Annotated in this window: 52 protein-coding genes (1 of these 52 only partly in view); 24 read left to right on the top strand and 28 right to left on the bottom strand. The window is 59.6% G+C overall.

What is annotated here, in order from left to right:
• The 3 genes from AC1DCP_RS13310 to AC1DCP_RS13300 form a co-directional block, all read left to right on the top strand.
• On the top strand, window positions 1-646 hold the 3' portion of the coding sequence (locus tag AC1DCP_RS13310; RefSeq protein WP_060642662.1) for a creatininase family protein. 155 nt of this gene lie to the left of the window's left edge; 646 of the gene's 801 nt are visible here — the last part of the coding sequence; the start codon falls outside the window, past its left edge; it ends in the stop codon at window positions 644-646.
• Window positions 647-761: 115 nt separating this feature from the next.
• Window positions 762-1,886, top strand: coding sequence for a CobW family GTP-binding protein (locus AC1DCP_RS13305; protein WP_004430957.1), 1,125 nt, complete (start codon window positions 762-764; stop codon window positions 1,884-1,886).
• Window positions 1,887-2,130: 244 nt separating this feature from the next.
• On the top strand, window positions 2,131-3,123 hold the full coding sequence (locus AC1DCP_RS13300; protein ID WP_013762340.1) for a WD40 repeat domain-containing protein: 993 nt from the start codon (window positions 2,131-2,133) through the stop codon (window positions 3,121-3,123).
• Window positions 3,124-3,339: 216 nt separating this feature from the next.
• Here AC1DCP_RS13300 and AC1DCP_RS13295 read toward each other — a convergent pair whose 3' ends face one another.
• The 3 genes from AC1DCP_RS13295 to AC1DCP_RS13285 all read right to left on the bottom strand — a co-directional run bounded on the left by AC1DCP_RS13295 (window position 3,340) and on the right by AC1DCP_RS13285 (window position 6,131).
• Window positions 3,340-4,521 carry an MFS transporter gene (locus tag AC1DCP_RS13295; protein ID WP_013762339.1) on the bottom strand — a complete coding sequence of 394 codons (1,182 nt, stop codon included), beginning with the start codon at window positions 4,519-4,521 and terminating at the stop codon, window positions 3,340-3,342.
• Between the two features lie 190 nt (window positions 4,522-4,711).
• The gene (locus AC1DCP_RS13290) at window positions 4,712-5,359 is read right to left on the bottom strand and encodes an outer membrane protein (RefSeq protein WP_004430952.1); all 648 of its coding nucleotides are present in this window, start codon (window positions 5,357-5,359) and stop codon (window positions 4,712-4,714) included.
• A 484-nt stretch (window positions 5,360-5,843) separates the two neighbouring features.
• Entirely contained in the window at window positions 5,844-6,131 is a 288-nt protein-coding gene (locus AC1DCP_RS13285; protein WP_004430950.1) for a hypothetical protein, read from the bottom strand.
• Window positions 6,132-6,401: 270 nt separating this feature from the next.
• Here AC1DCP_RS13285 and AC1DCP_RS13280 point away from each other — a divergent pair, with 270 nt between their 5' ends.
• From AC1DCP_RS13280 to AC1DCP_RS13270, 3 genes are all read left to right on the top strand, one after another.
• A complete protein-coding gene (locus tag AC1DCP_RS13280; protein ID WP_065688489.1) occupies window positions 6,402-7,580 on the top strand; it encodes a hypothetical protein in 1,179 nt (392 codons plus the stop codon).
• 103 nt (window positions 7,581-7,683) lie between these two features.
• Complete coding sequence (locus tag AC1DCP_RS13275; RefSeq protein WP_004430943.1) at window positions 7,684-8,325, top strand: DUF1007 family protein; 642 nt, start codon at window positions 7,684-7,686, stop codon at window positions 8,323-8,325.
• Window positions 8,319-9,380 carry a nickel/cobalt transporter gene (locus AC1DCP_RS13270; RefSeq protein ID WP_476774313.1) on the top strand — a complete coding sequence of 354 codons (1,062 nt, stop codon included), beginning with the start codon at window positions 8,319-8,321 and terminating at the stop codon, window positions 9,378-9,380. The genes AC1DCP_RS13275 and AC1DCP_RS13270 overlap by 7 nt, the downstream gene beginning before the upstream one ends.
• On the opposite strand, the gene AC1DCP_RS13265 is transcribed toward AC1DCP_RS13270, so the two are convergent.
• The 4 genes from AC1DCP_RS13265 to AC1DCP_RS13250 all read right to left on the bottom strand — a co-directional run bounded on the left by AC1DCP_RS13265 (window position 9,371) and on the right by AC1DCP_RS13250 (window position 11,834).
• The gene (locus AC1DCP_RS13265) at window positions 9,371-9,610 is read right to left on the bottom strand and encodes a hypothetical protein (RefSeq protein WP_003516247.1); all 240 of its coding nucleotides are present in this window, start codon (window positions 9,608-9,610) and stop codon (window positions 9,371-9,373) included. The two genes, AC1DCP_RS13270 and AC1DCP_RS13265, sit on opposite strands and share 10 nt — an antisense overlap.
• Window positions 9,597-10,289: a GNAT family N-acetyltransferase gene (locus AC1DCP_RS13260; RefSeq protein ID WP_019566970.1), complete on the bottom strand. Its 693-nt coding sequence runs from the start codon at window positions 10,287-10,289 to the stop codon at window positions 9,597-9,599. Before AC1DCP_RS13260 ends, AC1DCP_RS13265 begins: the two co-directional genes overlap by 14 nt.
• A 100-nt stretch (window positions 10,290-10,389) precedes the next feature.
• On the bottom strand, window positions 10,390-11,085 hold the full coding sequence (locus AC1DCP_RS13255; RefSeq protein WP_003516244.1) for a tellurite resistance TerB family protein: 696 nt from the start codon (window positions 11,083-11,085) through the stop codon (window positions 10,390-10,392).
• Window positions 11,086-11,195: 110 nt separating this feature from the next.
• Window positions 11,196-11,834, bottom strand: coding sequence for a 2-dehydro-3-deoxy-phosphogluconate aldolase (locus AC1DCP_RS13250; RefSeq protein WP_003516242.1), 639 nt, complete (start codon window positions 11,832-11,834; stop codon window positions 11,196-11,198).
• 171 nt (window positions 11,835-12,005) lie between these two features.
• Between AC1DCP_RS13250 and AC1DCP_RS13245 the strand changes: the two genes are divergently transcribed.
• The 3 genes from AC1DCP_RS13245 (at window position 12,006) to trhO (ending at window position 14,444) form a co-directional block, all read left to right on the top strand.
• Window positions 12,006-12,494 carry a CYTH domain-containing protein gene (locus tag AC1DCP_RS13245; protein ID WP_025595043.1) on the top strand — a complete coding sequence of 163 codons (489 nt, stop codon included), beginning with the start codon at window positions 12,006-12,008 and terminating at the stop codon, window positions 12,492-12,494.
• Window positions 12,478-13,386: a CHAD domain-containing protein gene (locus AC1DCP_RS13240; protein ID WP_476774312.1), complete on the top strand. Its 909-nt coding sequence runs from the start codon at window positions 12,478-12,480 to the stop codon at window positions 13,384-13,386. The genes AC1DCP_RS13245 and AC1DCP_RS13240 overlap by 17 nt, the downstream gene beginning before the upstream one ends.
• Before the next feature lie 101 nt (window positions 13,387-13,487).
• The gene (gene trhO / locus AC1DCP_RS13235) at window positions 13,488-14,444 is read left to right on the top strand and encodes an oxygen-dependent tRNA uridine(34) hydroxylase TrhO (protein WP_149916179.1); all 957 of its coding nucleotides are present in this window, start codon (window positions 13,488-13,490) and stop codon (window positions 14,442-14,444) included.
• Between the two features lie 110 nt (window positions 14,445-14,554).
• On the opposite strand, the gene AC1DCP_RS13230 is transcribed toward trhO, so the two are convergent.
• The 11 genes from AC1DCP_RS13230 to AC1DCP_RS13180 form a co-directional block, all read right to left on the bottom strand.
• Window positions 14,555-16,804: a bifunctional diguanylate cyclase/phosphodiesterase gene (locus AC1DCP_RS13230; protein WP_003516234.1), complete on the bottom strand. Its 2,250-nt coding sequence runs from the start codon at window positions 16,802-16,804 to the stop codon at window positions 14,555-14,557.
• A 196-nt stretch (window positions 16,805-17,000) separates the two neighbouring features.
• Window positions 17,001-17,780, bottom strand: a complete 780-nt coding sequence (locus AC1DCP_RS13225; RefSeq protein WP_003516232.1) for a MetQ/NlpA family ABC transporter substrate-binding protein — start codon at window positions 17,778-17,780, stop codon at window positions 17,001-17,003.
• Window positions 17,781-17,818: 38 nt separating this feature from the next.
• Window positions 17,819-18,487: a methionine ABC transporter permease gene (locus AC1DCP_RS13220; protein WP_333704653.1), complete on the bottom strand. Its 669-nt coding sequence runs from the start codon at window positions 18,485-18,487 to the stop codon at window positions 17,819-17,821.
• A complete protein-coding gene (locus AC1DCP_RS13215) occupies window positions 18,477-19,577 on the bottom strand; it encodes a methionine ABC transporter ATP-binding protein (protein WP_013762329.1) in 1,101 nt (366 codons plus the stop codon). The genes AC1DCP_RS13220 and AC1DCP_RS13215 overlap by 11 nt, the downstream gene beginning before the upstream one ends.
• 292 nt (window positions 19,578-19,869) lie before the next feature.
• Entirely contained in the window at window positions 19,870-20,499 is a 630-nt protein-coding gene (locus tag AC1DCP_RS13210) for an NAD(P)H-dependent oxidoreductase (RefSeq protein ID WP_003516226.1), read from the bottom strand.
• Between the two features lie 372 nt (window positions 20,500-20,871).
• On the bottom strand, window positions 20,872-22,251 hold the full coding sequence (locus tag AC1DCP_RS13205; protein ID WP_025595048.1) for a GH1 family beta-glucosidase: 1,380 nt from the start codon (window positions 22,249-22,251) through the stop codon (window positions 20,872-20,874).
• A gap of 771 nt (window positions 22,252-23,022) precedes the next feature.
• Window positions 23,023-24,333, bottom strand: a complete 1,311-nt coding sequence (gene xylA, locus AC1DCP_RS13200) for a xylose isomerase (RefSeq protein ID WP_003516221.1) — start codon at window positions 24,331-24,333, stop codon at window positions 23,023-23,025.
• 241 nt (window positions 24,334-24,574) lie between these two features.
• Window positions 24,575-26,029 (bottom strand): xylulokinase, encoded by a 1,455-nt coding sequence (xylB, locus tag AC1DCP_RS13195; RefSeq protein WP_111842248.1) that lies wholly within the window; start codon window positions 26,027-26,029, stop codon window positions 24,575-24,577.
• Between the two features lie 103 nt (window positions 26,030-26,132).
• Window positions 26,133-27,155: a LacI family DNA-binding transcriptional regulator gene (locus tag AC1DCP_RS13190; protein WP_025595052.1), complete on the bottom strand. Its 1,023-nt coding sequence runs from the start codon at window positions 27,153-27,155 to the stop codon at window positions 26,133-26,135.
• A 368-nt stretch (window positions 27,156-27,523) separates the two neighbouring features.
• A complete protein-coding gene (locus AC1DCP_RS13185; RefSeq protein ID WP_333704650.1) occupies window positions 27,524-29,107 on the bottom strand; it encodes a DHA2 family efflux MFS transporter permease subunit in 1,584 nt (527 codons plus the stop codon).
• Between the two features lie 30 nt (window positions 29,108-29,137).
• Window positions 29,138-30,343 (bottom strand): HlyD family secretion protein, encoded by a 1,206-nt coding sequence (locus AC1DCP_RS13180; protein ID WP_019566960.1) that lies wholly within the window; start codon window positions 30,341-30,343, stop codon window positions 29,138-29,140.
• 160 nt (window positions 30,344-30,503) lie between these two features.
• Here AC1DCP_RS13180 and AC1DCP_RS13175 point away from each other — a divergent pair, with 160 nt between their 5' ends.
• The 6 genes from AC1DCP_RS13175 to AC1DCP_RS13150 all read left to right on the top strand — a co-directional run bounded on the left by AC1DCP_RS13175 (window position 30,504) and on the right by AC1DCP_RS13150 (window position 39,705).
• Window positions 30,504-31,190 (top strand): TetR/AcrR family transcriptional regulator, encoded by a 687-nt coding sequence (locus AC1DCP_RS13175; RefSeq protein ID WP_333704649.1) that lies wholly within the window; start codon window positions 30,504-30,506, stop codon window positions 31,188-31,190.
• A gap of 182 nt (window positions 31,191-31,372) precedes the next feature.
• The gene (locus tag AC1DCP_RS13170) at window positions 31,373-32,131 is read left to right on the top strand and encodes a TerC family protein (protein WP_003516210.1); all 759 of its coding nucleotides are present in this window, start codon (window positions 31,373-31,375) and stop codon (window positions 32,129-32,131) included.
• A 232-nt stretch (window positions 32,132-32,363) separates the two neighbouring features.
• Window positions 32,364-34,136 (top strand): SLC13 family permease, encoded by a 1,773-nt coding sequence (locus tag AC1DCP_RS13165; RefSeq protein ID WP_003516208.1) that lies wholly within the window; start codon window positions 32,364-32,366, stop codon window positions 34,134-34,136.
• 212 nt (window positions 34,137-34,348) lie between these two features.
• The gene (gene gltX, locus AC1DCP_RS13160) at window positions 34,349-35,806 is read left to right on the top strand and encodes a glutamate--tRNA ligase (RefSeq protein WP_035200649.1); all 1,458 of its coding nucleotides are present in this window, start codon (window positions 34,349-34,351) and stop codon (window positions 35,804-35,806) included.
• 203 nt (window positions 35,807-36,009) lie between these two features.
• Complete coding sequence (gene lysS / locus AC1DCP_RS13155) at window positions 36,010-37,509, top strand: lysine--tRNA ligase (RefSeq protein WP_013762320.1); 1,500 nt, start codon at window positions 36,010-36,012, stop codon at window positions 37,507-37,509.
• Between the two features lie 495 nt (window positions 37,510-38,004).
• Window positions 38,005-39,705 carry a patatin-like phospholipase family protein gene (locus AC1DCP_RS13150; RefSeq protein ID WP_414896265.1) on the top strand — a complete coding sequence of 567 codons (1,701 nt, stop codon included), beginning with the start codon at window positions 38,005-38,007 and terminating at the stop codon, window positions 39,703-39,705.
• Window positions 39,706-39,734: 29 nt separating this feature from the next.
• On the opposite strand, the gene AC1DCP_RS13145 is transcribed toward AC1DCP_RS13150, so the two are convergent.
• Window positions 39,735-40,613 (bottom strand): hypothetical protein, encoded by an 879-nt coding sequence (locus tag AC1DCP_RS13145; protein ID WP_174006355.1) that lies wholly within the window; start codon window positions 40,611-40,613, stop codon window positions 39,735-39,737.
• Window positions 40,614-40,927: 314 nt separating this feature from the next.
• Here AC1DCP_RS13145 and AC1DCP_RS13140 point away from each other — a divergent pair, with 314 nt between their 5' ends.
• The 5 genes from AC1DCP_RS13140 (at window position 40,928) to AC1DCP_RS13120 (ending at window position 44,698) form a co-directional block, all read left to right on the top strand.
• Complete coding sequence (locus tag AC1DCP_RS13140; RefSeq protein ID WP_013762318.1) at window positions 40,928-41,818, top strand: metal ABC transporter substrate-binding protein; 891 nt, start codon at window positions 40,928-40,930, stop codon at window positions 41,816-41,818.
• Window positions 41,815-42,723 (top strand): manganese/iron ABC transporter ATP-binding protein, encoded by a 909-nt coding sequence (locus AC1DCP_RS13135; protein WP_476774311.1) that lies wholly within the window; start codon window positions 41,815-41,817, stop codon window positions 42,721-42,723. Before AC1DCP_RS13140 ends, AC1DCP_RS13135 begins: the two co-directional genes overlap by 4 nt.
• Window positions 42,704-43,564, top strand: a complete 861-nt coding sequence (locus tag AC1DCP_RS13130) for a metal ABC transporter permease (protein WP_476774310.1) — start codon at window positions 42,704-42,706, stop codon at window positions 43,562-43,564. The genes AC1DCP_RS13135 and AC1DCP_RS13130 overlap by 20 nt, the downstream gene beginning before the upstream one ends.
• Window positions 43,561-44,415: a metal ABC transporter permease gene (locus AC1DCP_RS13125; protein WP_476774309.1), complete on the top strand. Its 855-nt coding sequence runs from the start codon at window positions 43,561-43,563 to the stop codon at window positions 44,413-44,415. Before AC1DCP_RS13130 ends, AC1DCP_RS13125 begins: the two co-directional genes overlap by 4 nt.
• Window positions 44,416-44,524: 109 nt before the next feature.
• Window positions 44,525-44,698 (top strand): DUF1328 domain-containing protein, encoded by a 174-nt coding sequence (locus AC1DCP_RS13120; RefSeq protein WP_003516193.1) that lies wholly within the window; start codon window positions 44,525-44,527, stop codon window positions 44,696-44,698.
• 58 nt (window positions 44,699-44,756) lie between these two features.
• Here the strand turns inward: AC1DCP_RS13120 and AC1DCP_RS13115 are convergent, their stop codons facing one another.
• Window positions 44,757-45,488 (bottom strand): SDR family oxidoreductase, encoded by a 732-nt coding sequence (locus AC1DCP_RS13115; protein WP_013762314.1) that lies wholly within the window; start codon window positions 45,486-45,488, stop codon window positions 44,757-44,759.
• A gap of 216 nt (window positions 45,489-45,704) precedes the next feature.
• On the opposite strand from AC1DCP_RS13115, the gene AC1DCP_RS13110 reads away from it, so the two are divergent.
• Window positions 45,705-46,478 (top strand): IclR family transcriptional regulator, encoded by a 774-nt coding sequence (locus AC1DCP_RS13110; RefSeq protein ID WP_003516189.1) that lies wholly within the window; start codon window positions 45,705-45,707, stop codon window positions 46,476-46,478.
• A gap of 105 nt (window positions 46,479-46,583) precedes the next feature.
• Here AC1DCP_RS13110 and tal read toward each other — a convergent pair whose 3' ends face one another.
• A complete protein-coding gene (gene tal, locus AC1DCP_RS13105; RefSeq protein WP_013762313.1) occupies window positions 46,584-47,549 on the bottom strand; it encodes a transaldolase in 966 nt (321 codons plus the stop codon).
• Between the two features lie 206 nt (window positions 47,550-47,755).
• On the opposite strand from tal, the gene AC1DCP_RS13100 reads away from it, so the two are divergent.
• Window positions 47,756-48,742 carry a sugar-binding transcriptional regulator gene (locus tag AC1DCP_RS13100; RefSeq protein WP_065660367.1) on the top strand — a complete coding sequence of 329 codons (987 nt, stop codon included), beginning with the start codon at window positions 47,756-47,758 and terminating at the stop codon, window positions 48,740-48,742.
• Between the two features lie 66 nt (window positions 48,743-48,808).
• Here AC1DCP_RS13100 and AC1DCP_RS13095 read toward each other — a convergent pair whose 3' ends face one another.
• Together AC1DCP_RS13095 and AC1DCP_RS13090 are read right to left on the bottom strand one after the other, a co-directional pair.
• Window positions 48,809-49,681: a methylated-DNA--[protein]-cysteine S-methyltransferase gene (locus tag AC1DCP_RS13095; RefSeq protein WP_003516183.1), complete on the bottom strand. Its 873-nt coding sequence runs from the start codon at window positions 49,679-49,681 to the stop codon at window positions 48,809-48,811.
• Between the two features lie 131 nt (window positions 49,682-49,812).
• Window positions 49,813-50,292, bottom strand: coding sequence for a DUF2244 domain-containing protein (locus AC1DCP_RS13090; RefSeq protein ID WP_476774308.1), 480 nt, complete (start codon window positions 50,290-50,292; stop codon window positions 49,813-49,815).
• A gap of 37 nt (window positions 50,293-50,329) precedes the next feature.
• Between AC1DCP_RS13090 and nth the strand changes: the two genes are divergently transcribed.
• Window positions 50,330-51,112, top strand: coding sequence for an endonuclease III (gene nth, locus AC1DCP_RS13085; RefSeq protein ID WP_038494977.1), 783 nt, complete (start codon window positions 50,330-50,332; stop codon window positions 51,110-51,112).
• Here nth and AC1DCP_RS13080 read toward each other — a convergent pair.
• Window positions 51,074-51,811 (bottom strand): sulfate transporter family protein, encoded by a 738-nt coding sequence (locus AC1DCP_RS13080; protein WP_476774307.1) that lies wholly within the window; start codon window positions 51,809-51,811, stop codon window positions 51,074-51,076. The genes nth and AC1DCP_RS13080 overlap by 39 nt on opposite strands.
• Before the next feature lie 295 nt (window positions 51,812-52,106).
• On the opposite strand from AC1DCP_RS13080, the gene AC1DCP_RS13075 reads away from it, so the two are divergent.
• The gene (locus tag AC1DCP_RS13075) at window positions 52,107-52,940 is read left to right on the top strand and encodes a MurR/RpiR family transcriptional regulator (RefSeq protein WP_025595058.1); all 834 of its coding nucleotides are present in this window, start codon (window positions 52,107-52,109) and stop codon (window positions 52,938-52,940) included.
• Between the two features lie 65 nt (window positions 52,941-53,005).
• Here AC1DCP_RS13075 and AC1DCP_RS13070 read toward each other — a convergent pair whose 3' ends face one another.
• From AC1DCP_RS13070 to AC1DCP_RS13055, 4 genes are all read right to left on the bottom strand, one after another.
• Window positions 53,006-54,580, bottom strand: coding sequence for an FGGY-family carbohydrate kinase (locus AC1DCP_RS13070; RefSeq protein WP_476774306.1), 1,575 nt, complete (start codon window positions 54,578-54,580; stop codon window positions 53,006-53,008).
• Between the two features lie 60 nt (window positions 54,581-54,640).
• A complete protein-coding gene (locus AC1DCP_RS13065) occupies window positions 54,641-55,360 on the bottom strand; it encodes an HAD family hydrolase (RefSeq protein WP_013762307.1) in 720 nt (239 codons plus the stop codon).
• Window positions 55,361-55,366: 6 nt separating this feature from the next.
• Window positions 55,367-56,851: a mannitol dehydrogenase family protein gene (locus AC1DCP_RS13060; RefSeq protein WP_476774305.1), complete on the bottom strand. Its 1,485-nt coding sequence runs from the start codon at window positions 56,849-56,851 to the stop codon at window positions 55,367-55,369.
• 91 nt (window positions 56,852-56,942) lie between these two features.
• Window positions 56,943-57,267, bottom strand: a 325-nt coding sequence (locus tag AC1DCP_RS13055) for a TOBE domain-containing protein (protein ID WP_476774304.1), incomplete at its 5' end; no start/stop codon positions are given.

Below are 57,267 nucleotides of genomic sequence, written 5' to 3'. Positions count from 1 at the left end.
CTCCCGTTTGGCTGCTGTTTTGCCCGCCAGTCTGCCGGTCTCCTTCCTGCCGGTGGAGCCCGTTGGATATTCCATCGAGCACATGAATGTGCCGGGCACGAAGTCGTTGCGTTACGATGAGGCCGTTGAGCGCTGGCTCGGCATTGCTAAGGCCGAATATGAAAAAGGCGTGCGCAAATTCGTGATGTTGAACGCCCATGGCGGCAATTCGCCATTGATGACCATCGTCGCCACCGAGGCGCGCGCCCGCTTCGGTATGCTGGCGGTCGCCACCAGCTGGACTCGTTTCGGCGTGCCGGTGGATATCGTGAAGCCTGAAGACAAGGCGATCGATATCCATGGTGGCGATATCGAGACGTCGGTCATGCTGGCGCTTTGCCCGGAGCGGGTGGCGATGGAAAAAGCCGCCAACTTCCCCTCCCGCCAGAGCGATTTCGCCAGCCGTTTCAGGCATCTGCGTGCCTATGGTCCACACGCTTTCGGTTGGCTTATGGGCGACCTGAACCCGGATGGCGTTGCCGGAAACGCCGCCGCCGCCTCAGCCGAGAAAGGCGAAAGGATCATTTCCCATGCCGTTTCGGGCCTTGTCGAACTGCTTGAAGACGTCCACGCTTTTGACATAACGTTATTTCATAACAAAATTTGAAAAACTGCGCCGAAACCAGCCAGAATCCCTTTGAACTGCCCGAACGTCGCGCCTATATGGACGTCGACACTTATTCCTTGAGGCCTCAACCGGCCTTTCTCCACGCGAGGTTTCCATGACCGAAACAGCACCAGCCAAGCCCATTCCAGTCACCGTCCTGACGGGATATCTAGGCGCCGGCAAGACGACGCTTCTCAACCGTATCCTGTCCGAGAACCACGGTAAGAAATACGCTGTCATCGTCAACGAATTCGGCGAGATCGGCATCGACAACGATCTGATCGTCGAATCCGACGAAGAAATCTACGAAATGAACAATGGCTGCGTCTGCTGCACGGTGCGCGGCGACCTCATCCGCGTGGTCGAAGGCCTGATGCGCCGGCCCGGCCGATTCGACGGCATCATTGTCGAGACCACTGGCCTTGCCGATCCCGTTCCGGTCGCCCAGACCTTCTTCATGGATGACGACGTGCGCGCCAAGACCGAGCTTGACGCGGTGGTCGCACTTGTCGATGCCAAGCACCTGCCGCTGCGCCTGAAGGACAGCCGCGAAGCCGAAGACCAGATCGCTTTTGCCGATGTCGTTATCGTCAACAAGACCGATCTCGTTTCGCCGGAAGAAGTCGCCCGCATCGAGGATATCGTGCGCGCCATCAATCCCTCTGCGCGCATCTACAAGACCACCCGTTCCGGCGTCGATCTCGCCCGCGTTCTCGACCAGGGCGCCTTCAATCTGGAACGTGCGCTCGAAAACGATCCGCATTTCCTCGAGCACGGCCACGAGGATCACGCATGCGGTCCTGATTGCGACCACCACCACCATGATCATGGGCACGATCACGGCCATGACCACCATCATCACGACCATGATCACGCGCACCACGATCATGACCACGGCCACGATCACCACCACCATGGCGCCGCCTCCCCGATTCATGACGTAACGGTGCAGTCGGTGTCGCTGCGCGGCGGCGAAATGAACCCTGAGCGCTTCTTCCCGTGGATCCAGAAGGTCACCCAGACGGACGGCCCGAACATCCTGCGCCTCAAGGGCATCATCGCATTCAAGGGCGATGCGGAACGTTACGTGGTGCAGGGCGTGCACATGATCATCGAGGGCGATCACCAGCGCCCGTGGAAGGAAGGCGAAAAGCGCGAAAGCCGCCTTGTCTTCATCGGCCGCGAACTCGACCGCGAAAAGCTGGAAAAGAGCTTCAACGCCTGCCTTGCCACGGCTTGACATCCTTGACGGGGCACCGTGTCACCCTTGGTGTTTTCGGTGCCCTTCCTCACTTTCGACGTCATCCTCGGGCTTGACCCGAGGAGCCATTGCGGCCAGCATATGGATGGTCGAGTGATCCCCGGGTATGACCCGAGGACCGACCTTGACGCCACGGGTTGAAACCGCACCAACGGGTCTTCCCGACCTGGTCTGCGACCGAAATCCATCAATGACAAACACATAGACGAAAGACCGATGCCCCATGCCGACTGTTGCCCCGCTTGATATCGAAGGCCACGTGGTCTCGACCCATTTTCTCGGCGACATTCCGCTGTTTGCCACCGCCGCCGGCACCATTCACCGGCTGGATGGCGGCGAGAAGGTCACTGAGGCGCATGAGGGTCTGCTGACCTGCATCCGCGATCCCTATAGCGCCACGCTGCTTTCCGGCGGCGAGGACGGGCGCGTGCTGCGCATTGGCCATGATGGCAGCCTCAGCGAGATCGCCAATGTGCCGCGCAAATGGGTGGGCGTCGTTGCGGGCGGACCGCAGAAGGCGGTCGCTTATGGTGTCGGCAAGTCCAGCTTCGTGCGCCTCTCGGACGGCACGGTCAAGGAATTCAAGGAAGAACGCACGGTGGAGGCAATAGCCTTCGCGCCCAAGGGCCTGCGCATCGCCGTTGCACGCTATAACGGCGTGACGCTGCATTGGGTGGCGAGTGCAGGCGATCCGGTCGATCTGGAATGGAAAGGTGCCCATACCGGCGTCACCTTCTCGCCTGACGGTAAGTTCCTCGTCACCACCATGCAGGAAAACGCCCTGCATGGCTGGAAGATGGAGGCCACCAAGGGCGGCATGGAAGCCCGCCATATGCGCATGACGGGTTATCCCGCCAAGGTGAAATCCGTTTCGTGGTCGGCAAAGGGCAAGTGGCTCGCCTCATCAGGTGCCCCGGCCGCGATCGTCTGGCCGTTTTCTGGCAAGGACGGCCCGATGGGCAAGGCACCCGAAGAACTCGGCAGCCGCGCCAACATCATGGCTACCAATGTCGCTTTTCACCCGCTGGAAGATGTGCTGGCCATTGGCTTCATTGACGGCATGATCCTTGGCGTGCGGCTTGCGGATGGCAAGGAAGCCCTGCTTCGCCGCCCCGGCAAGGGCGCCATTACCGGCATGGACTGGAGCGCCACCGGCAAACTGCTCGCATTTGCCTCCGAGGCAGGCGACTGCGGCATTGTCGATATTTCGGCGTAAGGACAGCAACAGGCGCACGTCCGGTTTCGACGGATGGCTCGATACGGCTCAATATCCGCCCTCATTCCTCTGCTCGTCACGGGAATCTAGCCAGCCCAAGTCCTTGGGCTGAAAGGGGCTCTTTTCGGACGCAGACGCGCATCGACTGGATTCCTGTGACAAGCACAGGGATGAGGGCTGATAGGTGTCAGCGCCAGAAACCTCGGCGTTGTCTCGCTATTCGCTGACCTGACGCCGCGTCAGGAACAGCAGCAGCAGGGCTGCCCCTGCACCAACCGAAGCAAGTCTGATCGACGTACCGAAGCTTGCATATTGCGACACAAACCCCATAAGCGGCACCGCAAACAACCCGGCAAGGAAAATGGAATTCATGTAGAGCGCGGTCGCCCGCGCGGTGCGTCCGCGCGCAAAGCCCTGCACGAAGGTGAGGCACGTGCCGGCGCAAAGCCCGTAATAGGCCCCTTCAAGTGCTGCTCCGAACAACATGGCCGGAAGGGTCTGGACCGAGGCTATGACGTTGAAGGCGACGATTGCCATCACCGCAGAGATGCAAAGAAGGATGCGGGCGCTGACCCGGCGCATGATCCTTGGCGCAAGCAGGATCAGCAGAACCTCCATCGCGCATTTGACGCTGAGCGACAGGCCCGGCACGTAATCCGGCAGGCCCACCTCGCGCACCAGAAATACCGGCAGGGCCGAGGCGCACAGGGCGTGGGCGAAAGACATGCAGAAGCTGGCCGCTGCCGCCATCAACAATGGCAGGTTGCGCCGCGTATCGTTGTCGCCCTCTTTCCGTCGTTCCATCGGGCACGTCTGGCCGCGCGGCACGAAGGCAAGGGCAAGACCGCCCCAGATGGCCGCCATCAGCATGGCATTCATGAACACGGCCTGCGCACCGGCAAGATCGAGGATCAGATAGGCGGCGGCCGGAAGCAGCATCCATGCCAGCGACACCATTGTCCGCAGAAAGGCGTTATAGGCAGGTGCATCCAGTGCTTTTACCCGGCCATAATAGCGACCATAACTGAAAATCAGGGTACTGGCGGCGTTGGAAAGCCCCATTCCCGTTGCCGTCACCGCCACGAGCAATGCCAGATGCCCGGAGGTCGCCGCCGCCGCTGCGATAAAAGCACCAAACACAGAGAGCAGCAGCAATGGCCGCACCCGCACACCGGCATCGACACGTTCGCCATAAGTGCGGCTGGCGATGATCGAAGCAACCATTGCCGTCACGCTGTAGAGACCAAGCGTGGCCGGCGGGTGACCAAGGACCTGTATGATGTAAAAACCGATAAATGGCACAACAGCCGCATTGGTGCCGCCGGCGATGAAGACCAGCACGGCAATCATATAGGCCTGACGATCAAAAACGCCCGGCGAGGTGTTTTTCTGTAGCATGGGAGAATCGACTGGAGATCGGCAGCGGGAAGTGGATTGATGCCACCATCACACCAAAAGGGTATGCTGTTCAAGCCCGAGCGGAAGGCGATGTGTGTTTTCGTTCCTCACGAAGCACACCACCCCTGTTTCCTTAAGCACCGGGGCGTCGCAGCGCTTGCGCCGCCCCTTGTCGAAGACGGAAAAACCGTCAGAACTTCACGCCAAGGCCAACCTTGACGACATGTTCGCTGACATCGCCGGTCGAAGTGATCGGACCGGTATGGTAGGTTGCCTTGCCGAAGTCGTTGTAACGATATTCGACGCGTCCAAACAGGTTGTTGGTAAAGGCATAGTCTACACCCGCGCCGACCGTCCAGCCGTGCAGCACCTTGCTGTCCTCACCGAAGGGCGCCTTCACTTCGCTGTCCGTCGCGGTGTAGCCGGCAGCGGTGTAGATCAGCGCCCGGTCGATCGCATAACCGGCGCGCAGACGCGCGGAGCCGTTCAGGCCTGCGGAAACCTCGCTGGTGACGATGGTCTTGTCGCCCCAGGCATAACCGAGATCGCCCTCGACACCCAGAATGATGGAGGGGGCCACTTCAGCGTTATAACCAGCGAAACCGGAAAAACGGCCGCCGTCAAATTCATGCTTCGTGGTGACACCGAAAGTGGTCGACTTCACGCGGTTCCAGCCATAACCGGCGGAGGCACCGACATAAACACCGTCCCAGGAAAAGGCAGGCGCAACATCGTTGACGACCGGTGCCGCTGGAATATCGCCGACGGCGTCGGCGGCAACGGATGCGTCAGAAAGAATGCCGAGCAGGCCGAGGGCGAGAAGAGATTGTTTCAACATGCGATAGCTCCTTGAAAATACCATCCCGGCACCTGCGTGATGCGAGTTTTCGCGACCAGAAACGCAGCGTAATGACGGGGTTGACGCACCCCTAGATTGAAGAACGTCGTGGTTAAAATCGAGTAAACGGCACGGACAAAAAGGCCCTTGCAGAACGTATTCCCGTTAATATTGCCAATATTTATCAAATATAAATCAGAACTCACGCGGATGATCCCGAACCGTGAGTCCCGACATATGACGACAGCGATCGCGTCACAAAACCCTCATGAGTAGTGGCCATCCCGCAGTTTTGTGTGTGCAGTCATTGGCGGCCACACAAAAAAAAGGGAGCCCGAAGGCCCCCTTGCAGTCATGCGATGCGCCGTTTGTTATTTCCGGAAGCACCGTGTGTCATACACACGTAGCTGGAGGACAGCTTCCGGCTTATATCCTGCGCGCATCGTTCACGCCGAAAATCCCTGTCGATTTTCGATCTGCACCATTAGTGGCGACGCTTTTTGCCGCCATCGTTCTTGTTGTCGATGACATCGACGGAAGTCTTGTTGCCGTTGAGAAGGCCATTCAGGATACCGGTCTTGTTGCCGTTCAGAATCCCGTTATTGGACAGGATACCGCTGACACCCAGATCGATGCTTGGCGACACGACGACGAGTGCGCCGCCCTTGTTACTGTTTCCGGACAGGATACCGCCCAGCAGACCACCGGCATTGGCTTGACCAACGGAAGCGACAGTAAGAACAGCGGCTATGCAAGCAAATTTGGCAATCATTTCTCTCTCCTCTTATGTTTGATCACGCCCCATGGCGTAGTCGAACTGTATATTTAGAGGATTCTAATTCAAGCAAAGCCTAATATTACAATAAACAATTAACTTTAATACTGGTGATTTTAATCAAGTTTTACGCGATTGGCGCCGGTCTATTCTCCTGGAATTTCCGTGGAATACACCATGACTTCCGGCCTCGACAATATATCGCCCCTGAAACTTTATTAACCATCCAAATATAAGATATTGCTTAATTAGATACCGGAGATGCAAATGCGGCTGGGAGGATACATCGCGCTTGTTCTTGGGCTTGCCTGCACCTGCGGTGCGCAGGCGGGGGAAAACGCCGATGATCACAATATCACCTATAAAACCGGCATCGGCTACGACACCAATTACTTCGGCGATACCAACCGGCTGAAGGCGATTTCGCTGCGCGCGGGCTTCGGGCTTAACGGAAAGTTCGTGCTTGATGGCACGGAACTGCGTTATTCGCTCGAGCATGAGGAGGTTCGCCTCCCCCGTTACCGTTTTGCCAATGAACACAACACCATTGCCAGCCTGGGGCTGACCAGGCGTCTGTCGGAGCGGCTGGAATGGGCCGTGGAACTGCGTGGCACACGCAGCGATGCCGGCGATATCTTCCTGCATCTGCCGGAAGAAGACATCGGTTACCGGCGACTGGACCACAAGCTGGAGGCATCGACACAGCTCGGCATCCTTGCTCTTGGCGGAAAGAACACGCTAACGGCGGGTTTTGCCAGCCTGATGAAAGGCAGGGCGCGTTTTCGTCCGGCCTATTTCGAGCCCACCCGCCTGGAGGCCAATGAAGCGCTCTTGTCGCTCAAGGCCGAACATGTGCGCCCGCTGGCCGGCGGCGAGGCCGGACTGACAATTGCTTATGACCGCATTGTCGTGCCGGAAAGCCAGCAGGAGAAATACGAGCGTTTTCCGGCCAGCACGTTGCGGGGATCACTTGCCTACGGTTACAAGTTCTCCGAACGCTTCGCCGTTCTGGCCGAAGGGGGCCTGACGACCATTTCCGGCGACGATATCAGCGACAAGGTGAAGCGCACCCGGCCCTATCTCAGGGCCGAAGCCGAGGTGAAGGCTACCGACCGCATCGCCTTCGGTGCTGGCTTCTCCCAGGATTACGCGCTTTTCGACCCTGATGATCCCATTGCCGAGTTCCACCGCCGTTGGCAGTTCGTGGTTAAAAGCAAGCTCACCGACAAGGTGGGGCTGGACCTGGCGCTGCAGCGTGTCCACAAGGACTGGATCTATTACAATTACGACACCAGCGAACGAAGGCTGGTGGCCACACTGTCCTTCGACACCGGCAAGAACAGCAAGCTGGAGGTGGAATTCAACCGCCTTCTGCATGGCGAGCGCGACACCGACCTGTCCTATAGCGGATCGAGCGTCACCTCGCGTTTCACCGGCACCTTCTGAAACATAGGGCAGCCACATCACCAAAGCGCATATCAGGTCGAAATTCGGTCCCAATTTCTGCTAGAATCCAGCTCCGAGATTCGAAGGCAGGACAGACCGGATAATGAACAGACGACTTTTGCTCCTTGCGGCTGGCCTGACCTCCATTCCCGTTGCCGCCGCGGCACATCCGCATATTTTCGCCGAAGCGCGCATGGAAATCGTCGAGGGGCCGAACGGTACCATCCAGGAGGTGCGCAACATCTGGCGTTTCGACGAGATGTTCTCGGCAAGCGTGGTGATGGATTACGACAAGAACGGCGACCTGAAGCTGGACAAGAATGAGCTGGCCGAAATCGGCAACACCGTGCGTGAATCGCTCGGCGAATATTCCTATTACACCTTCATTACCGCCAACGGAAAACAGGTGGATTTCGCAAAGCCCGACACCATTCATGTGGACTACAAGGACAAGCAGATCCTGATGTTCTTTTCCGTCAAGCCAAACACGCCGCTTTCCATCAAGGGCAAGCTCAGCTTCGGCGCGTGGGACCCGACCATGTATACGGCGATCGATTTTGCGAAAGACGGCGATCTGGCGACCGTCGGCAAGGATCTCGCCGCCTGCAAGCACCATGTCGTGCGTCCCGACCCGGACGAGGTGATCTCACAAAACCAGAGTTCGCTCACCGACGCCTTCTTCAACGACCCGACCGGCACCGACATGACCAAACTCTTCGCCACCCGGCTGGAGGTGACATGCTGAGCCGAAACGGGCGCCTTTGCGGACACCTGACCATCGTCGCGATCTGCGTGCTGGCTGTGGCAGGTGCTGCCCATGCGCAATCGCCGCTCGGCATAGGCTCGGCCGAGCCGTCCTTTGCCCCTGGCGGGCCGTTCGCGCCGCTGATGCAATGGATCAACGTGCACCAGCAGATGTTCTACCGGGCGCTGACCGGTGCCCTGAAAGCCATGCGCGAAGACAATTGGGCGATGGCATCGCTGGTTGGCCTCTCCTTTGCATACGGGGTCTTTCATGCCGCCGGTCCTGGCCACGGCAAGGCTGTCATCTCTTCCTATATGATCGCCAATGAAACGCAGCTGAAACGCGGCATTCTCATTTCCTTCATTTCAGCACTCATTCAGGGCGCAATGGCCATCGGCCTCGTTGTCGCAGCCTGGCTCGTGCTGCGCGGCACCTCCATCACCATGACGAAAGCCACGCAGGCAATGGAGATCGCCAGCTTTGCCATGGTGGCGCTGTTCGGCGCCTGGCTTCTGCTACGCAAGCTCTGGTCGCTGCGCATCCGGCGCGTACCGGTTGCAGCCTTCGCGGTTGCGGGGGAAGCAACAGCAGTCAGAACCACGGGCATGGGCACGGGCCTCAGGTTTCAGGGCAAGCCGGTTTTCGCGGACCACGCCCATAGCGGCACAGGTGATCTTTGCGTCTCCTGCGGAAAATCGCACGCGCCCGATCCGCTGCTTCTCAAAGGCAAGAATTTCAGCATGCACGAAGCGTGGTCGGCGATCATCGCAGTTGGCCTGCGGCCATGCTCCGGCGCCATCATCGTCATGAGCTTTGCGCTCTTGAACGGGATTTTTTTCGGCGGCGTGCTTTCCGTGCTTGCCATGTCGCTGGGTACCGCCATCACCGTATCGCTGCTTGCCATCATGGCCGTCTCGGCCAAGGGGCTTGCCGTGCGCTTCGCCGGCCCCGGAAGCCGCAGGGCAGCGGGCATCGGCCACGCGATCGAGATTGCCGGTGCGCTGTTCGTGCTTTTGATGGGCCTTATGCTGCTTGGCGCGTCGCTTCAGTTCTGACTGTCGCGGCGGCGCTGGTAGCGGGCGCGCAGCCAGAACAGCAGGAAAAAGCACAGCACCACCACCGAGCCAAAAGCCGCGGCAAGAAAGGGCGAGTAATCCCCCAGCCACAGCATGATTTTCGGCATCACGTAAAACACCAGCCCAAAACCAAGGATGATTCCAGCGGCGGCAAGGCCCGGCGACCAGTCTTTACGGCCAGAGCCAGCCTTCTTTTCAGGCGTGGTCATGGGCGAGCTCCGCGCGGATATCCTCAAGCTTGCGCTTCTGCGCGCCATCGGCCGTAAAATTCTCCGGCGAAAGCCAGATTTCAAACGCCTTGCCAATCAACGGCCATTCGCCGTCGATCATGGAAAACCACGCCGTATCGCGGTTGGCACCCTTGGAGATCATGTGCTGGCGGAACACACCCTCGAAGGTGAAGCCGTAACGCTTCGCCGTGATCTTGGAGGGTTCGTTTTGATTGTGGCATTTCCACTCGTAGCGGCGGTAACCCAGATCCTCGAAAACGTGTTTCGCCATCAGATAATGCGCTTCGGTCGAAAGCGGCGAGCGCTTCATCCTGGCGCCATGGGCAACCGAACCGACCTCGACTACGCCATTGGCGGGATCGGGCCGCATGTAGCTTGCCATTCCGACGACGTCACCGGTGGCATTTTCAACGAAAACCAATGTCACCCAGTTGAGTTTATCACCCGCGTTGACAAGCCAGTCACCAAAGGCTGCAGCATCGGCAAAGCCGCTTTGCGGGAAATATTTGAGAAGCGCATTGACCCCCTCACCACCAAGCGCAGTCCAGAGCCTTGCAAGATGCCTGTCGCGATCAAACGTTTCCGCCGTCACATAACGGCCCTTCAGCGTCACCGGCTGCGGCGCCGGACATCCCTTAAAATCACTCAGATCGCGCATTCTCTTCCCCATTGTCTGGGAGAAGGATTAGGCCAAGCGGGGCTGGATGACAACAGTGCATATACGGCAGGGGGGCGTGGTTCACCCCCCTCTTCTAACCTCAAACCTTCGCCGCCACCACCGTCGACTCGATATGATCGACCAGCGCATCGGGCAATCCCAACCGCCCGGCAAGCAGATCGAGATAACCGCGCTCCGCCCGCGTATCGGCCTCTATGGCAAGACGCGAGGCGGTGTAGATTTCCACCTTCTGCTCCTCTGTGCGGGCAGCAGCCACCAGTGCGTCGATATCCAGCGGATCGGCCAGTTCCTTTTCGAGGAACCGCTCGGCTTCCGTGTCGAGGCCGGACACCTGCACCTTATCCATGATGTTGGCGCGCTCTTTTTCGTCGATATGGCCGTCTGCCTTGGCAGCGGCAATCATTGCCTGGATGAGTTTCAGCGCAAAATCGTTGGAAAGGGCGGGGGACTGCGGATGGAAGGCGGAATCGGCGGGCGGGGCGAGAAGCTCCGGCTCGGGTTTTGGAGCTACTTCAGGTGCCTGCCCGGATTTATAATTCTTGTAGGCGAGATAACCGAGACCGGCGATGGCCGCGACGCCGCCGATGGTGGCGACATTGCCGGCGAGCTTGCGGCCGGTCTTGGTGCCCAGAATGGCGGCGGCAAGCGCACCGGCCTTCATCGGATTGTTCTTGGCGATATCGGCGGCCTGCCCGGCTCTGTCACGGACGCTTCCCGAAAGGCCCGGCACCTGTGAGCCGAGGAATTGTTCAAGAAGCTTCTTGGCGTCGAACATCAAAATCTCCTGTGAGGGTAAAGTCTACACGGGAAGATAGGGAGCCATGGCACGAATACAAATGACAAACCCGCTCACGCCTTCGTGAACGGGCTTGAAGAAGTGGCAGATCAGCCGCGCAGTGCTGCGGCTTCGGCAGCGAGCCTGGTGATGCCGGCCCAGTCAGCCGTTGCCACCAGTTCGCGCGGAGCAACCCAGGAACCGCCGACACAGACGACGTTCGGCAGGGAAAGATAGTCATTGGCATTCTTCAGCGAGACGCTGCCGGTCGGGCAGAACACCGTGCCGGCGAGCGGCGAGGACAGTGCCTTGAGGTATGGCGCGCCACCGGCCTGTTCCGCCGGGAAGAACTTCAGCACCTTGTAGCCTTCGTCGCGCAGCGCCATGACTTCGCTTGCCGTGGCGGCCCCTGGAAGCAGCGGCACGTTGGAGGCGCGCGCAGCTTCCAGCACGCTTTTGTTGATGCCGGGGCTGACGATGAAGGTTGAACCGGCTTCGGCGGCCGCCTCGAAATCTTTGGCGTTGAGGATGGTGCCAGCGCCGACATGGGCGCCCTCCACTTCCGCCGCAACCGCACGGATGGCATCGAGTGCCGCCGGCGTGCGCATGGTGATCTCGATTGCCTTCAGGCCACCTGCGACCAGAGCGCGCGCGAGCGGCACGGCGGAAGCGGCATCATCCACGATCAGCACCGGCACGACTGGCTGCAGCTTGAGGATGGAGAGCAGTTTTTCGGAGTCCTGGGCCAAGATAAGCCTCCCTTGCGCGATTGAAACGATTGAAATCCGGTTTATCGATTAGCCTGCCCCGGCCTTGATGTCGAGGCATGGCAAGACCATTTTTATCCAGATACTTCAATCTATTCGCTTCTTTATGACGTCTTCATGCGATAATCTGGCGCACCGGTTTACGGAGACAGCATGGCCAAGGAAATCGAGCGGAAGTTTCTGGTTGCAGGCGATGAATGGCGTAATGAAGTGACGCATAGCATGGCTTTCCGGCAGGCATATGTCGCCTCGCTGGAAAATCGTTCGGTCCGGGTCAGGATCGTCAACGGGCTTGACGCGACACTGACCATCAAGATCGGCGCGAGTTCGCTCGTCCGCGATGAATATGAATATTCCATTCCACTGAATGACGCGGAAGAATTGATGGCCAGCGCCCCCGGCGTGGTGATCGAGAAGATGCGCCACACGGTTGATCACGGTGGATTCACTTGGGAAGTCGATGTTTTCGAGGGTAAATACAAGGGGCTGATCGTGGCGGAGGTAGAGATGGACGACGAGAACGCCAACCCCGATCTGCCCTCCTGGCTTGGCAAGGAGGTAACGGGCGACCGTCGCTTCTCCAACCAGTCGCTCGCCATGGACTGTCCCCACGGAGACTTGGCGGATGCCCTTCAGGATTGACCCGAACAAACCGTTCGACGATGAAATCCGCCGCGCGGGACTGGAACTCATCGAAGAGGCGATAACCAGCCTTCGCGACCAGCCTTCCGGGCGCGATGAGGCGGTGAACGATGCCCGCAAGCGGTTCAAGCGGCTGCGCGCCCTCTACCGCCTCATCGCCAGGGCAGCACCCGATTTCAGCAAAGAGGAAAACGCCCGCTTTCGCGACATCGCCCGCTCGCTCGCTTTTGCGCGGGAAGCGACGGCGCTGGTGGAGACGGTGGAGTATCTCGAGACTTTCGCGGCCTCCACGACGCAAGGAAAGGCGCTGCGATCGATCGCGACAGTCCTGCGCAAGCGCCGTGACCACGCCATCGAACATGAGGCAGGTCTCGACGAGGCCATTGCGGCCGCCATCGCCGGCTGCGAGGAAGCACGCAAGAGGCTGAAGGCAGTGTCGCTGCCGGACGAGCTTAAAGATGTGACAAGGCTGGTGAAAACCGGGTGGGCGAAGCAGAGGAAGAGGGCGCGTAAAGCACTTGCCGACTGCCATGAGCAGGCCGACGTCGAACATTTCCACGAATTGCGCAAGGCGGGCCAGGCCTACTGGATGCATCTCGGCCTTCTGCGCCGCCTCTGGCCATCGGCCATGCGCGCCAAGCGGGCCGACACCAAGCGGCTGGTCGACATCCTTGGCCACGAGCACGATCTTTCGGTCCTTGCAGCCTTTGCGGACCGGGAACCGGAGCGTTTCGGCAATGGCGAGCGACTGGCTCTGCTTCTCGATGCAATCATTCAGAGGCAGCAGGCGCTGCGCGGAGATGGCCTTGAGCTGGCAAACGAAGTCTTCTCCGAATCCGCCAGAACCGAAAGCCGCATCGTCGGCCTTTTATGGCGGCAGGCGGCGAAGTAGACCGGAAAGCCCGAAGAGACTGAGAATTTGACGATTTTCAAAATACCGGCAGCGGCGGATAAATATTGATTTGCGGCCGCCGCCGCTGTATTTCAGCGCCCATGACCGACACCACCATTCTCCCCCGCCCGGAAGCCGCCCCTCACCCCACTGGCGATTTTCTCGTGGCTGCGCTTTATCATTTCGCCCGCCTGCCGCGGTTTGAAAGCCTGCGCGACGAGCTGTTTCAGCTTTGCCGGGAAAACGGCGTCAAGGGCACGCTGCTTCTGGCGGCGGAAGGCATCAATGGCACCATTGCCGGGCCGGATGCGGGTGTGCGCACCATACTTGCCTTCCTGCGTGCGCAGCCGGAATTTACGGCGCTGGAACATAAGGAAAGCCGGGCATCGAACATGCCCTTCGTGCGCATGAAGGTGAAGCTCAAGAAAGAGATCGTCACCATGGGCGTGCCGGATATCGATCCCAACCGCATTGTCGGCACCTATGTCGATCCGCGCGACTGGAACTCGCTGATCTCCGACCCGGACACCATCGTCATCGACACCCGCAACGACTACGAGACCGCGATCGGTCTCTTCAAGGGCGCGGTGGACCCGAAGACCAAGACCTTCCGCGAGTTTCCCGACTGGGTAAAGAACAATCCCGGCCTGCACAACAAGCCGAAGATCGCCATGTATTGTACCGGCGGCATCCGCTGCGAAAAGGCGACCGCCTTCATGAAGGAACAGGGGTTCGATGAGGTCTATCACCTCAAGGGTGGCATCCTGAAATATCTGGAAGAGGTGCCGGAAGAAGAGAGCCTGTGGGAAGGCGCCTGCTTCGTGTTTGACGAGCGCGTCTCCGTCGTCCACGGTCTTGCCGAAGGCGATCACAAGCTCTGCCACGCCTGCCGCAACCCGATCACATCGCAGGTGCGCCAATCCCCGTTGTTCGAGGAAGGTGTGTCCTGCCCGAGCTGTTACGACGACCGGACAGAAGAGGACCGCCAGAGGTTCCGCGACCGGCAGCAGCAGATCGAACTGGCAAAGAAGCGCGGCGAGCGCCATCTGGGGCGCTAAAGCGGATCGGCGGCCAGCCACGGCACGTCTTCACGGTGGGAAAGCTCTTACGCGATTAACCACTTGATCGCCCTGGGCCCCGGATGATGTCCGGGGTGACGGAGTGTGGATCACCCTTTTGCCCCTGCCCGAAGCGCAAACAGCGGCGCCGTCTGCTCCTCCAGCATGGCGGTAATCTCTTCAGCGGCGACGGGTTTTGAGAACAGGTAGCCCTGCAATTCGTCACAGCCACACAGATGCAGGATAGCCGCCTGTTCTTCGGTCTCGACGCCCTCCGCCGTGACCGGAATATCGAGAGATTTCGCAAGCGCCACGGTTGCCTGCAACATTTCCAGCGACCGCCCGCCCTGTTCCAGGGCCATGACCAGCGACCGGTCGATCTTCATGCGGTCGAAACCGAAGCGGCGCAGATATCCGACGCTGGCGAAACCGGCTCCGAAATCGTCGAGCGCTATATGCAGGCCAAGCTGTTTCAGCTTGTCGATTGCCGCACTTGCCCGCTCCGGATTCTGAATGAAATAGCCCTCGGTCATTTCCAGCCGCAGCCTTGCGGTTGGCGTCTGCGTGGCGGCGAGAATATCCGCCACGTTGCCGGAAAAGGCCGGATTGCGGAACTGAACGGGTGAAATATTCACCGAGAGCTTGATGGAGGGCCATTGACCCGCCGTCTCGCAGGCCTTGCGCAGCACCAGAAGGCCGAGCCGTTCGATAAGGCCACTGGTTTCGGCAGCGGCGATGAAGATATCCGGCGGCACGAAGCCGTATCCCGGCCTTTGCCAGCGGGCAAGCGCCTCCACCCCGGTGATACTGCGCGTGGCGGCATTGACGACCGGCTGGTAGACCACCGATATCTCGTCATTCAGGATGGCATAACGCAGATCGGCCTCAAGCTGCAGCTTTTCCTCGCGCAACGCATCCATTTTCAGCTCGTAGGCGACGTAACGCCCACGCCCGTTTTCCTTGGCCTGATACATGGCCATGTCGGCGCGGCGCAGCAGTTCCTCACCGTTGATATCACCGGCTCTGGAGACGGACGTGCCGATGCTGCAACCGATGCTCGCCACCCGCTCGCCGATGCTGAACGGCTCGGTGAACAGTTCGAGCAGCGCCTGGCAGAGCTTGCGGCCTTCCGACCACACGTCGTTGCCCTGAATGGCGATGGCGAATTCGTCGCCGCCGAGCCGCGCGAGCACGGCATCTTCCGGCACAAGCACCCTGAGCGCCGCCGCAACGCCCTTGATCAGCCGATCGCCGGCAGCGTGACCGTAGGAATCGTTGATCTCCTTGAAACCATCAAGATCGAGGTAAAGCAGCTTGATATCGGTCTTGTCGTGGCGGGCCTTGCCCACCATGCGGTTCAGCTTGGAAAACAGCCCGGCGCGGTTGCTGAGCCCGCTCAGACGATCGCGCAGCGCCTCTTCCCTCGCCGCCGCTTCGTCAGCCTTCAGCCGGTCGAGCGTCGCCGAACCGATGATGAGAAGTACGAGAAAGAACGTTCCGGCAATGCCGAGTGCCGTGAAGACGACCGGCCGGGCCTCATGGAAGCTCACGTCCCCCGGCAGCTGGGAGCGCCAGACGAGCCGCGCCAGCACATCGCCAAGCGGATTGACGACATCCACATGGTTGGTCGCCGGTCCGTCGCCATATTGCAGTTGCAGACCATCGATGACGTAGTTGCGGGCCAGCTTGTCCACCGTCGCCTGTTTGAGATGACGGGCGAAAATCAGATATCGCCGCTCGGAGCCAACCGGAGGCAAGACCCCGGATTTGAGCCGCACCAGCGCGACACCCGTAGCCGCGACGCCGTCGCGGGTTTTCACGAAACCGGTGACCTGCGACGCGATGCCGGGACGCATGGAGCGAACCCGTTCGATCATCTCCTTGAGGCCTTCTGCAAAATAGTCATGGGGCTTCCAGGCAACCGGCTTGCCGTTCTGGTAGGCCATGCGGACCTTGCCGTCTTCGTCGAGGACGACGGCGGTATCGAAAAGATCGCTGTTGACCGTCATCTCGCCATAATTGCTCGCCACCCAGTCGAACCTGTCGGGGGCGTAGACATAGTCGGCGGCATCGTCCCAGGCGGCGTAGTCGTTCAGCGTCGCGCCAAGCTGGTCGCGGAAGGTGACAAGGGCGCCCGCCGTTGTCTCGCGCGAGCGGGCATTGTCGAGCGAGTTCGCCCTTTCCCTGACCTGGCTCAGAGCAGACAAGACCAGCGCGGTGACAATGAGAAGCACCAGCGCAAATGTGGACAATACGACGCCGACGGCGGTTCTACGCCCGACCGGCAAATATTCCCCAATGTTTCGCGGCGCAATCCGCATAAAATCCCCTTCGAAAGCATCATCTTGCGAAGGAAACATTCAAAAGCCGTTAAGTTGGATTGTGGCGACGCCACAAAAAACAACGGGTATAAAACGACAGTACGGGTGAAAAAGAGAAAAATTCTCCCTACAATGGTGGGGGATTTTCATAAAAACCGCGGATGCGTTCGCCCCGCAAACAAAAAACCTCCCCCGCGAACGGGAGAGGCTGCAACTTCAATCGTGTCAGGCCGGATTACCAGGACGGAATGACCGTGCCGTTGAACTTCTCGAGAATAAAAGCCTTCACTTCCGGGCTGTGGTACGATTCCACCAGCGTCTTCACCCACGGCTTGTCCTTGTCCTGCGCACGAACGGCGATGACGTTTGCGTAAGGGGACTTTTCGCTTTCGATGGCAATGGCGTCCTTCTTGGGGTTCAGGCCTGCTGCGGTCGCATAATTGGTGTTGATGACCGACGCGTCGGTGTCATCCAGCGAGCGCGGCAACTGGGCAGCGTCAAGTTCGACGATCTGGATGTTCTTCGGGTTTTCGGTGATGTCGGCAGGCGTTACCTTCAGACCGGCTTCTTCCTTGACCTTGAGCACACCCTTGGAAGCGAGAACGAGAAGCGCACGGCCGCCATTGGTCGGGTCGTTCGGAATACCGACCGTCGCGCCGTCCTTCAGCTCGTCAAGGCTCTTCACCTTCTTCGAATAAACGCCCATCGGCGTGGTGATGGTGGTGCCGACGCTGACGAGATCGAACTTGCGGTCAGCGATCTGGTTGTCGAGGTAAGGCTGGTGCTGGAAGGAATTGGCCTGAAGCTCACCGTCTGCCAGCGCCTGGTTCGGCACGACGTAGTCGGAGAACTCGACGATATCGATGTCCAGTCCCTTGGCGGCGGCGATTTTCTTGACCTGTTCCATGATCTGCGCGTGCTCGGCAGGTGTAACACCAATCTTGATGGTTTCGGCCAGCGCCTGACCGGCGGTAAAGAGAGCGGCGAGCGAAGCCGCGAGGATGATTTTCTTCATGGATGTCTCCTTGGGTTTGTTGTTCTTGAACGGTTTTATCAGTTCTTGCGGGTGCGCTTGTCGAAGCTGCGGGCAAGCCGGTCGCCGGCGCTCTGCACGAGCTGCACGAGCACGATCAGCACCAGCACCACGACCAGCATCACGTCAGGCATGAAGCGCTGGTAGCCGTAGCGAATGCCGAGATCACCCAACCCGCCGCCGCCGACAGCACCGACCATGGCCGAATAACCGATGAGGCTGACGAGCGTGAGGGTAAGCGCCAGCGTGATGCCCGGCTTTGCTTCCGCAAGCAGGACCTTGGTGACGATCTGCAAGGGTGTGGCGCCCATGGCGCGGGCCGCTTCGATCAGGCCCTTGTCGACCTCGCGGATCGCCGCTTCCACCAGCCGCGCGATGAAAGGCACGGTGGCAACCGTCAGCGGCACGATGGCCGCACTGGTGCCGATGGAAGTGCCGGCGACCAGCCGCGTGAAAGGAATGATCGCCACCACCAGAATGATGAAGGGCGTGGAGCGCGCCGCATTGACGACAAGGCCGAGGATGCGGTTCGTCATCGGCGCGGGGAAGAGTTCGCCTCTGCCGCTGGTGGCAAGGAAAACGCCCATCGGCACGCCGATGATGGATCCGACGATGCCGGCGACCGCGACCATGTGCAGCGTTTGCAGAAGACCCTTCGACAGAAGGTTGAAAAGCATATCAGGCGACATAACCCAGCACCTCCGTGTGAAGACCGGTCTCAGTATAAAAGCGGCCGGCGCGGGCGGTGATTTCCGCCGTGGCCGGATAGGACACAACCAGCGAGCCGAAGGGTTCGCCGGAAATTTCCTCGATGGTGCCGGCAAGGATGTTCACGTCAGGACCTATTTCCGCAACAAGACGCGCGGTCAGCGGCTGGAATGCCGTTTCGCCGAAGAACACCAGACGCACGAGAACGCGGTCACCTTCCGCCGCTTCCGGCTTCAACCCTGATGTAACCCAGTGCGGCAGCTTAACCCCGACCGAGGACGACAGCAGGCTGCGGGTCGTCTCGTGTTTCGGCGCGGTGAAAATATCGAAGGTGCGCCCCTCCTCCACTATCAGGCCCCTGTCGATGACGGCGACCTGCGAGGCGATGGTCTTCACCACCTCCATCTCGTGGGTGATGAGCAGCACTGTCAGCCCAAGTTCGGCATTGATGCGCTTCAAGAGTTCAAGGATGGACTGGGTCGTCTCCGGATCGAGCGCGGACGTCGCCTCGTCCGACAACAGCAGCTTGGGTTGCGTCGCAAGCGCGCGGGCGATGCCGACACGCTGCTTCTGCCCACCCGACAGTTCCGCCGGATAACGCTTCGCCTTGTCGGAAAGGCCGACGAGTTCGAGCAGCGGCGTTACCCGCGTTTCGATCTCTTTTTTACCGAGACCGGCAATTTCTAGCGGCAGCGCCACATTGTCGAAAGCGGTGCGCGACGACAGGAGATTGAAGTGCTGGAAGATCATGCCAACGGAACGGCGAAGGGTCCTCAGACTCTTCTCATCAAGGGCGGCAACATCGACGCCGTCGACGACCACCCGGCCGGACGACGGTTTTTCAAGGCCGTTGGCGAGGCGGATGAGGGTGGATTTGCCGGCACCAGAGCGGCCGATGATGCCGGTGATGGAACCCTTCGGCACGACATAGTCAATGCCGGCGAGGGCTGCGAAGCCCGGCTTGCCATCGCTGCCGCCAAAGGTCTTGGTCACGCCTTCAAACGTGACCATCGCGTCCTTGGCAGTCTGCGGTGCGCGCGCGAGCGATGTCGCGTTGGATGAAAAACTCATTGGGAACTCTGCGAAAAATCTTGACGGATCGGGTCTCAAAAAATCCTGTTGCGGTGCTGAACCGCTCTCTTCATGCAGCCTTCCGGCACATTCGATGACAGCTGATTTTCCGGGTCATTTCGTCAGGCTTTCACTCAGAAATGCCGGGGATCGGCAATTCGATGGCGCATACTTGCCCGCAGGCGCCATCTTTTAACAGGGATGATTTTTCAATTATCTGAAATCAGAGAAAAAATCTACCGCGCCGTCTATGCGGCCCTGCGGCAGTCAAGACTTCGCGAGTGCGTGGAAATCAGACGCGGCTGACGAATTCCTCAAGCGGGCGGCGGACCTTCTTCAGGTTCACCAGCCAGTCGCCTTCCGGCTCGCGGTATCCGAGCGGCAGGATGGTGACGGAGCGCAGGCCCTTTTCACGCAGGCCGAGGATTTCATCCAGCTTGGCCGGATCGAAACCTTCCATCGGTGTGGAATCCACACCCTCGAAAGCAGCCTGCGCCACCGCCATGCCGAAACCAATATAGGCCTGACGGGCTGCGTGTTCGAAATTCACCTGCTCATCACGCTGCGGATAGGAGGAGAGAAGCTTCTGACGATACGCTTCCCAGCCCTCGTTCTTGACGCCACGCTCTTCGTTGACCAGATCGAACATATGGTTGATCCGTTCTTGCGTGTAGTTATCCCACGCCGCAAACACCAGAAGATGCGAACCTTCAGTCACCTGCGCCTGGTTCCAGGCGATCTCGCGGATCTTTGCGCGCACTTCCGGATCGGTAACGACGATGACTTCGAACGGCTGCAACCCGCTGGAAGTGGGCGCCAGCCGGGCGGCTTCGACGATGCGCTCGACCTTGTCTTCCGCAACAGTCTTGGAAGGATCCATTTTCTTGGTGGCATAACGCCAGTTGAGTTTTTCGATAAGCATGTTCGTTTTCCCTGGGAGGACCAGCCCGCACCGCTCCGGATGAGGCAGCAGCAGGCGCTACGTCTGCGTAGCCTGCCTGACATAGGAGACAGGATGGCAGGCGCAAGCAGGCACCGCCGGGTAACTGGCAAAAAAGTTTGGAAAACTGATAGTAAGGTGGAAGAACTTTATTGGGGAGAGCGATCGTGTACTTTCCTGGTGAGGGAATACGGCAGGTAAAGTTCACATACGAGCCAGCCTCTCCACCCTCATTCCTGTGCTTGCCACAGGAATCTGGCCGACACGCGTCTGCGTGGCGGAAATACTCATCCCAGCCCAAGGACTTGGGCTGGCTGGATCCCTGTGACAAGCACAGGGATGAGGGAGAAAGCCTCACCCCTTCATCACACCGTGGTTCCCCTTCGGAAAACCCGATGCCAGCGCGCTGTACCATTTGCCGCTGTTCTTCAACGTACGAACCTGCGTTTCGTAATCCACGTGCACGAGGCCAAAGCGCATGCGGTACCCTTCCGCCCATTCGAAATTGTCCATCAGGCTCCAGGCGAAGTAACCCCGCATGGGGTAACCGTCCTTCACCAGATCAGCAACGATACCAAGATGTTCGGCGTAATAGTCAAGACGGGGTTGATCATCCACCTCGCCGTTTTCGACGCCCATATTGTAGCAGGCGCCATTTTCGGTGATGTAGCAATCGGGCAGCTCGTAGCGCTCGTAGAGCGTCTCCACCAGGGAATGCAGCGCCGGCGCATAGACTTCCCAGCCGATATCGGTTTTGACATCGCTGACGGCCGGGGCTGGTTTGGTGGCAGGGAATTCCGCACCTTCGGTGGCATCGTCGGCAACGCGCATCGGTGTATAATAATTCAGGCCCCACCAGTCGAGCTTCTGGCTGATGATGGACAGGTCTTCCGCCTCCACCACCGGCATGCGACTGCCCAGGGCTTCCATCATTTCGGCCGGATATTCGCCCTTGAAGACCGGATCGAAAAACGCGCCGTTGTGGAACTGGAATGCCCGTTCAGCTGCCTTCAGGTCGGCGTCGCTATTGGAGGCCGGGATGACGGAATGGGCGTTCAGCACCAGTCCGACCGGCACCTTGGGCGCAACATGGCGGGACGCCTCGACGCCGAAACCATGGGCAAGGTTGATGTGGTGCATGGCCGCAAGGGCTGCTTCCATGTTGCGCTCGCCCGGCGCATGAATGCCATAGAGATGGCTGAGCCAAACCGCACACCAGGGTTCATTGAAGGTCGCCACCGCATCCAGCCGGTCGCCCAGCCGTGCCATGACGGTCTTGGCGTAACGCTGGAAGGCATGGGCGGTGGAACGCGAGGCCCAGCCGCCGTCGCCCATTAGTGTCAGCGGCAGGTCCCAATGGTAAAGCGTCGCATAGGTCTTTATGCCGCGCGCCTTGCAGCCATCGACGAGGCGGTCGTAGAAATCCAGCCCCTTCTCGTTGATCGGACCGAAGCCATCGGGAATGATGCGCGGCCAGGCAATGGAGAAACGATAGGCCTCGACACCCATTTCCTTGATGAGATCGAGATCATCCTCCCAGCGATTATAGTGATCGCAGGCAACGTCGCCATTGTGGCGCCCGAAGACATGGCCCGGCATGTTGCAGAAGGCATCCCAGATGGATGGCTTGCGGCCGTCAACCTTGGTGGCACCCTCGATCTGGAACGAGGCGGTCGCCACGCCGAACAGGAAATCGCCGGGGAACCGGGCTGCAAGCGCTTTGTGATCGGTCATCGGATAGGCCCTTTCGTCATCCATCGAGCGTCAAAAGATGGAGAGCGGTTTAGACCAAGTCAGCAATGAGGTACAGCCGCAGGCACGCAAAATCTGCAACGTTTCAGCAGCGCGGTTAAGATATCCAAAGCGCTTTAGTTACACGAAAGTCGCCGCAACGGTTTCCCGGCGGCGGGAGAAACGACAGCCCGGCAAATGCGGATGGGAGTTGAGTGTGGTGGAAAGTCTTGCATCTGCCGGGCCGCGCCTCGTTTGACCGGAATGCCGGTCCATCGGTGACAGCCTTTTCACGACACCTACCGGATCGGCCCTTCCCGCTGCTGGCAATTGCAGGACGCCTTTCCGGAACGCGGTTTGCCAGAACCACGCTTGTCGATGCCGGCAGCCGGTCCGCGGAAGGCGCCGCGCGTATCGCCCTTCCGTTCCGGTTGCAGGGGAATGATGCAGCGAAATGGACGGGTGGGGACATGCGGGGGAAAGGTTTTGCGGTAAGTGACTGGAAAGAAAGGAGGGGTGGCGCGGAAATGTTCTCGCCTTTGGCAGCAGACGGCGAGCATGCCCCCTAATCCGGCTATCGCAACCTTCTTAGTCTCACTTTATGGAATGTTATCTGCAGCATCGGGCCCGGAGACCGCACGGGGGCCGTACACCGCAGATACGACGTCATCCTCGGGCGTGTCGCGAGGATGACGGAGGAGAGGTTTTGCGGCTTTAACCAGCCTCTAGACGGGGGATGCTCCCCCGTCCTTTGTTTATGAACGTACCAGCCCGTCAAACGTAACGATTGACGACGTTCTCCAGATATTCCTGACGACCGGACTTCGGCTCGGGGTTGATATCCTGACGCTCGACCAGCGCTGCGATTTCTTCGAGCTTCAGCTCGCCGCGCAACATCTTCTGGGCTTCAGGTGCGTCCCACTTCGCGTAACGCTCCGAAAGCGGCTTCGACAGCGCGCCGTCCTCGATCATCTTCGCCGCCGCCTTCAGACCGCGGGCGCAGCAATCCATGCCGCCGATATGGCCGATCAGCAGGTCCTGCGGATCGAGCGACTGGCGACGCAGCTTGGAATCGAAGTTGGTGCCGCCATTGGTGAAGCCGCCGCCGGCCAGCACGTGGTAATAGGCCAGCGCCATTTCAGGTACGTTGTTGGGGAACTGGTCGGTATCCCAGCCAGACTGGTAATCGTTGCGGTTCATGTCGATGGAGCCGAAAATGCCGAAGGCATTGGCCATGGCCAGTTCGTGTTCGAAGGAATGGCCGGCGAGGATGGCGTGACCCTGCTCGATATTGACCTTCACTTCCTTTTCGAGACCGTTCTTCTGCAGGAACGCATAAACGGTTGCGACGTCGTAGTCGTACTGGTGCTTGGTCGGCTCCTGCGGCTTTGGCTCTATCAGGATCGTGCCTTCGAAACCGATCTTGTATTTGTATTCCACAACCAGATTGAGGAAGCGGCCGAGCTGGTCCAGCTCGCGCGAAAGATCGGTGTTAAGCAGCGTTTCGTAACCTTCACGACCGCCCCATAGCACGTAATTGGCGCCGCCGAGCTTCTTGGTGGCATCCATGCAGGTCTTCACCGTCGCAGCCGAGAATGCGAAGACATCCGGGTCCGGATTGGTCGCGGCGCCCGACATGAAGCGGCGGTTGGAGAACAGGTTCGCCGTGCCCCACAGAAGCTTCACGCCGGTATCAGCCTGCTTCTGCGCGAAGTAGTCGACGATCTCGTTGAGGTTCCTGGTGTTTTCGGCAAAGTTCCTGCCTTCCGGACGCACATCGGCGTCGTGGAAGCAATAAAACGGCGAACCGAGCAGCGAGAAGAATTCAAAGGCGACATCGGCCTTCAGCTTGGCGGCCTGCATGGTGTCTTCAAACCACGGACGCTGGAACGTTTGCCCACCGAATGGGTCGCCGCCCGGCCAGGTGAAGGTGTGCCAGTAAGCCACGGCAAAGCGCAGGTGATCTTCCATACGCTTTCCGGCAACGATCTCGTCGGGGTTGTAGTGGCGGAAGGCGAGCGGGTTGGTGCTGTCGGGGCCTTCATATTTAATCTTGGCGATATCGCCGAAGAAGCCTGTGCTCATTGGATGGTTCCTCCTCTGGGGTGGGTTTAGGTGGTGTTCAAAAATTCGAGGTCTGCGCGGGCCGCTTACCCCCCTCTGTCCTGCCGGACATCTCCCCCACAAGGAGGGAGATCAGCAAGTTGCGCTCAACCGCTTCGATCGCGACCTCACAGGAGGACGTGACCTAGCCGCTTGTCGATCTCCCCCATTGTGGGGGAGATGCACGGCAGGGCAGAGAGGGGTGAACGGCGCACGCAAAACCTCAATGCGAAAGCGGCCGAATGGCGGGATAAAGCGCGTGATACCGCTGGTAAGCCTCCTCATAAGCATCGCCAAGCGCCACCACCGGCTCGATCGTCCGCGCCGTTTCCGGCTGCGTGCAGACTGCAACCGGATCTGCACCTGTTGCAGCGATGAGACCGAGGCGGGCGGCGCCGAAAGCGGCGCCGAAATCGCCCTCGGCCGGAATATCCACGGGCACACCGAGCGAAGTCGCGATCGAGGCCAGCCAATAGGCCGAGCGCGAACCGCCGCCGATGGCGGTGACGCGGGAAATGGAGGTGCCGGCCGACTTCAGCGCTTCGAGATTGTCACGGATGGCGAAAGTCACGCCTTCCAGCACGGCCTGCGTCAGCGCCCTGCGGTCACTTTCATGCGAAAGGCCAATGAAAGAGCCGCGAATGGCGGCATCGTTATGCGGCGTGCGCTCGCCGGAAAGATAGGGTGCGAAAGTGACGCCACTCGGCGCCAGAAGCTCATCGCCCAGTTCACCCGTCAGTTCGGCTGCGGACTTGCCGGTGAGGCGCGAATACCAGTTGAGTGCATCGGTAGCGGACAGGATGACGCCCATCTGGTGCCATGTGTTGGGAAGCGCGTGGCAGAACGCGTGTACGGCGCTTTCCGGCTTCGGCAGATAGGAGGCGTTGGCGGCAAACAACACGCCGGAAGTGCCGAGCGAAACGAACGCGTGGCCCTCTTTCACCGTGCCCATGCCGCAGGCGGAAGCGGCATTGTCACCCGCACCGCCGGCCACCACGGCCTTGCCCGCAATGCCCCATTGCGAGGCGAGCTCGGCACGCAGCACACCTGCCTCCTCGGTGCCTTCGACCAGCGACGGCATGTGTTTTTCTTCAAGGCCGGTCGCCGCCAGAAGATCGGCAGACCATTTGCGCGCACCGGTATCCAGCCACGATGTGCCGGCGGAATCCGACATTTCCGAGATATATTCACCCGTCAGCCACAGTCGCAGGTAATCCTTCGGCAGCAGTACCTTGGCCACCTTCGCGAAGATTTCAGGTTCGTTCTTCGCCACCCAGGCCAGTTTCGGTGCGGTAAAGCCGGGGAATACGATGTTGCCGGTGATCTTGCGGAAGCGCGGATCGGCATCGAGTTCGGCAGCCTCGGCATAGGAGCGCGTGTCGTTCCACAGAATGCACGGCCGCAGCACATTGCCGCTCGCGTCAATCAGCGTCGCGCCATGCATCTGGCCGGAAAGGCCGATACCTTTCACGGCAGCGAGTTCCTTCGCAAACTTCTGCTTCAGACCTTCGACTGCGGTTTTCGTGGCGGCAATCCAGTCCGCCGGGTCCTGTTCCGACCAGCCGTGATGCGGGCGCGAGACCTCCAGCGAGCCGTTGGCCGAGCCGACGATCTTCTGATCGCCGTCCATCAGCAGGGCTTTGACACCGGATGTTCCAAGATCGAGACCGAGATACATGTAATTCTCCATTCCGGCGCTCCTTGCGCCACTTCAGCGGTTTTAAGGGTCACCGCATTTCCGGACGGAAAACCGGCGGCCACTTTTCCTGGAAATGCTCTCCTCAGGGCAGATTGTCCCTGAGGAATATGTCGATACGGATACGCTCCTGCGCGGCGATGACAGCGAGACCATCCGCGCGCGCTTTCAACACGCGAATGGCGCTGCGCACCTCATGCCCTGCATCCTGGTTGAGCACGGCATCGAGCACGCCTTCCCGCAGCGCATTGGCCGTGTTTTCGGTGAGCTCATGGGCGATGACGGATGGCGACCTTTCGCCCGATGACGCCCTGAGCGCCCGGATGAGGCCGCGATTACCGGCGCCGAGACTGTAGATGCCGGACAGCGCGTCGCTCGCAAGCGCCTTGGCGACCAGCGCCTCGACGGTGACGGGATCGTCCCGGCCTTCGAGGACCGGCAATAGTCGCAGGTCCGGAAATTCGCTTTCGATGACGGAGCGGAAGCCGTCTAGGCGTTCGCGATGGTCGCGCACCAGCATCGAGCCGGCAACGACCGCAATATCGCCGCCGCGCCCGGACAGGAAGCGCCCCATGAGGCTAGCCGCCGTGCGCCCGGCCGCAACGTTGTCGACGCCGGCATAATGGTCGCGGCGCGAACCGGAGAGATCGGAAACCAGCGTGACGGTGGCGATGCCATCTTCGGCCAGCCGGTCTGCGGCTTCGGCAACATCCTCAGAATCGGTGGCGACGAAGGCGACGCCCGACGGCTTTTCCCGCCGCGCGACTTCCAGCGCCTCCGTCAGTGCCGCGGCATTGAAGGGCGGCACCTCGATAACGCGGATCGCCGTGCGCTCCAGATGGGCGCGGGCGGCTGCGGCACGAACTTCGGCTCGCAGCGTCGCCATGAAGGAATTGTCGTTGCCGGGAAGGATGAAGACCAGTGAATAATTGCGACCCTTGGCCAAATTGGCGGCGGCGATATCGCGCACATAACCAAGCTCGGCAATCGCCGCCTCTACCCGCGCTCGAGTAGCGGCGTGAACGCCGGGGCGCATGTTCAGCACCCGGTCGATGGTGGCAAGGCTGACACCCGCCCGCTCGGCGATATCGTGAACTGTCGGCTTCATGTTTCCTCCCGTGCCATTTGAATATCCAGCTTTGCCGCCGTCGTAAACCGAAAAATGATGTACGTACCTCACATTTTCAGCAAGATGATGATTTCGCTTTATTTCAATCTCTGAACTGCGGGTACGCGCCTTTGCCCGGCGTCATCCCTCGGCTTTTCCCAAGGATTTAGGCACGTCAATAAAATCAACAGGCTGCAGATCATCGGAGCTGACCAACAACTTTCGTCATTTTAGCCTTGGATCAAGGACTTGGGCTTACTGGATACCGGCTCAAGGACGGCATGACGGAAAAGTATCGCAAACCAGACAAAAAAGGGGCCGTCATTTCCGACGGCCCCAGCTCTGCGGTGGATGGGAGGGGATTTTGTTCAGTGCGCCGCGTCTGGTGGCGGCGCTGCCTTGGGTTTCTGGATCAGCACGGTCATGAAGATCAGGCTGCCGAACAGCAGCGTCAGCGCGAAGAACACATCCGCAAAGGCGAGTATCCACGCCTGCTGCGAGACCATGCCGACCAGCTTCTTGATCGCGACGGAAGCACCGTCCAGCCCGTAAGAATCATAGTTCGCGCCGACATTGTTCAGCCACTCCAGCGCCTGTGGATTGGAATAGCTGACATGTTCCGCCAGCCGCACATAATGATCGTCGGTGCGCTGCGACAGCAGGGTGTTGATGACGGCAAGGCCAACCGCGCCGCCGAGGTTGCGGGTGAGGTTGAACAGGCCCGAGGCATTGCGGATGCGCGCGGGCGGAAGCGTGCCGAGCGCGATGTTGTTGATCGGCACCATGCACATCATCAGTCCGAAACCGCGCAGGATCTGCGGGATCAGCAGCTCGTAGAAATCCCAGTCGGTGGTCACATGCGTCATGATCCACGTGCCGCAACCGAAGCTGATGAAGCCGATGGCCATCATGATGCGCGGATCGAGCTTGGTGGACACCTTGCCGGCAATCGGCGCGGTGAAGAACATGGCAAGACCGGAAACGAACATGGTCTCGCCGATCATCAGCGCATCATAACCGCGCACGCGACCGAGATAGAGCGGGTAGAGATAGGTCAGCCCGTAAAGCCCTATGCCCATCACGAAGGAAAACAGCGAGCCGATGGAGAAATTTCGGTCCGCAAAGGCGCGGATGTCCACAACGGGGAAGTCCACCTTGAAGGCACGCCAGAAGAACACCACCGCACCGATGACCATGGCCACCGAACCGATGACGATATGCTCGTCGTTGAACCAGTCCTTGTTGTTCCCCTCTTCCAGCACGTATTCCAGAGAGCCGAGGAAGACGGCCATGGAGATCAGCCCCCACCAGTCGAACTTCTTCCAGAGCGAGGTTTCAGGCTTGTCGAAATCGATCAGGCTCCATGTCAGGATGGTGACGATGATGCCGGGAATGATGTTGACGAGGAACAGCCAGTGCCAGGAGAAGGCATTGGAAAGATAACCGCCGACCGTGGGACCGATGGTGGGCGCAAGCGTGGCGACGAGACCGATGATCGGCGAGACGACCGAACGCTTGGAGGGCGGGAAAATGGTGAAGGCGGCCGCAAAGACCGACGGGATCATGCCGCCGCCGATAAAGCCCTGGATCGCCCGGTAGACGATCATCTGGTCGATATTGGTTGCGGTGGCGCAGAGCGCGCTCGACAGGGTGAAGCCGGCGGCGCAGGTGGCAAACAGCACGCGCGTGGACAGGATGCGCGCCAGCGTGCCCGACAGAGGGATCATGATGACTTCTGCGATCAGATAGGATGTCTGCACCCAGGCGATCTCGTCGGAGCCCGCCCCGAGACCTGCCTGGATTTCCGCAAGCGAGGCGGAGACGATCTGAATATCGAGAATGGACATGAACATGCCGAAGACCATCGCGAAGAACGCGATGAGCCTGCGCTTGTCCATGGGTGGATCGACGGGGACAGATACCCCGCCTGTGCCGACAACCGTAGCCGCCATGATCTTGCCCTCAACGACGCCCTGGTTGGCCTATGGGTTAACGTGCGCCGTTTTCGTGTTTTCCGGCGCCGTGCGGGTATCCACATCAACGACGACGCTCAGGCCCGCACGCAGATTGTGCTTGGCGAGATCTTCCTTTGAGAAGACGATACGCACCGGTACGCGCTGGATGACCTTGGTGAAGTTACCCGTGGCGTTTTCCGGCGGCAGCATCGAGAAGACCGAACCGGAACCGGGCGAGATCGACTGGACCGTGCCCTCAATGGTCTCGTCGTCGAAAGCATCCACATGGACGCGGACCTTCGAACCGGGCACCACGCGGGCCAGCTGCGTTTCCTTGAAATTGGCGTCGATATAAAGCTCGTTCAACGGCACCAGCGAAGCAAGGCGCTTGCCGACCGAAACGAGATCGCCCGTCTGCACCGCCAGATTGCCTATAACGCCGTCATAAGGCGCTTTCAGCACGGTGAAGGCCAGATCGCGGGCCGCCTTGTCCTTGGAAAGTTGCAGCGAACGGATGGTGCTTTCGGCTTCCTCGCGCTGGGCGCGAAGAAGCTCGACATTGGCTTTCGCGGACGAGATCGCCGCCTCGCCGGCTACGACATTCGCCCTGGCCTGATCGAGCGCGACCTGCGCGCTGTCGGAAGCGGCAACGGTGCCGACATCTTTCGCCTGCAATTCGGTGGCGCGCTTCTGGGTGATTTCCGCGCCGCGAAGGGCCGCATCCAGAGCGCCCTTCTGGGCAACGGCCTGTTCCTGCGCTGCCTCGCCGCCGATGATCTGCGCATCGATGCGCTTCAGCGACAGTTCCTCGGTGCGGATCTGCGCGTCGGCCTGTTCAAGCGCGATGCGATAGTCGCCGTCATCCAGAGTGACCAGCGGATCACCCGCCTTGACTTCCTGGTTTTCGACAACGTTCACCTTGGCGATGTAACCCGAAACCTTGGGCGCGATGACCGCGATATCACCCTGAATGTAGGCGTCATCCGTCGAAACCATGAAGCGACCGTCGATCCACCAATTATAACCGTACCAGCCAGCGCCAGCGAGAAGGGCGATCGCAAAGATCGGCAGAAGCGGCGAACGCTTCTTCTTCTTAGGTGCGGCAATTGTCTGTGGCGGCTGTTGCGGCGGGGCCTCCACCGGCTTTGCCGGAGAGGTCTCAGCCTTGGCGGAAACGTCCGCCTCTTCCGCATCGTTGACGGCGCGAACCGCGCTATTCTTCTGGGCCGACATGAGATTGTACCGTGATAAATTGAAGAAAGTTTTTCGAACTGAACCGTTCGGTTCGATTGACATAATCCCTTTCCTGACACATATCAAGCGTAATCGAACTGATTGGTTCGACGTTCGGTTAATTTTTTTTACGCCATTGCAGTGCTAGGAACCGGTAACGATGGCAGGTAAAGACATGGATATGGAGACGGAAACCGAAACGGGCTGTCCGGGAAACCCCGCCGGGCGTTTTGCTGCGGGCGAAGACCCGGCCAAGCGTGAGCAGATTGTTGCCGGCGCCTGGCGCGTGTTCAAGCGCAAGGGCTTCGATGCCGCCAGCATGAACGACATCACGCGGGAAGCCGGCGTTTCCAAGGGAACGATCTATGTCTATTTCTCCAACAAGGAAGACCTGTTCGCCGCCCTTGTCGATCATCACCGGCAGGAATTCGCGACCTCCATGCGCAACATTCTGGCCGGCACCGAAGAGGTGCGCGACGGCCTGAAACAGTTCGGCAAGGCCTTCGCCAACAAGATGATCTGCTCCGAAATGATACCGGCCATGCGCTCGGTGATCGGCGTCATCGACCGCATGCCGAAGCTGGCGCAGCGTTTCTTCATCGCAGCACCCAACAACGTGCGCACCGTTCTTCAGGATTTCATCGAGCATCAGGTCTCGCTCGGCCATCTCAAGGTCGATGACGTCGAACTTGCCGCCCGGCAATATATCGAGCTTTCCACGGGAACTTTCTTCAAGCTGCGCCTGTTCGGAGAACTCGAAGGTCCGGTTCCCGAAGAGGAGCTGGACAGGGTGATCGACAGCGCCATCATGGTGTTCATGGCGGCTTACGGAACCGACAAGGCCTGAAATCATTCAGCAACGGGCGACCGGACCGGCAACGGCACGGGGCCTGATACGCGGTTTGCGCGAAATTTCGATGAAATCTTGCCTATCACAGGCGCGGTCTCCTTGTTTCTCGCGTATTGCGCTATAAATTCCACGAACCGAATGTTTCGGGTGGCCTTGTTGCTGAAAGGAAAAATTCCCTGATGGAGTCCGTTCTCCCTCTTCTGTCCGACCCCGCTGCCTGGGTGGCGCTGGTCACCCTGATCGTCATGGAGGTCGTGCTTGGCATCGACAACCTGATCTTCATCTCGATCCTCACCAACAAGCTTCCGCCTGAACAGCGCGAAAAAGCCCGCAAGATCGGCATCGGGCTTGCCTTAATCATGCGCCTCGGCCTTCTCGGCACTGTGGCCTGGATCGTGCAGCTCACCACGCCGGTCTTCGAAATCTTCGGCCACGCCTTCTCGTGGAAGGACATGATCCTCATCGCCGGCGGTCTCTTCCTGATGTGGAAGGCTACCAAGGAAATCCACCACAATGTCGATCCTGAAGATCACAAGGAAGACATGGTGGGCGGCCCGGTTGCAATGAATTTCGGCGCCGCCATCGGCCAGATCCTGCTGCTCGACCTCGTGTTCTCTGTGGACAGCATCATCACCGCCGTTGGCATGACACCGCATCTGCCGATCATGATCGTGGCCGTGATCTTTGCCGTTGCGGTGATGCTGCTCGCCGCAACGCCGCTCGCCAACTTCATCGAGCGCAACCCCACCATCGTCATGCTGGCACTCGCCTTCCTGATGATGATCGGCACCACTCTGATCGCCGAAGGCATGGGCTTCCATGTTCCCAAGGGCTACGTCTATGCCGCCATGGCGTTTTCAGCGCTGGTGGAACTGCTCAACATGCTGGCGCGTAACGCCAGACAGCGCAAGAAAGCACAGGCGGCCAAACCGCACTGATTGCCCCGACCCGTCAGCCCGACTTGATCCGGCATCCCTTCAGCCCAAGCCCTTGGGCTGAACACTTCCCGCCGCGCCGACGCGCGGCGGCTGGATTCCGACTCAAGGCCAGTATGACGCGAACGTGTGGAAAGCGCCGGCCAGTCGGAACCGCATGCCCCGCCTCGCGTTCTTCGACATCCCTACCGGAAGAGTCCGTCCCGCCGTCTCTCCTTCGAAAGCATAAGCAAGCATGACGACCGACCAGATCCTCGCCTTTACCGTCATCGCCGGCATGATGGTCGCGTTCATATGGGACAGGTTCCGCTATGATGTGGTCGCGTGCAGCGCGTTGCTGGTGGCGGTGGCGGTTGGGGTTGTGCCTTTCGACAAGGCGTTCTCCGGTTTCTCGGACGATATCGTCATCATCGTCGGCAGCGCGCTGATCGTCAGTTCGGCCGTGGCGCGTTCAGGGGTCGTCGATATGACGATCAAGAAATATTTTCCGGAGATGCACTCCAAAACCCTGCAACTGGCCTTTCTGATGATCGTCGTCGCCATCATGTCGGCCTTCATCAAGAACATCGGCGCGCTTGCCATCATGATGCCGGTTGCTTTCCAGTTCGCCCGCAAATCCGGCAGCCCTGTTTCCTATTATCTGATGCCCATGGCCTTCGCCGCCCTTCTGGGCGGGCTTATGACGCAGATCGGCACCTCGCCCAACATCGTCGTTTCCAGGCTGCGTGAGGAAATGACCGGGCAGAGCTTCTCGATGTTCGATTTCACCCCGGTCGGTGCCGGGCTGACCGTGATCGGCATCATCTTCCTGACCTTCGGTTACCGCCTGCTGCCGGTGCGCAACCGCCAGCAGGCATCGATGGAGGATATTCTGGACCAGTCGGCCTATACCGCCGAAGCGACGCTTCCCGCCGACAGCACCTACGCCGACAAGCCGCTGCGGGAGCTGTTGAAACAGGCGGATGGCGACGTAATCGCCAGCACGATCCTGCGCGGGCCCCGGCGTATCTCCCCCTTCCCCGATGTCAATCTGAAGCCGGGCGACACCATTCTTCTCGAAGGCAACCCGGAGGGCCTCGACCGCATCGTCTCGCAGGCCAAGCTGCTGCTGTCAGGCAAGCCGCTCACCGAGAACGGCCAGAAGACCGCTGACCTTATTTCCATGGAAGCGGTTATCAGCAACGAATCCGTTCTCAACGGGATTTCCGCGCGCGAACTGGCGCTGTCCTACACCCGCGGCGTCAATCTGATTGCAGTGAGCCGTCGTGGCCAGCGCGTAAGCCAGCGGCTCTCCGACCTGACATTGCAGGCGGGCGACGTCATTCTCCTGCAGGGCAGCCGCAAGAACCTGCCACAGGTATTGCAGGAATTTTCGCTGCTGCCCCTGGCGCAGCGGGAAATCCTGCTTGGGGTGCAGCGCCGCGCGCTTTTGCCCGTCATCGTGCTTGCCGCGGCCATGATTGCCGCCGGCAGCGGGCTGGTGCCGGTATCCGTCGCCTTTTTCGCCGCCGCCTTCCTGATGATCGTCGTCGGCGCGATACCGCTCACCGAAGTCTATAAATCGATCGACGGGCCGATCCTCGTCATGCTCGCCGCCCTCATTCCCGTCAGCGACAGTCTGCGCACCAGCGGCGCCAGCGAGCTGATCGCCGCCTGGCTCGGCCATGCCGCACAAGGACTGCCGCCCTTCGCAGCACTCGGCATGATCCTGTTGACCGCCATGGCGGTAACGCCCTTCCTCAACAATGCTGCAACCGTGTTGGTCATGGCACCCATCGCCGCCGGTTTCGCCACCACGCTCGGCTTTCGGCCGGAGGCCTTTCTGATGGCGGTGGCGATCGGCGCCGGCTGCGATTTCCTCACGCCCATCGGCCACCAGTGCAACACGTTGGTCATGGGTCCGGGCGGTTATCGGTTCAGCGATTATCCGCGCCTTGGACTGCCGCTGTCGATCATGATCGTCATTGCCAGCATTCCGATGCTGCTTTATGTCTGGCCGGTGAATTAGGGGCGGTTTACGTCCGGGGGAAGACAGCGCAAGCGCCATATTTCCTTGACGCCTGCGGCATAATATGGCCTAAGCCGATGCCGAACGGAAATATGCAAAAGTGCGTTCAACACGCCTTTCCGCACCCTTTCCCGCCGCATTCAAACGAAAACTTCGTGATAGAAGGGTGAAGCCGCCCCGATGTCACCACCCCGTCACGACGAGTGAATTTCATGACCACTTCCGGCGTTCGCGTCCGCATCGCACCTTCCCCCACCGGCGAGCCGCATGTCGGCACCGCTTACATCGCGCTGTTCAACTATCTCTTCGCCAAGAAACACGGCGGCGAGTTCATCCTGCGCATCGAGGATACCGACGCCACCCGCTCGACGCTGGAATATGAGCAGAAGGTTCTGGAGGCGCTGCGCTGGACCGGCCTCACCTGGTCGGAAGGCCCTGACGTCGGTGGCCCCTACGGTCCCTACCGCCAGTCCGAGCGCAAGCTGATGTACTGGCCCTATGCCGAAGAATTGCTGGAAAAAGGCCATGCCTTCCGCTGTTTCTGCACGCCCGAGCGGCTTGAGCAGATGCGCGAAGCGCAGCGCGCCGCTGGCAAGCCGCCAAAATATGACGGTCTCTGCCTCCACCTGAAGGCTGAAGAAGTGACCACCCGCGTCGCCGCCGGCGAAGCCAACGTCGTGCGCATGAAAATCCCGACCGAAGGTTCGTGCGATTTCCATGACGGCGTTTACGGCGATGTCTCGATCCCCTGGGATTCGGTTGACATGCAGGTGCTGATCAAGGCCGACGGCATGCCGACCTATCACATGGCAAACGTCATCGACGACCATCTGATGAAGATCACCCATGTGGCGCGCGGCGAAGAGTGGCTGGCTTCAGTGCCCAAGCACATCCTGCTTTACCGTTATTTCGGCTGGGACCAGCCGACGTTCATGCATCTTTCGCTGATGCGCAACGCCGACAAATCGAAGCTTTCCAAGCGCAAGAACCCGACGTCGATCTCCTATTATTCCGCGCTCGGCTACCTGCCGGAAGCGCTGATGAACTTCCTCGGCCTGTTCTTCATCCAGATCGCCGAAGGCGAAGAGCTGCTGACCATGGAAGAGCTGGCCGCGAAGTTCGATCCGGAAGCACTTTCCAAGGCCGGCGCCATCTTCGATATCCAGAAGCTGGACTGGCTAAACGGCCGCTGGCTGCGCGAAAAGCTCACGCCTGAGGACTTCATTGCCCGCACGCTGGAATGGGCGATGGAAAATTCCCGCCTGACCGAAGGCCTGAAGCTTGCCCAGAGCCGCATTTCCAAGCTCGGCGAATTGCCAAACCTTGCCGGCTTCCTGCTTTCGAGCGACGTTGGCCTGACGCCCGCCTCCTTTGCCGGTCTCAAAAGCAAGCCCGAGGAAATCCACGAAATCCTCACCACGGTTGCCACCGATCTGGAAAAAATGCCTGATTGGAACGTTGAAGCCATCGAGGCCGAGCTGCGCGACATTGCCGAACGCACGGGCAAGAAACTGCGCGTCGTCACGCCGCCGCTCTTCGTCGCCGTCTCCGGTTCCTCGCGCTCGCTGCCGCTGTTTGACTCGATGGCGCTGCTCGGCCGCTCCGTGGTGCGCCAGCGCCTGAAGGTCGCTATTGCCGTTGTGGCCACGATGGTTGGCAGCGGTGCTTGATGCCTGCCGGGGCGGGTTTTAAATCCACCCCTCATTCCTGCGCTTGTCACAGGAATCCAGCCACGGCGCGTCGGCGCCGTGAAAGAATGAATTGAGGTCTCCCGCGCCAAGGACTTGGGCGCACTGGATTCCTGTGACAAGCACAGGAATGAGGGATACGGGAGGCAATTGTCGCCGCGGCAACGCCGCAACAGGATTGAACAATGAACGACAAGACAACCGAAACCACCGCCCTTTCCTCCGACGCCACCGAAGTGCGCCGCCAGAAACTTGCGCTGCTGCGCGAGCAGATCGGCGATGTCTATCCGGCGCATTTCCATCGCACGCTGACCAATGCGGAGCTGGCGGAAAAATATGCCGATATCGAACCGGACACGGAAACCGGCGACACGGTAACGGTGGCGGGCCGCGTTTATTCGTCGCGCAATTCCGGCATGTTCATGGATATCCATGACGCCTCGGGCAAGGTGCAGATCTTCTCTCACAAAGATACGACGCCGGAAACGGCGCGCAATCTTCTGCCGATGATCGACATCGGCGACATCATCGGCGTAACCGGCAAGGTGCGCCGCACCAAGCGCGGCGAGCTGACGATCAACGCCGAAGAAATCACCATGCTCACCAAGTCGCTTCTGCCGATGCCGGAAAAATGGCACGGTGTCTCCGATATCGAGCTGCGTTACCGCAAGCGCCATCTCGATATTCTGGCGAACGAGGACTCCAAGCTGCGCTTTTTGCAGCGCTCCAAGATCCTGTCCGGCATCCGTCGCTTCATGGAGGCCGAAGGCTTCCTAGAAGTGGAAACGCCGATGCTGCAGACAGTTTATGGCGGTGCGACGGCCGATCCGTTCAAGACCTTCCACAATACGTTGAAGATGGACATGTATCTGCGCATCGCGCCGGAACTGTTCCTGAAGCGCACGCTGGTATCAGGCCTTTCCGACAAGGTCTTTGAAATCAACCGCAACTTCCGCAACGAAGGCGTCTCCACAAGGCACAATCCTGAATTCACCATGATGGAGTGCTATTGGGCCTATGCCGACTACGAAGACATCATGGGTCTCGTAGAGCGTCTGTTCGAGACGCTGGCGATTGCCCTGCACGGCACGACCGAGGTGGAATTCCAGGGCCAGACAATTTCCTTCAAGGGACCGTTCAAGCGCGTGCCCATGCCTGATGCGGTGAAGGAAGCGACCGGCATCGACTTCCTTGCGATCAAGACTGACGAGGAAGCCCGCGCCGCCGCCAAGGCTGCCGGTTTCGCCGTCGAGAAGGACTGGACCTGGGGCGAATGCCTTGCCTTCATCTTCGAAGAGAAGGTCGAAGGTACGCTTATCCAGCCGAGCCACGTCACGCATTTCCCGAAGGATATCTCGCCCTTCGCCAAGGAAGTGCCGGGCGAACCGCGCCTCGTGGAGCGTTTTGAGAGCTATTGCAACGCCTGGGAAGTGGGCAATGCCTTCTCCGAACTCAACGATCCCGAAGAGCAGCGCCGCCGCATGGTGGAGCAGCTTGAGCAGGCCCATGCCCGCGGTGAAAAGGACAAGCAGCTGGATGACGAATTCCTCGACGCCATCGATCAGGGCATGCCACCCGCCGGCGGCCTCGGCATCGGTGTCGATCGCCTGATCATGCTCCTGACCAACGCCCCCTCGATCCGCGACGTCATCCTCTTCCCGGCCCGCCGCAACAAGGCGGACTGATCGGACGAAACCCGAGGCGGCCCCACGGCCGCTTCGGCGGCCGATTTTTCGCCATGCTCCACCTTGTCCAACTTCTATCCAGTTTAAACGATGGGACACTGGGCATGACATTGAAGTTGGTGGCAGCGAAGGGTGCGTATTTCTCAACGTCATCCTCGGCCCTGTGTCGAGGATCTAATCACGTCCAATAAGGTTAGTCCGTTGCAGATCCTCGGGACAAGCCCGTGGATGACGTCAGAGTGTGTGGCGTGATTGCACTTAATCCCCTTGCCGGTTTTCCACTTGAGACGAAGACGCACCGAAGTAGTTATCCGGTTCCCCGGCCTGCGGATCGCATAGATTCACTTAACCCTTAGTAGAATATACTGGCGATACCGCCTCAACTTGTGATACCCATTCCCCATCATTTCGAATTGTGTTTGACGGCTTTCCGCTAACGGGGCTGTCGGGGAGATACGCATGCCCGAGAATGAGCTTCCCAAGTACCGGCCCGATATGTTCGCAACACCGGAAAAGGAATGCGACGTGGTGATGAAGGGCGGCATCACCTCCGGCGTCGTTTATCCCTATGCCGTTTTGGAACTGGCGCGCCGATACCGCTTCCGCTCGATAGGCGGCACGTCAGCCGGTGCGATTGCCGCCGCCTTTGCGGCTGCGGCTGAATATTCCCGTACCGTGAGGGACGATCCGGATGGCTTCGTCCGCTTGCAGGCCCATTGCGATACGATACCCAATATTCTGGGCAAGCTTTTCCAGCCGGAACGCCGTTTTCGCCCGCTGATGCGTTACCTGCTGTGGGCGCAGGCCGGCGGTTGGCCAGGCAAGATCCTGGGGCTCCCCATGGCTTTCCCGCTGGCCTCGATAGCCGGCATAGCCATCGGCGCCAGCCTGTTGTGGGCCACAGGCGGAGGCTACGCCGGGTCAATTCTCGGCGGGCTGGTGGGGCTGTTGATTGGAATCCTTAGTCAAATCCTGTGGCTGGTTTTCTATCGGTTACCGCAGGAGGGGTTCGGTTTCTGTTCGGGACTAACGGTTTCAGATGCGGATGGTCCGGGCCTGACGGAATGGCTTCATTCGTCGATCCAGGACATCGCTTTTGGTAACGAAGCCGCGACAGCGCCGCCGCTGACCTTTGGCCACCTCGCCAGCGACGACCCGAAAAAAAGTATAAACCTGAAGATGGTTACGACGAACCTGTCGATGCGGCGGCCGCACACGCTTCCGACCACGAATCTCATGGTGGCTTACGACCCGAAGGAATGGAGCCAACTGTTTCCGGCTGCCGTGATGAACTGGCTGAAGCAGGTCGCAACACCAGGCGGCCCGTTTCCCGAACTCAAGGCATTTCCGGAGCCTACCCAGTTACCGGTCATTATCGCCACGCGCATGAGCCTGAGTTTCCCGGTGCTGTTCAAGGCTATTCCGGCCTATACCAATGATCGCGGCACGCTGGATATTGTGCAGCGTATTAGTGGTGAAGCGCGGCCCGTCATGAAGGCGAAAATCTGGTTCTCCGATGGCGGGATCAGCAGCAACTTTCCCATTCACCTTTTCGACGCCCTGCTTCCGTCGCGTCCCACTTTCGCACTCAGCCTCGATGAACTGCCGAAATCCATCGCCAGCAGCAGCAAGCGCGTCACGATTCCGCAGGCGGCGGGCGAAGGGATAGGCGTGCCCGTTCACAAGATGGAAAAGATGAGCGGTTTCCTGGGCAGCATTCTCAGTTCGGCGAAGGACTGGCAAGATCAATCCCTTGCCACCATGCCAGGCCAGAGAGAGCGCATTGCCCGTGTCTTTCTCTCCAAAGAGGAAGGCGGGCTAAACCTTACCATGCCACCGGAGCGATCGGCGAAGCTCATGAGTTACGGCCTTGAGGTCGGATCGCTCTTCGCAAATGGCGCGCTGGATTTTGACGAGCATCGCTGGCGACGAACGCTTGTTGCCTATGATCGGCTGGAAGACACGGTGTTTGCGACGCAGCGCCTGTGGAGCGAGGGCAAATACGAAGAATGGCTGACGGGTTACATCGACAGGGTCGACAGCTACAAAAACGTGACGAAGGCTGAGCGGGAAAAACTGATTGCTCGAATTGCCGCCTTTGCCGCTCTATCGCAAAGCTTCTCGCCGGAGATTGTCAACAAGCGCAAGAAATTTCCAAATCCGGCCGGCCGCTTGCGTATCGGGCCGGACACCTGACCAAAACGCTTAGGGGAAACGGCATGCTCCTAATGCCCCGTCTTCCCCGCAGCCGGCTCTTCCGCAGGCGCGCTCTCGGCCAGCTTCTCTTCCGCCGCCTGCGCGGTCGTAGTGCCTTTTCCGAAGATCAGTGATTTCAGATAGCTGATGCTGAAGATGCTGCTGCCATCCGCTTCCGGGGTCGAGGTCAGAAGTTCTTCGTCGGCTACGGGTTCGCCGTGGGCTTCCGCACCGGGTCCGCCCTCATGCGTTTGCGCCGGCGCAGCGTCGTGGCCGCCGCCGCCTTCGCCCTTGGTTTCGCCGTGTCCGCCCGCGCCTTTTGCGGCTTTTCCGCCGTGCCCTTCGGGTGCGGCGTCCGAAGCGGGGGTTGCGCAGTCGGCGGCATCGCTCAGGCTTGCGGCCATTGCTTCGGCATCTTCCAGCGGCAGATCGATGCGCAGCCCGTAAAACTGGCCGCTGCCGTTTGATGCACCATCGTAATAAAAGGCGGAATAACGCTGGGCATCGGCGCCTTCGGGAATTTTCGCCGGGTCGGCAATGAAGACCACCTGGGCCGCGATGGCGCGGCCGCGCATTTCCGAGCGCAATTGCGGGCCGTTTTTATCCAGCACGGAAACCTGGACCAGATCGGGCTTCTGTTTGTCGTAAACTGCCCTGGCGACACGCAGCGCCGTTTTCAACCGGTCCGTGCCGTTGCCGCCGTCAGTACGAATGAATTTGCGGACCCACAGGGAACCGTTCTTGCGGATGTTGACTGTCTGGACTGCGTCGCAGGAAAGCCCGTTGGCGGAGGCATAGGTGGACCCGAGCAGCCGCTCGCTGCCGATAAACACGGCAGCAGAACCGGTCGCACCCGCCAAAAGCAGGATCCCGCCTCCGATCATAACGAGTTTGCGCGAAAACCGCATTCGTCCGAATACAGCCTTCACGCGCAAAATCCTGACATTCAGTACCCCGCCTATCGCCCTCACCCCGGAACGTGGCTCGAAGGATGAGGAACACACGCGGGATAAGCTCGGGACCTCGTTGTCCGAGCCTTGCGATAGTGCCGCTTTCTCATTGAAAAAAGTTTAATCCCCCTGGCACCGTGCGGGCAAAAGCGCACCATTTTCAGACATTTTTGAAATCCGCTAAATTGCGAATGATTTGCAATAGCGTTGACAAGTGTGTTTCCATGACAGATGGTGTTGCGAGTTGATCGCAACAAAAATCGGTGACAGACGTGAATCTTCATAAAATCCGCCATGCCCTTTTTGCTTTTTCGCTTTTCCTGCCTGCTGCGGCTGTCGCGCAGGAAAAACCGAAGGTGGTGACCACCTTCACGATCATTGCCGATATGGCGCGCAATGTGGCGGGCGATGCGGCAGAGGTGGAGAGCATCACCAAGCCAGGCGCTGAAATTCACAACTACCAGCCGACGCCGCGCGACATTCTCAAGGCCCGCAAGGCCGATCTGGTGCTGCGCAACGGCCTCAATCTGGAATTGTGGTTCGAGAAGTTTCTGGCCAATCTTTCAGGCGTGCCTGATGTGACTGTCAGCGACGGCATCGAACCGATGGCGATCAATGGCGGGGCGTATCAGGGGAAACCCAACCCGCACGCCTGGATGTCACCCGATAACGCCCTGATCTATGTGGAAAATATCCGCAAGGGACTCGCTGGAATAGATCCCGCCCACGCCGAGATTTACGCCGCCAATGCCAAGGCCTATTCCGACAAGATCCGTGCCACCGTGCAGCCCATCCGCGATGAGCTTTCCGCTCTTCCTGAGAACAAGCGTTGGTTGGTAACGAGCGAAGGGGCGTTCTCCTATCTCGCCCGGGATTTCGGGCTGAAGGAACTGTTCCTGTGGCCGGTCAATGCCGACAGCCAGGGTACGCCGCAACAGGTGCGCGGCGTGATCGACGCCATGCGCGAACATAATATTCAAGTCATCTTCAGTGAAAGCACGGTTTCCGCCGATCCCGCCCGGCAGGTGGCCAAGGAAACCGGAGCGGCCTATGGCGGCATACTCTACGTGGATTCGCTGAGCGAGGCCGACGGCCCTGTTCCGACCTATCTCGACCTGCTGCGCGTGACGAGCAGCACCATCGCCAAAGGACTGTCTTCATGAGAATGGGCAGCAAAAAAAGCGGCGGCGGCCTGACGGTTCAAAATGCGACAGTGACCTATCGCAACGGCCACACCGCATTAAGAAATGCCAGCTTTTCCATTCCACGCGGTACGATCACTGCACTTGTCGGCGTCAACGGCGCCGGCAAGTCCACGATTTTCAAGGCAATCATGGGTTTTGTGCCGCTGGCCGCCGGTTCTGTCTCTATTTTCGACCTACCCGTGAAGGATGCACTCAGAAAAAACCTCGTCGCCTATGTGCCGCAAGCTGAAGAGGTGGACTGGAGTTTTCCCGTACTGGTTGAGGATGTGGTGATGATGGGCCGTTACGGCCACATGAACTTCTTCCGTATTCCGTCGAAACACGATCACGAGATGGTCGAGAGAGCGCTGACGCGCGTCAATATGCTTGATTATCGCAAGCGGCAGATCGGCGAGCTTTCCGGCGGACAGAAGAAGCGGGTGTTTCTGGCCCGCGCGCTGGCGCAGGAAGGTCAGGTTATCCTGCTGGATGAACCCTTCACCGGCGTCGACGTGACGACGGAAGAACAGATCGTCGCGCTGTTGAAGGCACTGCGTGACGAGGGCCGCGTCATACTGGTTTCCACCCATAATCTCGGTAGCGTACCGGAATTCTGCGATCGCGCCGTCTTCGTCAAGGGCACCGTTCTGGCGTCGGGCAAAACAGCGGACACCTTTAACGAAGAGAACCTGCAAAAAGCCTTTGGCGGCAGCTTGCGCCACTTCGTTCTCGGCGGGGCCGAACTGCATGATGATGCCGATCCGCGCCGGGTGAAGGTGATTACCGACGATGAGCGGCCTTTCGTGATCTACGGAAAGAACGGCCAGAACGGACAAAATCCGCAGGCTCCGAAGGAAAAAGCCGATGATAAACAGCCTTCTTGAGCCTTTCACCTATGGCTACATGCTGAACGCCATCTGGGTCAGCGCACTTGTGGGTGGCGTCTGCGGCTTTCTTTCCGCTTATCTTATGCTAAAGGGCTGGTCGCTGATCGGCGACGCGCTCTCGCACGCCATCGTTCCCGGCGTTGCGGGCGCTTATATGCTGGGGCTGCCCTTTTCGCTCGGCGCCTTTCTTTCCGGCGGGCTTGCGGCTGGCTCGATGCTGTTCCTCAATCAGAAAACCCGACTCAAGGAAGACGCAATCATCGGCCTGATCTTCACCTCGTTCTTCGGGCTGGGGCTGTTCATGGTGTCGCTGTCGCCCACCTCGATCAATATCCAGACCATCGTGCTTGGCAATATTCTGGCAATTACCACCGAAGACACGATACAGCTTGCCCTGATCGGCGGCATCAGCCTCATCGTACTGGCGTTGAAATGGCGCGACTTCATGGTGGTGTTCTTCGATGAGAACCATGCGCGCACAGTGGGGCTGAAACCGGAAGTGCTGAAAGTGATCTTCTTCACCCTGCTTGCGGCCTCCACGGTTGCAGCCCTTCAAACCGTCGGCGCCTTCCTTGTCGTTGCCATGGTGGTGACCCCAGGCGCGACCGCCTATCTTCTGACCGACCGTTTCGAGCGGCTGATCCTGATGAGCCTCGTGATCGGCGCGACCACCAGCTTCGTCGGCGCTTATCTCAGCTACTTCCTCGACGGCGCCACCGGCGGCGTTATCGTCGTGTTGCAAACAGCGATCTTCCTTTCCGCTTTCGTGTTTGCACCCAAACACGGGCTGCTCGCTTCGCGCGCCAAAGCCCGCAAGGAACTGGGAGAAACGCAATGAGCGAATATCTCGAACTCGCCATCCTGCCGTTTCAGCTGCCCTTCATGCAATACGCCTTCATCATCACCCTGATGATTGCCGTGCCGATGGCCATGCTCTCGTGTTTTCTGGTGCTGAAGGGCTGGTCGCTGATGGGGGACGCGGTTTCGCACGCCGTGCTGCCCGGCGTGGTGATTGCCTACATTGTCGGAATTCCCCTTTCCATCGGCGCCTTCACCGCCGGTATGATCTGCGCTCTCGGCACCGGTTTCATCAAGGAAAACAGCCGCATCAAGGAAGACACGGTGCTCGGCATCGTCTTTTCCGGCATGTTCGGGCTGGGGCTGGTGCTTTACGTGAAGGTGCAGAGCGACATGCATCTGGATCATATCCTCTTCGGCGACATGCTGGGCATTGCGCCTTCAGACATGCTGGAGACCGGGCTGATCGCGCTTTTTGCCACCCTGTTTCTCGGGGTGCTGCGCAAAGACCTGCTGGTCAATGCCTTCGATCCGCAGCATGCCAAGGCAATCGGCCTGCCCGTTCGCCTCCTGCATTACGGTCTGCTGATGGTTTTGTCGCTTGCCGTGGTCGGCGCGCTGAAGGCTGTGGGTATCATCCTCTCCGTCGCAATGCTGGTCACCCCCGGCGCCATCGCCTTCCTGCTGGCGCGGCGCTTTTCCGCCATGCTCCTGGTCGCCATCTCGGTTGCGGTTCTCTCTTCGCTTGCAGGAATATGGCTAAGCTTCCTGATCGACAGCGCGCCAGCCCCGACCATTGTACTGTTCATGAGCCTGGCATTCGTCGCGACATTCATTCGCACCAGCCTCAAGGCCCGCCGGATCGACGCCGCCAATGAAACGCTGGTGTAAAAGAACGATTTTTGCGGGCGCGTGGAACATTTTCCCCTTTTGCGCGTCATTTTCATGAGCTTGCCCTCAAGCGGCAAACTCATGAAAATTAAGCGAAAGGGGAAGCTCCATGCTGAAATGGGCTCTTATTTTCTTTGTTATTTCGTTGATCGCGGGCGTATTCGGCTTTACCGGCATTTCGGCAGCGGCGTCGGGCATTGCCCGTATCCTGTTCTTCATCGCCGTCGTGATCTTCCTGGTCTTCCTCGTGCTTGCACTGATCGCTGGAAGCGTGGTGGCGTAATAAAAAAGGCGACCGGCTTTTGGGCCGGTCGCCTTCCCCTCTCTCCCGTATAGAATTATCAGCCTGTCCAGCCACCGTCGATCACATGGATCTGGCCAGTGGTGAAACCTGCCTCGTCCGAAGCGAGATAGGTGACGAGTGCGGCGATTTCTTCCGGCGTGGCAATGCGGCCCATAGGCTGGCGGGCAATGAAGTCGGCCAGGGCCTGCTCGTAATTGCCGGTGGCGCGCAGGCGGTCGTGCAAGGACGGGCTATCCACTGTGCCTGGGCAAATGGCGTTGCAGCGAATACCCTTGGTGACGAAATCAGCAGCAATTGCCTTGGTCAGACCGACAACCGCCGCCTTGGAGGCGGTGTAGGCGAAACGGTTCGGCACGCCCTTCACGCTGGATGCGACGGAGGACATGTTGACGATTGCGCCCTTACCCTTTTCCAGCATGCCTGGCAGGAAGGCGCGGCAGGTGCGGTACATGGCCTTGGCATTGAGATCGAAGGAGAAATCCCAGTCCTTTTCCTCGCAATCGAGAATGGTGCCGGAATGAACGAAACCGGCACAGTTGAACAGAACATCCGCATGGCCGATATCGGCAGCAAAAGCCTTCACACCATCGCCATCCAGCACGTTCAGAACCCGCGTTTCCGCACCTTTCAGGGTTGATAGCGCCTGCTCGTTGATATCAGTGGCGATGACGCGCGCGCCGAGCGATATGAATCGCTCCGCCGTCGCACGGCCGATACCCTGGCCGGCTGCGGTGATTACCACTGTCCGCCCGTTAAAATCCTGCACCATGAATAGCCTCCCGCTACGGCGCACCCGCCCGCTGGGGCCGAGCCGCTGAATTTCGCCAGTGAATTTCATTGATCTCAAATATGGATCGACAATTCATATGTAAACGCGGTATTCATGTAACGTCAAGCAGGCTTGCGCAAAAGGGCAGCGTGCGGCAACGGTATTTAAAAAGTGCATTTCCCGCCAGGCAATCCTGCAAAACGCCACCGAGGCAAGATGACCGAAGACGACAGCGAAAGATATCGTGCCCCCGCCCTCGACAAGGGTCTGGACATTCTCGAGCTTCTCGCCCGCACGGATGGCGGGCTGACGCAGATCGAGATTGCCAAGGCCATAGGCAAAACCCCGAACGAGCTTTACCGCATGCTGGACCGCCTGGTGCGCCGTGGTTACGTACAGCGGCTGGAGGGTGACCGGTTTTCGCTGACGCTGAAAATGTTCGGGCTCGCACATTTTCACGCGCCGGTGCGCCGGCTGGTCTCTTTCGCAGCCCCGGTGATGCGCGATTTTTCCGCAAGCGCCGAGCAGGCCTGTCATCTGGCCGTTTACGACCGCGGCAGTGTTGTCGTCATCGCCCAACAGGAGTCCTCCACCTATTGGGCGATGTCCATGCGGGTGGGCGCGCAGATGAGCCTCTTCCAGACCGGTTCCGGCCATGTGCTTCTGGCCTTCCAGAACGAGGTGCAGCGCAAGATCATGATCACCGAGCAGGTGCGCGGTGGCGGGGAAACCGAGCCTTCAGACCTTGAGGAGCGGCTGGCGGAAGTTCGCAGGAATGGTTTCGAATCCATGGACAGCATGCAGACCGCAGGCGTGCGCAATATTTCCGCCCCCGTGCTGACACTTGATGGTACCGCACTTGCCGTCATCACCTGCCCCTATATCACCCCGCTTGGCGGCAAGGCCCCGACGCGCGAGGCCTGCGAGGTACTGATCCGCGATGCGGCAAGGCGCATTTCCGAAGTGGCGACGGGTCAGGGAACCATCTGAGACGCACAAAAAAACGCGACCGGCAGGGACCGATCGCGTTTAAAGTGACTGGAGATTTCTGTATCTTAAACGCAAAGGGGACCGGGATGGTTCCCCTTTTTGTTATCAGGCGGCAGCCAGCGTCAGTTCCTTGCGGACCATTTCGCGCAGCGTTACCAGATCCTTGGCGAACAGGCGGATGCCTTCCGAGAGCTTCTCGGTTGCCATCGCGTCTTCGTTCATTGCCCAGCGGAACGCCTTTTCATCGAGCGACTGCAGCGGCTCGGCCTTCACATTGTCGGGCGAAAGCTTGCGCTCAAGCGTGCCGGTGTCCTTGTCCAGCTCTTCCAGCAGCGCCGGGCTGATCGTCAGGCGGTCGCAACCGGCAAGCGCTTCGATCTCGCCGACATTACGGAACGATGCGCCCATGACGACTGTGCCGATGCCATTGGCCTTGTAATAATTGTAGATGCTGCGCACCGAAACGACGCCCGGATCGGTCTCGGCAGTGTAGGTCTCGCCGGTCGACTTCTTGTACCAGTCGAGGATGCGACCGACGAAGGGCGAGATGAGGAAAGCTTTCGCTTCCGCGCAGGCGATGGCCTGTGCCTGCGAGAACAGCAGAGTCAGGTTGCAATCGATGCCCTCGGACTGCAGGACTTCCGCAGCCTTGATGCCTTCCCATGTGGAAGCCAGCTTGATGAGGATGCGTTCACGCTCGATACCGCGCTCCTTGTAGGAGGCGATGATGTGGCGTGCCTTGGTGATGGAGGCCTGTGTGTCGAAGGACAGGTCGGCATCGACTTCCGTCGATACGCGGCCGGGAACCAGACCTGCAAGGGCCGCACCGACGGAAATGGCAAGACGGTCGGCAACGGCCGCAACGACAGCGTCAGACTGGCCGCCCTGTTTCTTGCCCCAGGCAACGGCTTCCTTCACCGCATCCGCGAAAGCGGGGGTGCCGAGCGCCTTCAGAACGATGGTGGGGTTGGTGGTGCAATCCACCGGCTTCAGGCGCGCAACCGCCTCGATGTCGCCGGTATCGGCAACGACCGTGGTGATAGCGCGAAGTTGTTCGAGTTTGGACGTCATGGCGAATGATCCTTCATGATCTCTTGTAAACTTGCACAGCCGTCTTTTCGTTCCCGCACCATGGTGCGCCCAAGGCCGAAATCACGGTTTTGTCCGGCTCCGACTATCGCAAGCGGCAAGGTCGAAAGTCAAGACATTTGCGCATCGCAATTGACATAAGTTTCATGCCTGCGATACTCCGCCCCATAAAGAGAGTGACAAAAACCGTGGCGAAACTGAGAAGAGAAACCCATACGGCCTATTCGGAAGCGGCTTCGCTGAGGCTGCGTGCCGCATGGCTCTACTATAATCAGGGTTTGACGCAGAAAGATGTCGCCGAGAAGCTCGGCATCAGCCGCTCCACCGTCATACGCCTTCTGGACGAGGCGATGAAACGCTCCGAAGTACAGATCTGGATCAACGAGGGCATCGAGGATTTCGTCGAACTGGCCGGCAGGCTGGAGGCAGCTTATGGGCTGGATGAGGCGGTGATCATTCCCTCCCCCGGCCCATCCCCCGGCAAGGCGAATGCCGAGGGCACGGCCAAGGCCGTTGGCCTGGCGCTCGGGCAATTCCTTTCCGAAGCGGTGCCGAACGACGCCACCATCGGCGTCGGCTGGGGCCGCACCATGACCGCCTCGCTATCCAGCTTTCGCCCGCCGCGCCGGGAAAACTGCAAGGTCGTCTCGCTGCTCGGCGGTATCGTCGCCGTGCACCAGACAAACCCGCTTGATTACACCTGGCGGCTGGCAAGCGCGCTTGGGGCGGAATGTTACATGTTCCTTGCACCGCTGCTGGTAGACTCCGTCGAGACCAAACGGGCGCTGATTGAGAAATGCGGACTTGCCACGCTTTATGATCTGGCCGAAACGCTCGACCTCGCCATCGTATCCTGCGGCGATATCGGCCCGCATTCCACTTCGCTTTCGGAAGGTTTCATTTCGAAGGAAACGCTTCAGGAACTCATCGATGCCGGCTGCGTCTGCGACACCATGTTCAACTTCATCGACGCGGAAGGCCGCTCCGTCGATCACCCGATCAACGAGCGCGCCATGGCGATCGATCTAGACACGCTGCGCAAGGCCAAACACATCGTGCTCGCCTCCGGCGGCGCCCACCGAGCCATCGCCATCCGCGCCACCATCAAGCGCATCGGGTGCAATACGCTGATTACAGACGAGGCGGCGGCAAGAGCGTTGATAGAACTGGTTTAGGCCTCGACAGGCGACCCGGGCTGTTCCTCATTTCTGCGCTTGTCACAGGGATGAGGGAGAGCTGCCTCACACCTTCCCCGTTTCCCATCCCAACATCGCCCGTTTGCGGGTAAGGCCCCAGTGATAACCCGTGAGCGCCCCGCTTTTTCCCACAGCGCGATGGCAAGGGACGACGAAGGAGACCGGGTTCGCGCCAACAGCTGCACCGACCGCACGAGAGGCAGTTGGCTGGCCGATATCGCAAGCGATGTGCGAATAGGTAACGGCGCGGCCCATGGGAATTTTCAGAAGGCTTTCCCATACCCGCACCTGAAAATCCGTGCCGAGCAGCACGACCCGCAATGGCCGGTCCGCCGACCACAGCGTCGGTTCGAAAATACGTGCGGCATAGGGCGCGGTGGCTTCACGATCCTCGACATAATCCGCATTCGGCCAACGACCTGCCATGTCCTCGAAACAGGCTCTTTCCTCGCCGGGATCGGCGAAAGCGCAGCCGGCAAGACCGCGATCGGTCACCATGACCAATGCAAGACCGAAGGGTGAAACATGGAAACCGTACCGGATCGTCAACCCACCGCCCTTGGCCTTCCATTCGCCTGGAGACATGGCCTCGTGGGTGACGAACAGATCGTGCAGGCGGCCGGGCCCAGACATGCCGACCTCGATCGAGGTTTCCAGCAGCGGCAGATCCTCTTCGCGCAACAACCTTTTGGCATGATCGAGCGTTACGGCCTGCAAAAACGCCTTGGGGGAAAGACCGGCCCAGCGGGTGAAGGTCTTCTGCAATTGCGTCGGCGACTGGCCGAGCCTTGCGGCAATGGCTTCAAGGGAGGGCTGGTCGCGATAATCCAGCGTCAAAAGCTCGATAACCCCGCGCACCGTATCGTAATCCGAACCGATGGGGGTGATGTCTTCATTCAGCATGATATTGGCGTTCATCGCATGTCTCCTAACGCCTCACAGAAAACCATCAAAGCGCGTCGGTCTCCACCCGTTTCTTGCGCCGTACTCAGTTTCTGCCGAGATACCCGCCTCGAGCCGATTGACGGGTTTTAAGCGGAATTATCCGCTCACATCCGCCGCACCGTCGCCAACGCACCGCCGAAAGCCTTGGCGAAGCTTTCCCGGTCATCCGGATTGAGAAACGAGCCGATATCCGTTGCCTTGCCTTCACCCGTTACATGCATGGAGACGATGCCGATTTCCTCGTGCCGCTGAACCTTGAAGCGGGCCCAGAAGGGGTTGAAACGATGCTCGACGACGCGGCCAGTCGGGGAAAATTTGCGGATAGACAGGCTGGTGCGCGAGACGCTCACCTCTTCCCGCGCCTTCGCTGCCCGGTAATTGGCGCGGAAGGCGACATAAAGCAGCAGAAAATCCAGCCCGAGGAACAGGCCGACGGGCCATGCGCCAGTGGTGAGGAAAAAGCCGCCATGGAGGAGGCAGGCAAGCCCGGACAAGGCGAGAAGCAGCCGGAAACCTCTTCTTCCGAGCGAACGGTGCGGAACGAGTTCCGCCGCAAAAATCGGCTGATCGTTGAGCGTATCCACGTTGATTTCCTCAGGGCGGGCTGGCTATAGATAGGTCATGACAGTCGCCAAAAAACGATCCAGCACCCAAACATTGAAAAAGTCAAATGCGACATCCGCCCGCAGACCGGCGCGTGTGAAGACGATCTATTCGAAGGACGAGTTGAACGAGATCTTCCGCCGTTTCTCCATTCAGCGGCCGGAGCCGAAAGGCGAGCTGGAACATACCAACCCCTTTACCCTGCTGGTGGCCGTGGCGCTTTCGGCGCAGGCGACCGATGTGGGCGTAAACCGGGCGACGCGGGCGCTGTTCAAGGTGGCCGATACGCCGCAAAAAATGCTGGCACTTGGCGAGGAGGAGTTGATCGGCCATATCAAGACCATCGGGCTTTACCGCAACAAGGCCAAGAACGTTATCGCTTTGTCACAGATGCTGATCGACAATTTCGGCGGTGAGGTGCCGAGGACGCGCGAGGAGCTGGTGACCCTGCCCGGCGTCGGCCGCAAGACGGCCAATGTGGTGATGTCGATGGCCTTCGGTGTGCCCACACTCGCCGTGGACACCCATGTTTTTCGTATTGCCAACCGGCTCTGTCTCGCGCCGGGGAAAACCCCGGATGAAGTGGAAGACCGGCTCGTCCGCATCATTCCCGAAGAATATCTGTTCCATGCCCATCACTGGCTGATCCTGCACGGGCGTTATTGCTGCAAGGCGCGCAAACCGGAATGCGAGCGCTGCGTGATTGCCGATATCTGCAAATCACCGGAAAAGACCTTCGATATTCCAGCTCCGCTGGTGGAACTACCCGCGCAATTGTTCGGTGCAGCCAGCGGCGAATGACGGATCGCGCCGGCTGACGGCCTTGTGCAGATGCACCATCATCGAAGCCGCAAAAAGCGGCGTCAGAAGGTTGAGGAAGGGGATTGCAAGGAACGCTGCAATCACCAGCCCGGCCATAAACACGGTTGTGCGGTGTTTCAGCCGGAACAGCCGCGCGTCAGCGGGCGAGCGGAAACGCATGGCCGCAAATTCGAAGAACTCCCGGCCCAGCAGATAACCGTTCACCAGAAAAAAGGCGATGAGGTTGACGCCCGGCACCAGCAGCAACAAAAGCGCAATCAGGTTGCCGGCAATGACGACGCCAAAGAACTTGATCGATGACACCACGGCCTCACCGATGGGCATCGCCTTGCCGGGCGGATCATCGGGATAGGTCTTTTTCTCCACGACTTCGGCGACATCGTCGAGAAACAATCCGGCAATAACGGCAGTGACCGGCGAGATCAGCAAGGCCAACGCCAAAGCCAGCCCGATTCCGGCGAAAATGGCGAAAACGAAAGTCAGCCATCCCGCCCAGTCAGGCACGCTGGGGATCAGCGTATCCACCCACGGCAAGGCGAAATAGATGAAGACAGAGCGGATGGCGAACCACAGCGCTGCCAGCACCAGAAGCGTCAGCCCCAGAACCTTCCAGAACACCGACCGGGTCTCGGTGGCAAAAAGATTGCTGAAGGCAAGCCTCGCCGCACTAAAAATCATTCGGAACTCCTGTGACGCCTCTCGCGTTTTAAACTGGCGTTCAGGAGAGATAGGCGCCGCCCATCCGCTCCGCAAGACAGGAATGAAGACGTCGCTGTTGGGAATTAAACCGCTGATGGAATTTCCCTTGAATAAAAGACGTCTCTAAAATATAATAATCTATCTATTAGAATTCGCATTCCGGTCCGGTGGAGGACAAGGCCGGAAAAGCTCGCCCCCACCGACAAGTCGCGGTTCGCACGCTCGCCCGGGCGCGCGGATGCATCATCGTTCATAAATATAAAAGAATGAGGCGTTGGTGGAACAGCTACTGTTGAATCTGACCCGTGCCATGAAGGCCGGTACGCCTTCAGAGCGCAAGATCGCCAAATATCTGATCGAGCATCTGGACGAATTGCCGTTTGAGACGGCGCAGACGCTGGCTGCCAAGCTCAGTCTCAGTCCGATGACGGTTGGCCGTTTTCTGCGCTCGCTCGGATACAGGCAATTCAGCGATATTCGCATCGATCTGCGCCACGCCGAAGAGACCGCGGGCGTGGACCAGCCCGCTATTGTTGAAAGCGGCGATCAGAAGTCCAATCCGTTTTCGCAACTCCTTTCCCAACAGATCCAGGCCATTCAGGCTGCTTTCGAAATGACGGACCAGCCGATATGGCGCGTCGCCATGAGCGAGATCGCTTCGGCGGCAGATGTTTTTCTGGCAACGTCACCGGAAGGCCTTGGCACTGGAAGGCACTTTCACGGGCGGTTGCTGGAGTATCGCAGACGCGTGCACTTCCTCGGCAGCGACAGCGCCGCCTATATCGCTCTTTGGGACTTCGATCCCGCAGAAGCGCTTCTCATCCTCATGGATTGCGGCGGCAGCATCACGCCCTTGCAGAGCCTTTCTGCGACGGCGCGAAAGAGCGGCTACAGAACCCTGTTGATCACCACCCGGTTCTATGAATGGGGACCGGAAAGCGCCGATATCTGTCTTGCCATGCCGCACACCCAGACCGGCGGACAAGGCCTGCTTCAGCTCGTTGCGCTGATGGAATTCACCCTCTGCAGCCTGATTGCCGGAGCCGACGAGCAGCGCACGGCACGCATGAAAAACCTAACCGGCCTGAAACGCTCGCTTGGCATCTGACCCGCGGCGGGAGGAAACGGATCGCGCCCGTCCGCCACGACCTTACCTGCCGTTGTAGGCAAAGATCAGAGGCTTTCCAGCTCCTGGCGATGGCGGTGCATGGCGAGAAAACGGCGATAATCCCGCTCGTAAAGCGGTGTGAGCGCCGGATTGCCTGGGATTTCTGTATTGCCCGGATACATGGCGGCACCCGCCGCTGCAAGGCCCGCATGCACACCGCCGGCGGCTGCCGCCGTCATCGCCGTGCCGAGAAGAACGGCGTCGGCTGTGGCAGGCACGACGATGCGCTTGCCAGTCACATCAGCGTAAAGCTCCATCAACAGCGGGTTCTTCACATGGCCGCCGGTAACGTGCAGGCTTTCGACGGCATAACCGAAACGCTCCATCGCATCCAGCACATGGCGCGCACCAAGCGCAATCGCCACGGCAGTGCGCCAGTAGAGCCGGCAGAGACTGTCGAAGGATGTATCGAGCGTCAGCCCGCTGATGACGCCCACCGCATGCGGATCGGCGAGCGGTGAGCGGTTGCCGTGGAAATCCGGCAGTACATGCAGCCGTTCGGCAAAGGCCGCGCCCTCGAGCGCGCGCAATTCGGTAACCCGCGCAACGATGCGGGCGTGCAGCGCCGTATCCGGCTCTCCGCCCGCCGCGTGCATGCGCACGATATGATCAAGCAGCGCGCCGGTGGCAGATTGCCCGCCCTCCACCAGCCAGTGGCCGGGCAGCACCGCCTGCCAATAAGGACCCCACAGGCTGTGGCCTGGCATCTGCCGCTCGGACATGGCGACAAGGCAGCTTGAGGTGCCGGCGATCAGCGCCACATGTTTACCCACATCATCAGAAAGGCATCCGCCAAGCGCACCCAGGGTGCCAGCGTAAGCATCGATCATGCCCGCCGCCACCTGACAGCCGGTGTCGAGGCCGAGTTCGGCGGCAGCCTCGGGCGAAAGCGGGCCGATGGCTGTGCCCGGCATCACGGTCGTTTCGGGCAGGCCTGCCCGCTGTTTCAGATCGCCAAGCCCGGCAAGATTGAGATAATCCGCCTGCCAGCCGGGATTTTCCTGCGCCAGAAAATTCCACTTCGCCGTCTGCGTGCAATTTGAACGCTTGGTGGAACCGGTTGCCTTCCATGTCAGAAAATCCGCCAGATCGAAGGCGAAAGACATGCGCGCCCAGCTTGCCGGCAAATTCGCCTTCAGCCACATCAGCTTCGGCATCTGCATTTCCGGTGACACGCTTTTACCGGCGAAATCCAGCACGCGGTGGCCGGATGCCGTCAGCCGGTCGGCCTCGCCGATTCCCCGATGGTCCAGCCAGACGATGGTGTCGAACCGGTCTTTGCCCGTGACGGAGACAGAAACCGGTTCCCCACGCTCATCACGGATAACGAGCGAGCAAGTGGCATCAAAACCAATGGCGGCTATGCTGTCCGGTAACACACCCGCATCGGCAAGCGCTGCTCTCACCGCAAGGCAGGCGGCGTTCCATATATCGGTGGAATCGTGTTCGGCGTGGTTTTCCTGCGGCCTTTGCATCAGGATGGGATGGGTTGAGCGGGCGAGAAGCCTGCCGGTCGGGTCGAAAATCCCGGCGCGGGCGCTCGCCGTTCCGACATCGACAGCGACGAGATTTTGACGCATCAAGACTTCAGTTCCATCCCTTGCGTAACGACCTCCGGGCGGTGGCAGGCATGGTTTCCTTCAGCCTGCGTCACGTTCCACCTGGCTGTCAAAACCGCCCTTCCCCATATAATCGCCGATAAGTTGAACCAAATCTTCCATGGCGTCAAACGTGGCATTGGCCCCGAGCTCCGCGATCTTTTCGCGAAATGCCGGAAACCGCGCATGCGAGCCGCCAGTGAATGCAAAAACCGCCATGCCTGCTGCCTTCGCCGCCGCAATGCCCGCCGGGCTGTCCTCGATCACGATGCACTGACGCGGATCAGTGCCCATCTGCCTCGCCGCATGCAGGAAAAGGTCGGGTGCCGGCTTGCCGTTCTTCACCATGGTGGCGCTGAAAACATGCGGCTCAAATTTATCGATGAGGCCGGTCAGCCCCAGCGAGTAACGGATGCGTTCCGGTTGACTTGAGGAGGCAACGCAGCGTTTGAAGGCCACCAGCCTGTCCAGCGTTTCGGCAATGCCGTCGATGGGACGCAACTCGGTGCGGAAACGCTCAAACAGCGTCGCGCGCATATGCTCGAGAAAATCGATGTCGGTCTCGATACCGTATTCCTCAAACAAAGTCGTCGTCATGCTGGCAACGCTGCGACCGAGAAAGCGGTTGTAGGCCTCTTCCTCCCCCATCTCCACGCCAAGATGGGAAAGCATGTCGAGAAGAACCGAGATGGAGACCGGCTCGCTGTCGACCAGAACGCCGTCGCAGTCGAAAATCAGAAGAGGTCCGGTCCCGTCTCGCATCTCACGTCACTTTTCAGCCAGCTTGTCATCCAGATAAAGCTGCAAGGTCTTCGCCGTGCCTTCGTGCCACAGTGTCGTCAATGCATGAGAGAAGCGTTTACGGAAAAGCTCCGATTCGGCAACCTCCCCGAAGATATCGTCAAGCGAAAGGAAGGCCATCGGGTCGTCCTTGGCCTTTGTGGCTGCCGCCTGTAGCCGCTCGGCGCTGGCGTCGTTGAAGGTGATTTGCCTGCCGCTGTCGGAGGTGCCGTAGAAATAACGGCACCACAGTGCTGAAACCAGCGACAGACCGACGATATCTTCACCGCGCGCCAGACGGTCGGCGGTGGAGGGCAGGATGAATTTCGGCTGGCGGTTGGAGCCATCCTGCGCGAGGCGCGGAATGGTATCGCCGATTTTCGGGTTGAGGAAACGCCGTTCGATCAGGCCGAAATATTCCCCAAGATCGGTATCGGGCACGGGCGGAATGACCGGGATGATCTCTTCCTTTTCGAGCTTTGCCAGAAACGCCCGGATCAGCGGATGCTCCATCGCCTCATGCACGAAATGGATGTCGAGCAGCGCTGCCGGATAGGCGATCGCCGCATGGCCGCCATTGAGGATGCGGATCTTCATGTGCTCGTAAGGCGCAACATCCTTGACGAACTGAACGCCCGCCTTTTCGAGCGCCGGTCGGCCCGCCGGGAAATTATCCTCCATCACCCATTGCTTGAACTCTTCGCAGAAGACCGGCCAATTGTCCTCGATGCCGAAATCGTCACGGGCGATATTTCGTTCGCGCTCTCCCGTGGCGGGGGTGATGCGGTCGACCATCGAATTGGGGAAAGCGACGTTATCGCCGATCCAGTTGGCGAAGGCCGGATCGAACAAGGCGGCGAGACCGACCACCGCGTTTTTGGTGACCTTGCCATTATGGGGAATGTTGTCGCAGGACATGACGGTGAAGGGTGAAAGCCCCTTGTCGCGCCGCGCCTTCAGCCCGGCAACGATAAGGCCGAACACGGTTTTCGGGGAAGACGGGTTCCTGCCATCCTCGGCAATCGCGGGATGCTGCGGATTGAAGGAGCCGGAAGCATCGATGAAATAACCGCCTTCGGTAATCGTCATCGAAACAATTCGGATTTTCGGATCTGCGAGCGTGTCGATAATGCCTCGGGTATCGCCAACCTTCAGAATGTCGATCATTGGCCCGGTGACGCGCGCACCGGTGCGATTGTTGTCCTGCTCCACCACCGTGGTCAGGAAATCCTGCGCGGCAAGTTTTTCGCGCATTACCGCGTCCGATGGCAGTACACCCGCACCAATGATGGCGAAGTCGTGGTCCGCGCCGGTGTTGAACAGGTCGTCCAGATAGACCGCCTGATGGGCGCGGTGGAAATTGCCGACACCGAAATGCACGATTCCGGCGGAAAGATCGGCCCGGGAATAGGCCGGAATCGCCGCGGTTTTTTTGGCTTCATCAAGCGTGGCGAGGGAGAGTTTGCATGTCATGTCACGATCCTCGAAGGGGAAACGTTGTTTGTGCCAGGACCGGATGACAGATACCCGGCACGCAGCGCGGATTTGCCTTCCGGTCTTCGCGTCATATCGCGATGCCCTTGTCATCGAACCTGTGGATTTTGGCGTCATCGGGTGTGATGAAGACGGTATCGCCGTGTTTGCATTCGAATTCACCGTCGGTTCTGGCAGTGATGGGGCCGATGCCGGAGACGTCGAGGTGGAGGAAGGTATCGGAGCCGAGATGTTCGGCAACCGTGACCTTGCCCTGCCACAGGCCGGTTTCTTTCGACAGCGTCAGGTGCTCGGGCCGCACGCCGGCGGTGGTCGCACCCTTTTGCCGGGCGTAGTCGCCGGTCACCAGGTTCATGCGCGGCGAGCCGATGAAGCCGGCGACGAAGAGCGAAGAG

This window comes from Agrobacterium sp. 10T429, assembly GCF_056393925.1.
The sequence above is the reverse complement of the archived record's forward strand: the minus strand, read 5'-3'. Positions and strand labels throughout refer to the sequence as shown.

Coding starts and splice junctions, on each gene's coding strand:
- AC1DCP_RS13305 (WP_004430957.1), top strand. CDS start 762: ATGACCGAAACAGCACCAGCCAAGCCCATTCCAGTCACCGTCCTGACG.
- AC1DCP_RS13300 (WP_013762340.1), top strand. CDS start 2,131: ATGCCGACTGTTGCCCCGCTTGATATCGAAGGCCACGTGGTCTCGACC.
- AC1DCP_RS13295 (WP_013762339.1), bottom strand. CDS start 4,521: ATGCTACAGAAAAACACCTCGCCGGGCGTTTTTGATCGTCAGGCCTAT.
- AC1DCP_RS13290 (WP_004430952.1), bottom strand. CDS start 5,359: ATGTTGAAACAATCTCTTCTCGCCCTCGGCCTGCTCGGCATTCTTTCT.
- AC1DCP_RS13285 (WP_004430950.1), bottom strand. CDS start 6,131: ATGATTGCCAAATTTGCTTGCATAGCCGCTGTTCTTACTGTCGCTTCC.
- AC1DCP_RS13280 (WP_065688489.1), top strand. CDS start 6,402: ATGCGGCTGGGAGGATACATCGCGCTTGTTCTTGGGCTTGCCTGCACC.
- AC1DCP_RS13275 (WP_004430943.1), top strand. CDS start 7,684: ATGAACAGACGACTTTTGCTCCTTGCGGCTGGCCTGACCTCCATTCCC.
- AC1DCP_RS13270 (WP_476774313.1), top strand. CDS start 8,319: ATGCTGAGCCGAAACGGGCGCCTTTGCGGACACCTGACCATCGTCGCG.
- AC1DCP_RS13265 (WP_003516247.1), bottom strand. CDS start 9,610: ATGACCACGCCTGAAAAGAAGGCTGGCTCTGGCCGTAAAGACTGGTCG.
- AC1DCP_RS13260 (WP_019566970.1), bottom strand. CDS start 10,289: ATGCGCGATCTGAGTGATTTTAAGGGATGTCCGGCGCCGCAGCCGGTG.
- AC1DCP_RS13255 (WP_003516244.1), bottom strand. CDS start 11,085: ATGTTCGACGCCAAGAAGCTTCTTGAACAATTCCTCGGCTCACAGGTG.
- AC1DCP_RS13245 (WP_025595043.1), top strand. CDS start 12,006: ATGGCCAAGGAAATCGAGCGGAAGTTTCTGGTTGCAGGCGATGAATGG.
- AC1DCP_RS13240 (WP_476774312.1), top strand. CDS start 12,478: ATGCCCTTCAGGATTGACCCGAACAAACCGTTCGACGATGAAATCCGC.
- trhO (WP_149916179.1), top strand. CDS start 13,488: ATGACCGACACCACCATTCTCCCCCGCCCGGAAGCCGCCCCTCACCCC.
- AC1DCP_RS13230 (WP_003516234.1), bottom strand. CDS start 16,804: ATGTTTCCTTCGCAAGATGATGCTTTCGAAGGGGATTTTATGCGGATT.
- AC1DCP_RS13225 (WP_003516232.1), bottom strand. CDS start 17,780: ATGAAGAAAATCATCCTCGCGGCTTCGCTCGCCGCTCTCTTTACCGCC.
- AC1DCP_RS13220 (WP_333704653.1), bottom strand. CDS start 18,487: ATGTCGCCTGATATGCTTTTCAACCTTCTGTCGAAGGGTCTTCTGCAA.
- AC1DCP_RS13215 (WP_013762329.1), bottom strand. CDS start 19,577: ATGAGTTTTTCATCCAACGCGACATCGCTCGCGCGCGCACCGCAGACT.
- AC1DCP_RS13210 (WP_003516226.1), bottom strand. CDS start 20,499: ATGCTTATCGAAAAACTCAACTGGCGTTATGCCACCAAGAAAATGGAT.
- AC1DCP_RS13205 (WP_025595048.1), bottom strand. CDS start 22,251: ATGACCGATCACAAAGCGCTTGCAGCCCGGTTCCCCGGCGATTTCCTG.
- xylA (WP_003516221.1), bottom strand. CDS start 24,333: ATGAGCACAGGCTTCTTCGGCGATATCGCCAAGATTAAATATGAAGGC.
- xylB (WP_111842248.1), bottom strand. CDS start 26,029: ATGTATCTCGGTCTCGATCTTGGAACATCCGGTGTCAAAGCCCTGCTG.
- AC1DCP_RS13190 (WP_025595052.1), bottom strand. CDS start 27,155: ATGAAGCCGACAGTTCACGATATCGCCGAGCGGGCGGGTGTCAGCCTT.
- AC1DCP_RS13185 (WP_333704650.1), bottom strand. CDS start 29,107: ATGGCGGCTACGGTTGTCGGCACAGGCGGGGTATCTGTCCCCGTCGAT.
- AC1DCP_RS13180 (WP_019566960.1), bottom strand. CDS start 30,343: ATGTCGGCCCAGAAGAATAGCGCGGTTCGCGCCGTCAACGATGCGGAA.
- AC1DCP_RS13175 (WP_333704649.1), top strand. CDS start 30,504: ATGGCAGGTAAAGACATGGATATGGAGACGGAAACCGAAACGGGCTGT.
- AC1DCP_RS13170 (WP_003516210.1), top strand. CDS start 31,373: ATGGAGTCCGTTCTCCCTCTTCTGTCCGACCCCGCTGCCTGGGTGGCG.
- AC1DCP_RS13165 (WP_003516208.1), top strand. CDS start 32,364: ATGACGACCGACCAGATCCTCGCCTTTACCGTCATCGCCGGCATGATG.
- gltX (WP_035200649.1), top strand. CDS start 34,349: ATGACCACTTCCGGCGTTCGCGTCCGCATCGCACCTTCCCCCACCGGC.
- lysS (WP_013762320.1), top strand. CDS start 36,010: ATGAACGACAAGACAACCGAAACCACCGCCCTTTCCTCCGACGCCACC.
- AC1DCP_RS13150 (WP_414896265.1), top strand. CDS start 38,005: ATGTTCGCAACACCGGAAAAGGAATGCGACGTGGTGATGAAGGGCGGC.
- AC1DCP_RS13145 (WP_174006355.1), bottom strand. CDS start 40,613: ATGCGGTTTTCGCGCAAACTCGTTATGATCGGAGGCGGGATCCTGCTT.
- AC1DCP_RS13135 (WP_476774311.1), top strand. CDS start 41,815: ATGAGAATGGGCAGCAAAAAAAGCGGCGGCGGCCTGACGGTTCAAAAT.
- AC1DCP_RS13130 (WP_476774310.1), top strand. CDS start 42,704: ATGATAAACAGCCTTCTTGAGCCTTTCACCTATGGCTACATGCTGAAC.
- AC1DCP_RS13125 (WP_476774309.1), top strand. CDS start 43,561: ATGAGCGAATATCTCGAACTCGCCATCCTGCCGTTTCAGCTGCCCTTC.
- AC1DCP_RS13120 (WP_003516193.1), top strand. CDS start 44,525: ATGCTGAAATGGGCTCTTATTTTCTTTGTTATTTCGTTGATCGCGGGC.
- AC1DCP_RS13115 (WP_013762314.1), bottom strand. CDS start 45,488: ATGGTGCAGGATTTTAACGGGCGGACAGTGGTAATCACCGCAGCCGGC.
- AC1DCP_RS13110 (WP_003516189.1), top strand. CDS start 45,705: ATGACCGAAGACGACAGCGAAAGATATCGTGCCCCCGCCCTCGACAAG.
- tal (WP_013762313.1), bottom strand. CDS start 47,549: ATGACGTCCAAACTCGAACAACTTCGCGCTATCACCACGGTCGTTGCC.
- AC1DCP_RS13095 (WP_003516183.1), bottom strand. CDS start 49,681: ATGAACGCCAATATCATGCTGAATGAAGACATCACCCCCATCGGTTCG.
- nth (WP_038494977.1), top strand. CDS start 50,330: ATGACAGTCGCCAAAAAACGATCCAGCACCCAAACATTGAAAAAGTCA.
- AC1DCP_RS13080 (WP_476774307.1), bottom strand. CDS start 51,811: ATGATTTTTAGTGCGGCGAGGCTTGCCTTCAGCAATCTTTTTGCCACC.
- AC1DCP_RS13070 (WP_476774306.1), bottom strand. CDS start 54,580: ATGCGTCAAAATCTCGTCGCTGTCGATGTCGGAACGGCGAGCGCCCGC.
- AC1DCP_RS13065 (WP_013762307.1), bottom strand. CDS start 55,360: ATGCGAGACGGGACCGGACCTCTTCTGATTTTCGACTGCGACGGCGTT.
- AC1DCP_RS13060 (WP_476774305.1), bottom strand. CDS start 56,851: ATGACATGCAAACTCTCCCTCGCCACGCTTGATGAAGCCAAAAAAACC.